Raw genomic sequence first — 57671 nt, 5'->3', positions numbered from 1 at the left:
GTTGATTTCCGGCAACAGCGTGCTGCGCAGGCACTGAATGCCGATCCACAACAGATACGCCGCACCCGCCAGACGCACCACATCAAAGGTCCACGGCGCAGCCTTGAACAGCGCCGCCAGGCCTAACGCGGCCAACGCCACATGACACGCCCGCGCCACCGCCAAGCCTGTCGCGGTGGCCAATGCCGCACCGCGACCCTCGCGGGCGCCGGTTTGCAACAGCAGGATCATGTCCGGCCCGGGCAACAGATAAACCACCGCCAATGCCAGGAAAAACAGCCAGAGATTTGCCATGTGGCGCGCCTTTCGTTGTCGATTCGGTCGTTTCAGTCTATGGCCGAAGGGCGGGGCAGGTGCGTGCGTAGTCAGCTTCAAAAAGCCTTCAGGTTGGCATAATCTGCTGCTTTTCTCCGTTGTCACCATCAGGATCTGCCAAGCATGAAACTCGACGCCTTCGACCGCAAGATTCTCGCCGCACTGCAACGTGACGGCCGCCTGAGCAACGTGCAACTGGCGGACGAGATCGGCTTGTCTGCCTCGCCGTGCCTGCGCCGGGTACGCATGCTGGAGGAGGCGGGAGTGATTCGCGGCTATCAGGCTAATCTGGATCGCGATGAAGTCGGGCTGGGGCTGACGGTGTTTGTCGGGGTGAAAGTCGAACGGCACAACGATGAACAGGCCGAGGCGTTTTACCGCGCGGTGACGGCGCTGCCGGAAGTGATCTCGGCGTTTCTGGTGTCTGGCGAATCGGATTTTCTGCTGCAAGTGGTGGTGCCGGATCTGCGCGCGTATGACCGCTTTCTCAGCGGTTGTCTGTTGAAGCTGCCGGGCGTGAGTGACATCCGCAGCAACTTCGCGATTCACACGGTGAAAGCGCCGGGTGCGTTGCCGCTGGAGCATCTGCCGACCTGAAGCTGTTCTGCCCCCGCCCCGAATATTCGCGCAACGCTTCAGGCAAGCGACAGGTTTCGCGTCCCTGAATAGCGCAAATGAATACAAATATTTCACGACTTTCGTTATATCGTAACGCTATGTGCGATGTACCAAGGGTTGTCGGGGGAATATGCAAGTCGATCTGGAGCTGGAAGGCACGCAAGTGACCGGTCTGCCGCGCTTTCAACAAGCAGCGGCGCAGGGCCGCTGGTTGCGGCGATGGGTTCTCGGGCTGGGTGGATTGGCCGGGGCCGGGTGGGTGCTGGCGTTTTTTGCCGGGCTGTTTGCGCCGCAGTCGCTGTGGCCTGCGCTGCTGGTCAACCAGAGTGCAGCGTTGCTGGTACTGGTTGCCGGAATGCAGTCTGCTCGATGGGTAACCGAGTGGCGCGCGCGGGTGCTCAATCCGGTGGCGGCGGTGCTGGTTGCGCAAGAGCCATCTGCGCCGCAGGGTTGGTACGAACGGCTGCTCGATCGCATGAGTCAGCGCAGTCTGCATCTGCTCGGGCAGATTGGCGCGGCGACGTTGTGGCTGGGTGCCTGGGCACTGTTGATCCTCTTCAGTATCGAGCAGGTATGGAATCTTGCGCTGCCAGCTGCTGCCGTGGGTTTGTCGGCGACGGTGGGTGCTGCGATTGCGCTGTTGCTGGCGTTCGGTTTGCTGGTGCTGGAGCGGCAACTGGCGCAGGAAAATCCGACGCAGTGGCCCGAAGCCGGAACGCTGGCGCAACTCACGCGCGTGGCAATCATCAGTCTGGTGCTCGGCGCGGTGTGTCTGCTGTTCGCCAGTGACAGCGCTGTTTGGCCAGTGCGCCTGGCGGTGTTGATCGGCATTTTGCCGGGTTTGGTCGCGCTGGAGTTTCTGCTGCGCGCTGTGCTGTCGCTGTTCAGCCCGCGCCGTGAACAACTCGAACCGTCGTTGCTGGCGCGCAGTTTTGTTGCGGATGTGCTGCGTTGGCCGCCGCGACCGCTGCTCGCTTTACAGCACGAATTGCACAACCGCTTCGGCATCGATCTACGGCAGATCTGGGCCTTCAGCTATATGCGCCGGGCGTTTTTGCCGGTGCTGGCGTTGGTGGCGGCGGTCGGGTGGCTGCTCACCGGCATTCACGAAATTCCGCTGCAAAGCCGGGGCATTTACGAGCGTTTCGGCAAACCGGTGCAGGTGTTCGGCCCGGGTTTGCACGCCGGTCTGCCGTGGCCGTTGGGACGCGTACTTAACGTGGAAAACGGCGTGGTGCATGAACTCGCGACCAGCGTTGGCGAGAATCCTGCGCCGGTGCAACTTGATCCCACTGAAGGTCCCGCGCCGCTGAGCGCCAACCGCTTGTGGGACGCCAGCCATGTCAACGATAAGTCCCAAGTGATCGCCAGCAGCCGGGGCGATCAGCAGAGTTTTCAGATCGTGAATATGGACGTGCGCTTCGTCTATCGCATCGGCCTGACCGATCAAGCCGCACTGGCGGCGACTTACAACACTGCCGATGTGCCGACGTTGATCCGCAGTACTGCGAGCCGAATCCTGGTGCACGACTTTGCCTCGCGCACCCTCGACGGTTTGCTCGGTCAGGACCGGGTAGGGCTGGGCGAGGAGATTGGCCAAGCGGTACAAAGTGATCTGCAAAAACTCGACAGCGGCGTGGAAATTCTTGCCACCGTGGTCGAAGCGATTCATCCACCGGCCGGTGCGGCCAATGCCTATCACAGCGTGCAAGCGGCGCAGATTGGCGCACAAGCGCTGATCTCGCGTGAGCGCGGCGCGGCTGCGCAAGCCAGTAATCAGGCACAACTGCAAGCCAGCCTCGCGCAGGATCAGGCCAGCGCCAACGCTCGTGAAACCAAGGCCACGGCGCGCGCGGCGGATCTGAAATTCAGCGCCGAGCAAAAGGCCTATGCGAGCGCCGGTCAGGCTTTTGTGCTGGAGCAATATCTCAGTCAGCTCAGCCAAGGCTTGAGCAACGCCAAGTTGCTGATACTCGACCATCGCCTCGGCGGCAGCAGCAATGCGCCGACCATCGACCTGCGTACGTTCACGCTGCCGGCTGACCCGACGCCGGCGCGCACCACCGCTCAACCAGGAGTCGCCCATTGAGCCAGTCGCACACTCACGATCACCATGACCACAGCGGCCACGGCCACGGTCATGCTCATGGCGGCGCACATCACGGCCATCACCACCACCATCATGGCGCGCCGGAAGAAGCCGGGCCGTTTCCTTGGCGGCGCATGGGTTGGGCCGCATTGCTGGTAGCGTTTGCCATTGCCGCGGCGAGTCTTGTGCAAGTGCGCTCCGGTGAAGCGACGGTCATCACACGTTTCGGTAATCCGTCGCGCGTGTTGCTGGAGCCGGGTTTGAGCTGGCGCTGGCCGGCACCGTTCGAAGCGGCGATCCCGGTCGATCTGCGCCTGCGCACCACCTCCAGCGGTTTGCAGGATGTCGGCACGCGCGATGGTTTGCGCATCATTGTTCAAGCCTACGTAGCGTGGCAGGTGCAGGGCGATCCGCAGAATGTGCAGCGCTTCATGCGTGCGGTGCAGAACCAACCGGACGAAGCAGCGCGGCAAATTCGCACCTTTGTTGGCTCGGCTCTGGAGACCACCGCCAGCAGTTTTGATCTGGCGAATCTGGTGAACACCGATGCCAGCAAAGTACAGATCGCCGATTTCGAAGCGCAGCTGCGTCAGCAAATCGATCAGCAATTGCTCGCCACTTACGGCGTGCGCGTGGTGCAAGTTGGTATCGAACGATTGACCTTGCCGTCGGTAACGCTCACTGCAACCGTCGACCGGATGCGCGCCGAGCGTGAAACCATCGCCACCGAACGCACGGCCATCGGCAAACGTGAAGCGGCGCAAATCCGTTCTGCTGCCGAGCGCGATGCGCGAATTGTGCAGGCGGATGCCACAGTGAAAGCGGCGGAAATCGAAGCGCAATCGCGAGTAGATGCCGCGCAGATTTATGGTCGCGCCTACGCCGGTTCGCCGCAGCTGTATAACCTGCTGCGATCGCTGGATACCCTCGGCACCATCGTTACTCCGGATACCAAATTGATCTTGCGCACCGACGCCGCACCATTTCGCGTGCTGGTGGATGGCCCGCCAACTCTCGACAGCAAAACCGGATCGCAGCCATGAGTGAAGTTCCACGTGGAACAAACTCGCTAAATAGCCCGTGGATTCAGGCCGGACGTTTGGCATTTTGGGCGCTGTACGCGGTGACCATTCTGGCGGCACTGGCTTGGGCATTCTCCAACGTTCGGCAAATCGACCCGCAGAACCGCGCGGTGGTTTTGCACTTCGGCGCACTGGATCGCATTCAAAACGCCGGTCTGTTACTGGCCTGGCCACAGCCGTTCGAACAAGTGGTTCTGCTACCAGCGGCAGACCGCGTCATCGAACGCCGAGTGGAAAACCTTCTGCGCAGCGACGTCGCTTTGCAGGCTGATCGCGTAGCAACCTTCGCCACTCCGCTGAGCGATGCGCTGGCCGGTTCTGGTTATTTATTGACCGGTGACGCCGGAGTGGTAGAGCTGGATGTGCGGGTGTTTTACAAGGTCACTGATCCATACGATTTCGTGCTGCAAAGCGATCACGTGCTGCCGGCGCTGGATCGACTGGTCACGCGCAGTGCGCTTGCCCTGACCGCGGCGCGCGATCTGGACACCATTCTGGTCGCGCGACCAGAACTGATCGGCTCCGATAGTCAGGCAGCCGAACGACGCGAACGACTGCGCGGTGATCTGGTGCAAGGCATCAACAAACGTCTGGCCGAATTGAAGGCCAGCGGGCAGGGCATCGGCATTGAAGTGGCGCGAGTCGATGTGCAATCGAGCCTGCCCGAAGCGGCGATCAGCGCTTTCAATGCGGTGCTCACCGCCAGTCAACAAGCCGACAAAGCGGTGGCCAATGCCCGTACGGAAGCCGAAAAAGCCACTCAATCTGCCAACGAACGAGCTGACCGCACGCTGCAAGTCGCCCACGCGCAGGCCGGTGAACGCCTGGCTCAAGCCTCGGCTGACACGGCCACAGTGCTGGGTTTGGCCAAGGCGCAACAGCAAGGCACCGATCCGCAAATGCTCCTGCGTTTGTACCGCGAGCGCATGCCGAAGATTCTCGGCCAGGCCGGTTCGGTAACTACGGTCAATCCGAAAGACGATTCCCGCCTGATCATTCAGGGAGCCAGTAAATGAGCGCGACCACCGCTGCACCGAGCCTGCTGTCCTCGGCCGAACAACGCCGCGCCGCGCGCCAACTGACTTTGGCCATGCTCGCTCTCGGCTTGCTTGGTTTAGGGTTGATCTGGCGTTGGCTGGTGCCCGAGCAAACCGGCGTCAGTCAGTTACTGCTGGGTTTTGCTTCTTTATTAGTCGCGGTACCGGTGATGCGCTCGGCGTGGTACAGCCTGCGTTATCCGAGTTTGCATGGCATCACCGATCAGTTGATCGCGCTGGCCATGCTCGGGGCATGGGCGACCGGTGATCTGCTGACGGCGGCGCTGCTGCCGATCATCATGATCTTCGGCCACGTGCTGGAAGAGCGCAGTGTGATTGGCTCGCAAGAGGCGATTCACGCACTGGGCCAATTGACCCGCAGCCACGCGCGTAAAGTTCAGGCCGACGGCTCGATCATCGAAGTCGATAACGGCACGCTCAAGGCTGGCGACAAGGTTGAAGTGCGCGCGGGTGATCGCGTACCGGCCGACGGTCGCGTGCTCTCGGGTCAGGCGAGTCTCGACACGGCTTCGATTACCGGCGAGTCGGTGCCGGTCGAGGCGGGCGTCGGCATGGCGGTGTTCGGCGGGGCGATCAATCTCGATGGGCTGTTGCGCATTGAAGTGACACGCACCGGGGACGAATCGACGCTGGGCAAAGTCATCGCGCTGATGCAGAACGCTGAGCGCTCGAAGCCACCGATCACTCGGTTGCTGGAGCGTTATGCCGGCAGCTACATGGTGCTGGTGTTGCTGCTGGCTGCGGTCACCTGGTTCATTACCAATGACGCGCAAGCGATGCTCGCGGTGTTGGTGGCGGCATGTCCATGCGCGTTGGTGTTGTCGGCGCCGGCCACGGCGATTGCCGGCGTGGCGGTCGCGGCGCGGCATGGGATCCTGATTCGCAGCTCGGCATTTCTGGAAGAGTTGGCTGACCTGACTTCACTGGTGGTCGACAAGACCGGGACGCTGACTTACGGGACTTTGCGTTTGCAGTCGATCGACGCCGCGGGTGCGGATGAACATTCGGTGAGGGCGCTGGCCGCGAGTCTCGGTGCCGCCAGCAGCCATCCGGTCAGTCGGGCGTTGGCGGGGTTAGTCAGTGCCGAACAGGTTCTGCCGCTGACTGATGTTCACGAACGCCAAGGCCTCGGTGTAGTGGCGATGACTGCACAGGGTGAAGCGGCTTTGGGCCGTCCTGAATTGTTCGCGCAACTGGGCATTGTCACCACAGCAGTTCCCGAACACGACGGACCGATTGCCGGTCTGGCGCTGAACGGGGAATTCCTTGCCTGGCTATTGCTGGCTGATACGGTGAAACCGGAAGCCAGATTTGCCTTGAACGAGTTGCGCGAACTGGGTCTTGGGCGGCAACTGCTGTTGACCGGCGACCGCCAAAGCGTCGCGCAGACACTGGCCCGGGATGTCGGCCTGCATGAAGTCGAAGCTCAGGCGCTGCCCGAAGACAAACTCAACCGCGTACTCAAGGAAATCGATAACGGCTTCCGGCCGATGGTGGTCGGTGACGGCATCAACGATTCGCTGGCGCTCAAGGCCGGCGTAGTCGGCGTGGCCATGGGTGCGGGCGGTGCGGACATCGCGTTGGCGTCGGCCGACATCGTGTTGATTGGCAGTGACCTGCGCCGGCTCGGTACGTGTGTGCGCCTCAGTCGCCAGTGCCGACGTACTTTGCAGGTCAACGTGATCATCGGTCTGGGCTGGACGCTGGCCATCGTTGTGTTCGCCGCGTTCGGCTGGCTCGGCGCTGCGGGGGCGATGATCGCGGCGTTGTTGCACAACCTGAGCACGCTGCTGGTGCTGGGCAATGCCGGGCGTTTGTTGCGTTTTCAGGAACCGCTGCTAAAGCTTAAACAGCAGAACTGATCGTTTCGTGGACCCTGATGCAAGGATACGGAGGCTGTTGCAGCCTGCGCGGCTGATAGATCGCGGCGATCAAATCGATAGCCAGCTATTTTTCAAGGATGGTCTACCCTCAGATCAGACGTCTGAAACAAGGGGGGATATTCCATGCTCGCGCAACTTCCACCGGCCTTGCAGAATCTGCAGCTACCGCTTCGCCTGCGACTCTGGGACGGCCACGAATTCAATCTGGGGCCGGCGCCCAGCGTCACCATCGTGGTCAAGGATCCACAGATGGTCAGCCAACTCACCCATCCAAGTCTGGACGCGCTGGGGGCAGCGTTCGTCGAGGGTAAGCTCGAACTTGAGGGTTCGATCAGCGAAGTCATTCGGGTCTGCGACGAGTTGAGCCAAGTGCTGCTCGGCACCGATGATGGCAGCCAGCCTGTGCGCGCGGCGCACGACAAGGAAACCGACGCCAAAGCCATTTCCTATCACTACGACCTGTCCAACGCGTTTTATCAACTGTGGCTGGACAGCGACATGGCGTATTCCTGCGCGTATTTCGAAACCGGCAGCGAATCCCTTGAGCAGGCGCAGCAGGCCAAATTTCGCCACCTGTGCCGCAAGCTGCGCTTGCAACCAGGCGAGTATCTGCTGGATGTCGGTTGTGGCTGGGGCGGACTGGCGCGCTATGCCGCGCGCGAATTCGGCGCCAAAGTGTTCGGCATCACCCTGAGCAAAGAACAACTGGAACTGGCGCGTGAGCGGGTCAAGGAAGAAGGTCTGGAAGATCTGGTCGAGCTGCAACTGCTCGATTATCGCGATCTGCCCCAGGACGGACGCTTCGACAAAGTGGTCAGCGTCGGTATGTTCGAACACGTCGGCCACGCCAATCTTGCCGAGTACTGCAAAACCCTGTTCGGCGCGGTGAAGGAGGGTGGCCTGGTGATGAACCACGGCATCACCGCCAAGCACATTGATGGCCGCCCGGTCGGACGCGGCGCCGGGGAGTTCATCGAGAAATACGTGTTCCCCAATGGCGAGCTGCCGCACCTGTCGATGATCTCGGCCGAGATCAGTGATGCAGGGCTGGAGATTGTCGACGTCGAAAGCCTGCGCCTGCATTACGCGCGTACGCTGGATCACTGGAGCGAGCGGCTGGAGGACAATCTCGAAGCCGCTGGCAAGTTGGTTCCCGATCAGGCGCTGCGCATCTGGCGTTTGTACCTCGCCGGTTGCGCCTACGCGTTCGCCCGTGGCTGGATCAATCTGCACCAGATTCTCGCGGTCAAAGCCCACGCCGACGGCAGCCATGAACTGCCATGGACCCGCGACGACATCTATAACCCCTAGCGCTAGAGAATCGGTGAAATCAGCCGGGCGATGCGCATGCCGAGTTGTTGCAGGCGGTGCAGTTCCCGGCTTTCGTCTTTGGCGATTTCGCAGGCCTGGTCAAAGTCGGCGTTGAGCATGTGTTCCACGCTGGCGGCGAACTCGCTGTCGACCGTCAACAGCATCACTTCGAAATTCAGCCGGAATGAGCGGTTGTCCAGATTGGCGCTGCCGATGGCGCTGATTTCGCTGTCGATCAACACCACCTTCTGATGCAGGAAACCTGGCTCGTAGCGAAACACCCGCACGCCGGCGCGCACGGCTTCGAACGCATACAGGCTGGACGCCGCGTAGACGATGCGGTGATCGGGGCGCGACGGCAGCAGCAAGCGCACATCAACCCCGCGCAGGACTGCCAGACGCATCGCGGCGAATACCGCTTCGTCTGGAATGAAGTAGGGGCTGGTGATCCACACCCGCTCGTTGGCTGCGTGGATTGCTTCGACGAAGAACAGTGAACAGGTTTCGTAGGCATCCGCCGGGCCGCTGGCGAGCAATTGGCAGAGCACGCCATCCTCCGGGTAAGCGTCCGGCAGGATCAGCGGCGGCAGCGTGCGTGCAGCCCAGAACCAGTCCTCGGCGAATGACTCCTGCATGCACGCCACCACCGGGCCGCGCACTTGTACATGAGTGTCGCGCCACGGTGCCAGCGGCGGTTTTTCACCGAGGTACTCGTCGCCGACGTTATGCCCGCCGACGAAGCCGATCAGACCGTCGACCACGACGATCTTGCGGTGATTGCGGAAATTCACTTGAAAGCGATTGAGCCAGCCGCTGCGGGTGGCGAAGGCTTTGACCTCGACACCGCCGTCGCGCAGGCTTTGCACATAGCTTTTGGGCAGAGCGTGGCTGCCGATGCCGTCGTAGAGCAGATGGATCGCCACGCCTTCGGCGGCTTTCTTCAGCAACAGATCGCGCAGGCGCTGGCCGAGACGGTCGTCATGAATGATGAAGAACTGGATCAGCACGGCTTCGCGCGCGGCAGTGATGGCTGCGAAAATCGCCTCGAATGTGGCGGTGCCATTGATCAGCAACTGCACTTCATTGTTGGCCAGACATGGCATGCGCCCGAGTTTCGGCATCGCACGCAAGGATGCGTAGGCGCTGGATGCGCGGGCGGCGAGGGCTTCTTCCACCCATGGCCGCCAGTTGAGTTCAGAGATCGCCTGACGCATGTGCTCGTTGGCCTGGCGTCGTGCCTTGATGTAGCCATCAAAGGTGCTGCGGCCGAACACCAGATAAGGAATGAGCGTGAAGTAAGGAATGAAAACCAGCGACAGCGCCCAGGCAATCGAGCCTTGCGCGGTGCGTACGGTCAGCACCGCATGAATCGCGGCGATTGAACCCAGGGTGTGTATAAGGGCGATCAGATAACCGAAAATGTGCGGTCCAAAATAATCCATGGGGCAACCTTGCTCCGGAAGATGCAATGCTTAACAGACCATGTTCCTTGGCGATTGTCGCTATTTAGTTTCTGCTGGCAAAGCCCGGCATGAACCGAAACAATTGGCCGACGTCTAACGGCCACTACTGATCAGGAGTTACTCGATGAACGTTCGTCTGCTGGGTTTGGCGCTGGGCCTGGGTTTGGCTTTGCCGGTGATTGCTCAGGCGCAGATGTTGCAGCCGGGGTTGTGGGAAATGACATCGAGCAACGTCAAAGTCGATGATCAGCCGATGGATGTGCAATCGATCCTCGGCCAGTTGCAAGGGCAGATGACCCCGCAGCAGCGCGCAGCGCTGGAGAAGCAGGGCATCAATATCGGCGGTAAAGGCATTCGTGCCTGCCTGACGCAGCAGCAGGTCGCGACCGACGATATTCCGTTGGCGGACCCGCAATCGGGCTGCAAGCAGCAGATCACCGACCGCACCGGCAACCAGTGGAAATTCCGCTTCAGTTGCCCGAAAGCTCAGGGCACTGGCGTGGCTACTTTCCTCAGTGATCGTGAGTTCACCACGGTGGCCAACGGCACGTTCAATGCGATTGGTATTCAGCAAAAGGGCAGTCTTGAGACCCGCGCAGTGTGGTTGGGTCAGGATTGCGGCACGGTTAAACCCCGAGCCTGACAAAGCATCGCCAGCAGGCTGGTTCCCACAGGAGAAATGCATCTTCCTGTGGGAGATTCTATGTTTGAGGGGAAGCCGCCAAACCTGTTTTTGACTGAGTCCATATCCGTTGCTGCGGTAACGGCTTCCTAGGGTTCCGCCCTGACGGCGGGTCACCTTTTTCAAACGCCAAAAAGGTAACCCAAAAGGCTTTACCCTGACGTTCGGCCCTCGCTGTGGCTCGGGTTCCTTCGCTCCGGGATTGATCCGGGGGCATCGCCTCCGGTTTGCTTCGCTGCACCTCCTCTCGATGTGTTTGGCTGCGCCAAACGGTCGCTGCGCTCCCACCCCCGGATCAATCCCTCTACTCAGCCTGCCGACGGGCGCTCGAGATCAAGAGCGGTACTCGAGCTAACGCTCATTGTGGTGAGTGGTGAAAAGCGACGTGCGGTTTTCGGGTGGACCTAAACCTTGTGGGAGCTGGCTTGCCAGCGATGGCGGCCTTATAGCCGACCAATCTCTTGCTGATGTACCCAGTTCCCACTATGGGAGCCAGCCTGCTGGCGATGGCCCATTTATGCTCAGCGCATAAACCGCAAGGGTAAGCCCTGACACCCATCGTTGACCCGATTGCCATCCCAGGCAATTTGCCCCGATACCAGCGTCGTCGTCACTCGATGTCGAAAGCTGCGTCCAGCAAACGGCGTCCACCCGCACTGCGACAGAATCGGCTGTCGATCCACCTCCAGCATCTGCGGCTGCATCAACACCAGATCCGCCCAATAACCTTCGCGCAAATACCCTCGATCCGGAATCGCAAACAGGTCCGCCACGCGGTGACTGGTCTTTGCCACTAACGTAGTGATCGGCAATACACCGTCTGCCACCAATTCCAAGAGCGCCGGCAGCGCATGTTGCACCAGTGGCAAACCGGACGGTGCCTGATCATATGGCCGCTGCTTTTCCGCCCAGGTATGCGGCGCGTGATCGCTGCCGATTACGTCAAGCCGATTGCCGAGCAGCGCCTGACGCAACGCATCGCGATCAGCCTGGGACTTGATCGCCGGATTGCATTTGATCTGATTGCCGAGGGCTGGGTAATCACGGTCATCAAACAGCAGGTGATGCAGGCAGACTTCGGCGGTGATGCGTTTCTGCGCCAGCGGTTGGTCCTCGAACAACTGCAGTTCGCGCGCCGTGGTCAGGTGCAAAACATGCAGGCGCGTGCCATGACGCTTGGCCAGATCCACCGCCAGCGATGAAGAGCGGTAGCAGGTTTCGGCATTGCGGATCAGCGCGTGAGCGGCGGCGGGCAGATGGGCGCCGAACAACTCGCGCAGGTTCGCGGCATTGGCATCGATGCTCGGCGTGTGTTCACAATGGGCCAGCAGAATCGTCGGCACCTCGGCGAACAGTCGCTCCAAGGTCTTGGGATCGTCCACCAGCATGTTGCCGGTGGAGGCGCCCATGAATACTTTGACCCCGGCCACTTCACACGGATTGAGCGCGGCGACGGTATCAAGATTGTCGTGGCTGACGCCGAAGTGAAAGCCGTAGTTGGCCACCGAACTCATCGCCGCCCGACGCTTTTTATCGGCCAGCGCATCAAGTGTGAGCGTCGCGGGATTGGTGTTGGGCATGTCCATGAAACTGGTGATGCCACCGGCCACCGCCGCGCGGGATTCGGTGTAGATACTGCCCTTGGCCGGAGCGCCGGGTTCACGAAAATGCACCTGGTCATCGATCATTCCCGGCAGCAGCCACTGGCCGTCGGCATCGATTTCCAGCGTGGCATTTTCATCCTCGATGCTGCGCGCGATCTTGACGATGCGACCGTTGCTGACCAGTAGATCGCCATCGAATTCGCGTCCCTCATTCACCAGTCGCGCATTGCGAATCAACACACTGCTCATAATTCAGAACTCGTTCTGCAAGGCTTTGTAGCCGCGCACCAGATCGACGTTGGTGCGCGCCACGTCCTCGGAAAACTCCGAAGCGCTGACGCTCACTGGCGGGAATTGCGAAAGGTCGGTGCCCGGGCCGATGCGGGTGGTGGAGGGTACGTAGAACGCGTCCGGCAAATCGCGGCCATCGACCACCGAGTTGTGCCGCACCACGCAACCGTTGCCGACCACGCAATTGAACAACACGCTGTTGAAGCCGATGAACACCCGGTCGCCGACCACGCACGGGCCATGCACGATCGAGCGATGGGCGATGGAGCTGAACTCGCCGATGGTCACTGCCGCACCGGATTTGGAGTGGATCACCACGCCGTCCTGAATGTTCGAATTGGCACCGATGGTGATCGGCTGCATCTCGCCCGATGCGTCTACTTCATCCGCGCGGATCACTGCGTAAGGGCCAACGAATACGTTCTCACCGATCACGACTTTGCCGCAGATGATCGCGGTTTTGTCGACGTAGGCTGACTCGGCAATCTGCGGCAAATCGCCGGAAGGATTTTTGCGGATCATGGCTGGCTCAGTGCTTGGTAAAGTGTGTTGAGGTTGTATTCGAACAGGCCGGTAAACGTGCTGGCCGGGCCGCTGGCGGCGAGCGCATCCGAATACAGCGTGCCGCCAATGTGCGTGCCACTTTCCTCGGCAATCTGTTTGAGCAGGCGCGCGTCCTTGATGTTTTCCATGAACACCGCTTTGACTTTGGCCTGACGAATCTGCGTGATCAGCGCGGCAACTTCGCTGGCGGATGGCTCGCGTTCGGTGGACAGCCCTTGCGGCGCCATGAAGTCGATTCCATACGCCTGCCCGAGATAACCGAAGGCATCGTGGCTGGTGACGATCTTGCGATTGCCCGGCGGCAGTGAACCGAGTTTGGTTTTGGCCTCGGCGAGCAGGGCGTAGATCTGTTTCAGATAGGCTTGGCTGTTGCGCTCGTAATCAGCCTTGTTGGCCGGGTCAGCGGCGATCAACGCTTTGGTGATGTTGGCGACATACAGTTCGGCATTCGCCAGGTTGTGCCAGGCGTGCGGGTCGGGAACGGTTTCGCCGTCCTCATCCAGCGCGCGTGGAATCACGCCTCGGCTGGCGCTGATCACCGTGGCTTTGGTCTCGGTACTGGTCACCAGTCGATCCAGCCACGGCTCGAATCCGAGTCCGTTTTTAATGATCAGCCTGGCTTTGAGCAAAGCCTTGGCATCGTCCGGTGTTGGCTCGTAGGTGTGGGCGTCGGCATCTGCACCGACCATGTTGGTGATCTGAATATGCTCGCCGCCGACCTGCTGCACCATGTCAGCGAGGATGCTGAAGCTGGTGACCACCGGTAATTTTTCCGCCGCCGATAACGACATCGACAGCATCAGGCTGAATAGCACGAGTAGAGCGCGCATCGGGAGACACCTCATTGGGATGTGAGCAAAGGCGGGCGGCGCAGCAAACCGTGCACCGGGCCGAACACTACGGACAGCAGATAAGCGCAACCCGCCACCAGCACGATGGCCGGGCCGCTGGGCAGTGAGTAGTAGAACGACAGCAGCAGTCCGAGCCATACCGAGAGGCTGCCGATCAATGCGGCGATGGCGATCAGCGTCGGCAAATGGCGACTCCAGAAGCGTGACGCGGCGGCGGGCAACATCATCAATCCGACCACCATCAACGCGCCGATGGCTTGAAAACCAATCACCAGATTGAGCACCACCAAGGTCAGAAACACGCCGTGGGCAAGCGGCCCGAGGCGGCTGACAGTGCGCAGGAAAAGTGGGTCGAGGGTGTCGAGCAGCAGTGGTTTGTAGATCAGCGCCATGGCGATCAGGCTGAGTGCCGAGACCCATAACATGCCGGTGAGCGTCGGGCCGTCGACGGCCAATGCCGAGCCGAACAGCAGATGCAGAAGATCCAGGCGCTTGCCGGCTATACCGAGAATCAGCACGCCGCTGGCGAGGGAGATCGGGTAAATCGCGGCGAGGCTGGCGTCTTCGCGCAGGCCAGTGCGGCGGGTGATCCATGCAGCAATTCCGGCCATGCTTAGCCCGGCGCCGAGGCCTCCGATGGTCAGGGCGGGCAGACTTAGTCCGGCGAACCAGAAGCCGAGCGCAGCGCCAGGCAGGATGCCGTGGGCTACGGCATCGCCGATCAGACTCATGCGCCGCAGTATCAAAAACACCCCGAGCGGGGCTGTGCTGCAAGCCAGAACCAGACCGCCGATCAGGGCGCGGCGCATAAATACAAAGTCCTGGAACGGTTGCCAGAAATGCGCGATGGCCTGCATCAGGCCACCTGCGTGTGAGGAGTTTGCTGGATCAGTTCGGCGCTGTTGCCGAACACGCAGCCGCTGTTTTTGATCAGCAGGGTTTGCGGTATGTGTTGGCGCACGGCGGCGAGGTCATGACAGACCACAACCAAAGTCCGACCTAGTTCGTGCCATGTGTGGAGGTGCTGCCAGAGCAAAGCCTGACCGAGTTCATCGAGTGCCGCATGCGGTTCGTCGAGCAACAGCACAGGCGTATCGGCCAGACTCAGACGGGCGAGTAGGGCGCGTTGCAGTTCACCGCCGGAGAGCGCCATCAACGGACGTCGTTCGAGGCCGCTCAGGTGCCAGGCATCGAGTGCCTGCGCCAGACGTTGTGCCCGAAGTTGCGTCGAAAGTCTGCGCCCCCAGAATCCGGCGGCTACCAGTTCTTCAAGACTGATCGGGAATTGTCGATCCAGATGCTGTTGTTGCGGCAGGAATGACACACCGCTTTGTCTCGGCACGCTCAAGGCGACTTTCCCGGACAATGGTTTCTGCAAACCGGCGATGACTTTGAGCAAGCTGCTTTTACCGCTGCCATTAACGCCAACGATGGCGGTGAGGCTACCACTCTCCAATTGCAGATTCAGGAGTGGGGTTAGCGGTTGGCCGGGCGCACCCCAGCTCAGACCTTGGCAGCGGATCATGCTTGCTCCCGCCGCCAATGCGTTTCGGCAACTGCGTCATGGGCGTGCAGGCTTTCGGCGTGGATCACGCGTACGTGGAACTCGCTGATTCCGGGTGAGCGTCGCAAGGCAAGATTTAGCCGGCGCGCGGCGTCTTCGCAGAACATCAGGTTCTGGCCGTTGGCGAGGGCGAAGGCTTGTTCGTCGGCGCGTTTTACCGCGGTTTGCACAGCGGTGCCTAGCGCGGCTTCGGCGTCGTTGATGATTGCAGTCAGCGGCAGTTCATCGACGAAATCTTCCAGATGCACATGAATTTGCGCAGTGCTGCGTTGGCTGTGAGGGGTGGCGACAATGCCCTGAGTCGAGCCGAGCCAAGCCAAAACGTCCGCGTGCTCCAGCGACTTGTTGGCGAAATCGTCGACGAATTGCTGTTGGATAAGTTGTCTGGCTAGCGCCGCTGAGCAAGGGCAAGTCGAGGAATATTGCACGCCAAGTGTGAGTTCCACGTGGAACATCTGGTTTTTCAGACTGGCTGCGATGCAGACCGGATAGGCTTTCCATCCGCTCAGAGGACTGATCAGAGCAGGACGTTTCAGCAGCAAACTTGTGTGAATGTTGAGGTAGGCGTTATTCGACAGATCCGCATGCGTATCGAGGAAACATTGCAAAACTCCGCGCAACAGTCCCGGGGTGAGATTGCGCTGTTCCAGTTTCTCCAGCGCCAGATACAAGCGCGACATGTGAATTCCGCGCGCTTCGCCGTTATCGAGACTGACGCCTGCATCCACCTTGGCAGCTAAACGCTGGCCTTCGATTAAAACAGGCAAGGCGATGCCATGCATTCCCACCCATTCAAGGGGCAACGCTTGGCGAGCGGCTTGCGCGGCGATATCCGGCAGCGTCAGCGCATTCATGATTTGGTCCGTTGTGATGATTGAAATTGATGTTACATTATAACAATACAATCAACGACCAATTTTTCATGAACAAGCTTTCATCGACGCAAGCGCTGGTTGAGCGGGCGTTGATTTGGCGACTGCCTGATAAGGATTACCCCCGTGTCTATCCCACTTCCAGTGACCGTTTTATCCGGCTTTCTCGGCGCCGGAAAAAGTACATTTCTGAATTACGTACTACGTAATCGTGACAATCTGCGCGTAGCTGTAATCGTCAACGATATGAGCGAGATCAACATCGATGGCAGCGAAGTTCAGCGTGATGTCAGCCTGAATCGTGCAGAAGAGAAACTGGTCGAGATGAGTAACGGCTGTATCTGCTGTACGTTACGCGAGGATTTGCTGGAGGAGGTCAGCAAGCTCGCCGGCGAAGGACGTTTCGACTATCTGCTGATTGAGTCGACCGGCATCGCCGAACCCATGCCAGTCGCCGAGACCTTCACTTTTCGTGATGAGCACGGCCAGAGTCTGGCCGACATCGCCCGTCTCGACACCATGGTCACTGTGGTTGATGGCATGAACTTCCTGCTTGATTACCAGGCAGCGGAAAGTCTCGCGTCTCGCGGGGAAACACTCGGTGAAGAAGACGAGCGCTCCATTACCGATCTGCTGATCGAGCAAATCGAATTCGCCGACGTCCTGCTGATCAGCAAGATCGACTTGATCAGCCGGCGTGATAGGGAAGAGCTCACCGCTATCCTCAAACGTCTAAATGCCCATGCCGAAATCATCCCTATGGTCATGGGCGAAGTGCCGCTGGAGAAAATCCTCAATACCGGCCGCTTCGACTTCGAAAAGGCAGCCCAGGCACCGGGCTGGTTGCAGGAGCTACGCGGTGAGCATGTCGCGGAAACTGACGAATACGGCATCGCGTCATTTGCTTACCGCGCACGCCGTCCATTTCACCCGCAGCGTTTTTTCAGTTTCATCGACCGCCCGTGGCTGAATGGCAAACTGCTGCGTTCGAAAGGCTTCTTCTGGCTCGCGAGTAAACCGCAGGATGCCGGCAGCTGGTCGCAGGCTGGCGGCTTGATGCGTCATGGTTTTGCCGGACGCTGGTGGCGCTTCGTGCCAAAAGATCAATGGCCGCAAGACGAGGAAAACACCGCGGCGATCATGGAAAACTGGACGAGCGATGTCGGAGATTGCCGCCAGGAGCTGGTGTTCATCGGCCAGAACATCGATTTCCTGCAGCTCGCGTCGGAACTCGACAGCTGCCTGCTGACCGATGAGGAAATGGCGCTAGGCACCCAGGGCTGGCAAGCGCTGCCGGACCCATTCGGCCCTTGGCACGAAGAGGCTGCCTGATGCTCGCCCTGAAACCGCTGCAATCCACAACGCGCCATCAGCATCACGGCCGAGGCCCCCAAGCCTTGGCGCGAATCCTTGAAGATGAAGTGAATCTCACGGTCTGGCAGCGTCAATTGCCGTTGCACATTAGCGATTTCGCCAACCTGTTACTGTCGCTCAACCAACCCTACGCCGAGTCGCTGCACCTGGAGTTGGCTGATGAAGACGCTGAGCCGGATCTGACGAGTCTGGTCACCGGATTGCGCGAGCTTGAAGGCTACGAAGGTTTTATCGCGGATCTGAAATGGCTGGTCAGCGCCTTCGCCTGCCTGCTCGGTGCGCGACGCATCGGCTTGCGCCTGCGGGTCTTGGATGCGGCGATGTGTCCGCGCTTCCACGTCGACCATGTACCGGTGCGGCTGATCACCACCTATGCCGGCATCGGCAGCGAGTGGCTGAAAGAAGGCGCGATGGATCGCCGGCAACTGGGAAAACCGTTGAGCGAACCGCAGGAAAAATCGCTGATTCAACAACTGGCCAGCGGTGAAGTGGCGTTGCTCAAAGGCGAAAAATGGAGCGGCAACGAAGGTTTCGGTCTGATCCACCGCTCGCCACAACCAGCGCCGGGCGAAAGGCGGCTGATACTCACCCTCGATTGGCTCGGCTAACGCCTCAAGGCTTGAGCCATTTGCCCTGGCTTTGCGCCTCGCAATACGGCTGCAAATACGCCGCGTCGGTGGCCACGCCGTAATAGTGGATATCCTGGCGATAAGGCATATTGGCGACTTGCGCGTTGCTGCACACGCCGAAAGCCCCGGTCGGGCATTGGTCGACGTACTGCACGTCGACTTTCTGCCCGGCCAATGCGGGTTTGCAGAAGCCGTCGCTGAAGAGTTTTTCCGGGATGTTGCGGTTCTGCTGGCAGACCTTCACGTCGAGTCGCTCGGCCTGGCTGTGCACCACGCAGGCTTGCGCCAAGGCCTCGCCCGACATCAGTGCCAACAGCAACGACCATCCCATCCACCGCATCTTCAACCTCCAGAAAGCCTCAATCATGTTGCAGAACATTCCCACCCACGTCATCGCCGGGCCATTGGGCGCTGGCAAGACCAGCCTGATCCGCCAGCTCATGGCGCAGCGCCCGGCTGGCGAGCGCTGGGCGGTGCTGATCAACGAGTTCGGCCAGATCGGCCTCGACGCCGCCCTGCTGACAAGCGACGCCGATGGTATCGCACTGGGCGAAGTGGCCGGGGGGTGTTTGTGTTGCGTGAATGGTGCGCCGTTTCAGATCGGGCTTGGACGCTTGTTGCGCAAGGCCAGGCCGGATCGGCTGTTCATTGAGCCGTCCGGGCTGGGGCATCCGGCGCAATTGCTCAGGCAATTGAATGAGGCGCCATGGCTAGGCGTATTGGCAGTGCAGCCGTGTGTGCTGGTGCTGGACGCCCAAGCGTTGGCGGCGGGCAAGCCGTTGCCGGCAGCGCAGCAGCAGGCGCTGGCCAGTGCTGGTTTGCTGCTCTTGAACAAGGCAGAAAATCTCGACCAGAACGTCCGCGAACGAATCACCCGGCAGTTGCCAGCGAGTAGGTTGATCTGGACGCAGCAGGCCCAATTGGCATTGAGCGAGTTGCCGGGATTAGCGGTGCAGGGTGTCGAAGGTGTGGACAACTTGGTCCTGCCCAAAGGGCAGGCGCAGAGGCTGGCCGTGTGGAGCGAGCCAACGCTGCCGATTTGCCTCAGTCAGTCGCAGGAGGGTGGTTGGAGTGTTGGTTGGCGCTGGCATCCAAGTCAGGTGTTCGACGAAACGCGTGTCGCCGATTGGCTGAAAAGCCTGAGCTGGCGCCGCGCGAAACTGGTTATCCACACCCCGCAGGGTTGGGTTTCAGCGAATGTTTTAGACAATGATGACTTGGATTGGCAGCCCAGTGAATGGAGACGAGACTCGCGAATCGAACTGATTTTCAGCGGCCCGCAGGATGCCACCCAGTTACAGGCTCAACTGGCTGGCTGCCGTATTCAGACCACCTAGCTCAAGGCTTCCACTTGGTGTGTTCCTGCCGCCACTGACTCAGCTCGATCACCTGCGCCCGCGGCTTGGCCACTTCCACCACCGGCGGTGTGTCATCAAACGGCGCCGGGTAGGGCGCCAGTTCGATTTGTGCGCTGTGCGCGCCGAACTGGGTGATGGTGCCGTTATGCCGGGTTTCGCCGGTCACCGTGAATTCGAAGTTGTACACACGGGCCAGTCGCCGGCGCCCGCGCGCATCCTTGATAAAGCCGATCTTCCTCAGCGCCACGTTACCGTCGAGCAGCTCGACGCCGGCGTTCACGCAATGCTGTTTGACCCGCTCCAGCGCCCGCTCGCGCAAGCCGTGGTTGTGCCACAGCCATGCGCCAGCCATGGCGAACAGCATGAACACGAAAATATTTTCCAGGGTCAGCATCAACAAGGAACTCCAATAGATGACGTCAGCTTAACTGCGTCGCCGGTCTGTCGTACAGGCTGCGTTTCGTCGCATACTGCGCGGCTTGAATTTCAATCGTTTTACGGAAAAACCCGAATGAAACGTACGCCTCATCTGCTCGCCATCCAGTCCCACGTGGTATTCGGCCACGCCGGTAACAGCGCGGCGGTTTTTCCCATGCAGCGGGTTGGGGTCAACGTCTGGCCGCTGAACACTGTGCAGTTTTCCAACCACACCCAATATGGTCAGTGGGCAGGCGAAGTGTTGCCGCCGCAGCAGATTGGCGAACTGGTCGAAGGCATTGCCGCGATTGGTGAGCTGGGTAATTGCGATGCGGTGCTGTCCGGTTATCTCGGCAGCGCGGCGCAGGGGCGGGCGATTCTCGGCGGTGTGGCGCGCATCAAGGCGATCAATCCCAAGGCTTTGTATCTTTGCGACCCGGTGATGGGCCATCCGGAGAAGGGTTGCAGCGTGCCGGCTGAGGTCAGTGATTTTCTGCTGGACGAAGCGGCGGCGGTGGCGGATTTCATGTGCCCGAACCAGTTGGAGTTGGACAGCTTCTCCGGGCGCAAACCGCAGTCGCTGTTCGATTGCCTGGCCATGGCGCGCGCATTGCTGGCGCGCGGGCCGAAAGCGGTGCTGGTCAAGCATTTGGACTACCCGGGCAAACCGGCGGATGGTTTTGAAATGCTGCTGGTGACCGCCGAGGGCAGTTGGCATCTGCGGCGTCCGCTGCTGGCGTTCCCGCGTCAGCCGGTGGGCGTGGGCGATCTGACGTCCGGGCTGTTTCTGGCGCGGGTGCTGCTCGGTGACAGCCTGTTGGCGGCGTTCGAATTCACCGCTGCGGCAGTGCATGAAGTACTGCTGGAGACTCAGGCGTGCGCCAGTTACGAGTTGCAGCTGATTCGGGCGCAGGATCGGATTGCGCATCCGCGGGTGAAGTTCGAAGCGACCGCGATCAGTCTGTAAGTCCGCGTCGCCTCAATCGCGGGCAAGCCCGGCTCCCACAGGGTTCTCTGTTGAAACACAATTGTGTATTCAGCACAAAAACCTGTGGGAGCCGGGCTTGCCCGCGATAGCTATCTAAAGGCGTGAACGCATCAAGCGTCGCCCTTGATCTCCTGGTAACGCTTTTCCAGTTCCTGGCGAATCTGCCGACGCTGCTGCGCCTGCATATAACGACGCTTGTCTTCACTGTTCTGCGGCTGTAGCGGTGGCACCACGGCAGGTTTGCGCTGGTCATCCACCGCCACCATGGTGAAGAAGCAGCTGTTGGTGTGGCGCACCGAGCGCTCGCGGATGTTTTCGGTCACCACTTTGATACCGACTTCCATCGAGGTGTTGCCGGTGTAGTTCACCGACGCGAGAAAGGTCACCAGTTCGCCGACATGGATCGGCTCGCGGAAAATCACCTGATCCACCGACAGGGTCACCACATAGCGACCGGCATAACGGCTGGCGCAGGCGTAGGCCACTTCGTCGAGGTATTTGAGCAGGGTGCCGCCGTGGACATTGCCAGAAAAATTGGCCATGTCGGGGGTCATCAGTACCGTCATCGACAGCTGGGCGTTTCCGGGTTCCATAACGTTCTCACGGGTCAAGGCAGGATTACGGGAAGAACACCTCTGCGGGTGCCTGGTCGCTTTTTCAAAACCACCGTTATCGGGACGCCAAGCGACTGGCTGCCGTCACGCCGGGATCGATCTGTTTCCATATATTGCACCGCCTTTCAGCTGGAAGTCGCGGTGTTACCCTGCGAAAGCCCCGCCCAAGGGCAATTCCCACAGCAAAAGCGGATTTTTACTCGGCTCGCCCGGACTCTTCTGACGTCTGATGGGCGCCTCGTCACTCAAGGAGCCCACGCCATGCATGCGATCAGCTTTATCCAGGATCTGGCAGTGATCATGTTGATCGCAGGTGTGGTGACCGTGTTGTTCCACCGTTTCAAGCAGCCGGTGGTGCTCGGCTACATCGTTGCCGGCTTCATTATCGGCCCGCACACCCCGCCGTTCGGCCTGATCCACGACGAAGAAACCATCAAGACCCTTGCCGAACTCGGGGTGATCTTCCTGATGTTCTGCCTAGGTCTGGAGTTCAGCCTGCGCAAGCTGTTCAAGGTTGGCGCCACGGCGTTTATCGCGGCATTCCTCGAAATCGTGCTGATGATCTGGATCGGCTACGAAATCGGCCGCTGGTTCGACTGGAACACCATGGATTCGCTGTTCCTCGGCGCGATCCTGGCGATTTCCTCGACCACCATCATCGTCAAAGCGCTTAACGATCTGAAGATGAAAAACGAGCGGTTCGCGCAGTTGATCTTCGGCGTGCTGATTGTCGAAGACATCCTCGGCATCGGCATCATCGCCTTGCTGTCGAGCATTGCCGTCAGTGGCACGGTGAGTTCCGGCGAAGTGTTCTCCACGGTCGGCAAACTCTCGCTGTTCATGATTGTGGCGCTGGTAATCGGCATCCTGCTGGTGCCGCGATTGCTGGCCTATGTGGCGAAATTCGAGAGCAACGAGATGCTGCTGATCACCGTGCTCGGCCTGTGTTTCGGCTTCTGCCTGCTGGTGGTCAAACTCGAATACAGCATGGTGCTCGGCGCGTTTCTGATTGGCGCGATCATGGCCGAGTCGCGGCAACTGCTGAAGATCGAGCGCTTGATCGAGCCGGTGCGTGATTTGTTCAGCGCAATCTTCTTCGTCGCCATCGGCCTGATGCTCGATCCGCTGATCCTGTTGCAATATGCATGGCCGATCGCCGTGATCACCGTAGCCGTAGTGCTCGGCAAGATGGTGTCCTGCGGCCTCGGGGCGTTTATCGCCGGCAATGACGGACGCACCTCACTGCGCGTCGGCATGGGTCTTTCGCAGATTGGCGAATTTTCTTTCATCATCGCTGCACTGGGCATGACCCTGCAGGTCACCAGCAACTTTCTTTATCCGGTGGCCGTGGCTGTTTCGGTGATTACCACGCTGCTCACGCCATACCTGATCCGCGCGGCTGATCCGCTATCAATCAAGCTGTCGGCGGCGATGCCGCAGCGTTTGGGACGGGTGCTGAGTATGTATGGCGAATGGCTGCGCAGCATTCAGCCACAGGGCGAGGGCGCGATGCTCGCATCGATCATCCGGCGGATTCTGTTGCAGGTCGGGGTCAATCTGGCGCTGGTGATCGCGATTTTCTTCTCGGGCGCGTTCTTCGCCGAGCGTATTTCGACTTACCTGCAAGACTGGATTGGTGATCCGAGCTGGCAGAAAGCGTTGATCTGGGGTGGGGCGCTGCTGCTGTCGTTGCCGTTCTTGATCGCGGCCTACCGCAAGCTTAAAGCGCTGTCGATGCTGCTGGCGGAGATGGGCGTGAAACCGGAGATGGCCGGGCGTCACACGCAGCGAGTGCGTCGGGTGATCGCCGAAGTGATCCCGATTCTCTCGCTGCTGGTGATTTTCCTGCTGTTGGCAGCCTTGTCGGCCAGTATCTTGCCGACCAACAAGTTGCTGATGCTGATCGCCGTGGTCGCGGCCGCCGTGGCGGCACTGCTCTGGCGCTGGTTCATCCGCGTGCACACGCGGATGCAGGTGGCCTTGCTGGAGACGCTCGACAACCACAAAGAGCCGTCGGGGCACTGACCATTCGAGGGCGTTTGGCCGATCAGCTTTCCAGCCAGACGTCCCGCGCCCAATGCCAGACCGACTCCCAGGTTTCTTCGGCAATCAGCTCTTCTTCGGCTTGCCACAACACCACGGTGCCGTCTTCTTCGACACAGTAGTAATCGTCGCCGTCCTGGCAGATCGGGATCAGACTGCGATCAACCCCGGCGTCCCACGCATTGGCGGCCACGTCCGGCAGATAGGTATGCGATTGCGGATCGGTGACGGTCACCGGCTCCAGGCTGCCGTAAACCACGTCGCTGACGGTCAGCAAAAACTCTCTGAAGACAAACGGGATGTCGATGAACAGCTGTTCTTCGATTTCTACCAGCAGATCTTCGTCTGGCAGCTCCAAGGGGACCGGTACCGGTTCGTTGGCTTCACGCAGTTGTTCGATGATTTCTTCCACGTCCGGGATCCTCTTGCTTGTATGGCGCGGTTTATATGGGGCGGTTTATACAGTAGCTCGCTATAGATGCAACCGCGAAATAGAAAACCCCAGCCGAGGCTGGGGTTTTCGTTACAACATACTTAACGCAGAGGGTATCAGCCGTTCTGGCGGATACCGGCCACCAGCCAAGGCTGGTTTTCGCCCTGCGGACGTTCCATGTTCCAGCTTTCGCTGAACACTTCGCCTTGGTCGAAACGCGAGGTTTTCGACACGCCGCTGAAGGTCAGGGTGGCGATGGTCTTGTCCGCACGGTCATCCACGCCGTCCAGTTGAACCTGGAGGTTGTCGATGTAGGTCGACTGGAAGCCGTCGCCCAGATCTGCACGCTCGCGCTTGAGGAACTCAAGCAGTTGCGGCGTCACGAACTCGGCAATCTTGTCCATTTCGTTGGCGTCCCAGTGCTGCTGCAGCGACTGGAAGTGGTTACGGGCGGCTTCGATAAAGCGCTGCTCGTTGAACCACGCCGGAGCGTTGATTACCGGACGGGCGGCAGCCGGTGCAGCCGAACCACCAAAGATCGAACCCATGCCTGCTGGCTTCTGCTCGAAGGTTTCACGCTGCATCGGCGCGCCGGCCGGAGCCAGATGCTCCTGCTGCTTGCGGCGACGGGCGGCAATAAAGCGGAAGATCACAAACGCGATCAAGGCCATGATCAGGATGTCGAAGATCTGCATGCCCTGGAAACCGTCGCCCATGAACATGGACGCAAGCAGGCCACCGGCGGCGATGCCGGCCAGAGGGCCGAGCCAGCGCGAAGCACCGCCAGCCTTGGCTGCAGCGCCCGCGGCACCGGCAGCACCAGCGGTGGCAGCAGCGCCGCCCGCAGCAGAAGAAGGAGCCATTTGGCTGGTCTGGTGCGTCGGCGCAGCGCCGGCGCTTTTGCCACCACCAAAGCGCTTTGCATTGGCATCGAGGCTCATCGTCAGGCCGATACACAACGCCATGGCGATGCTAAGAAAACGTTTCATACGGAATTCCCGTTTAGTGAGACATGCGCGTCATGTTGCACAGCTGAAGTGTTACTGGCTAGCGACAGAGTGTTTCGGGCTTTTGCCTGACAGGTGAGGTTCAGCTTCGGACAGCGCAATAGGACCTGTTAGCTTTGGTCTGTAGGAAGGAGGAATAAGTTCTGTGGGAATAGTTGTGTGGGAGCAAGCCTGCTCACTCCCACACAACTCAGGTTTAAATGGCTTCGAGTTTCGCGTAGCCGAGCATCAGCCACTTGCTGCCTTCGCCGAAGTTGACCTGCACTCGAGCCTGAGCGCCGGCGCCTTCGAAGTTGAGAATCACGCCTTCGCCAAAGATCGAATGGCGCACGGCCTGACCAAGGCTGAATCCCGTCTCCGGAATTTCGCTGCCGGCGAACAGATTGCTGCCGCTCATCGACTGATTACCGCCGAACGGTCGACTGACGCTGTTCGACAAGCGCACTTCCTGAATCAGACCTTTCGGCACCTCGCGTACGAAACGCGAGACCTTGTTGTAGGTTTCGCTGCCGTACAGACGTCGGGTTTCGGCGTAGGTCATCACCAGATTCTGCATCGCCCGGGTGATGCCGACATACGCCAGGCGCCGTTCTTCCTCGAGACGCCCCGGTTCTTCCAGGCTCATCTTGTGCGGGAACAGGCCTTCTTCCATGCCCACCAGGAACACGTAAGGGAATTCCAGACCCTTGGCGCTGTGCAGCGTCATCAGTTGAATGCTGTCTTCGTGCTCGTCGGCCTGAGTATCGCCGGCCTCCAAGGAGGCGTGGCCGAGGAATGCCGCGAGTGGCGTCAGCTCTTCGTCTTCTTCGGTGTTCTCGAAGTTACGTGCAGCGCTGACCAGTTCCTCAAGGTTTTCCACCCGGGCCTGGCCTTTTTCGCCTTTTTCCGCTTCGTGATAGGCGATCAGGCCCGATTGCTCGATGACCGTCTGGGTCATCAAGTGCAACGGCATCTCGGCGCACTTGGCGGAGAGGTTCTCGATCAGCTCGATAAACCCACCCAACGCGCCGGCCGCACGCCCGGTCAGGCCTTTATTGGCGACCAGTTGGCGCATGGCTTCCCACATCGAAACATCGGCGTGGCGCGCGTGTTCGCGGATGGCTTCGACGGTTTTCTCGCCAATGCCACGCGCCGGAACGTTAATCACCCGTTCCAGCGCCGCATCGTTGCCGCGACCCTCAAGCAAACGCAGGTAGGCCATGGCGTTCTTGATTTCCGCACGTTCGAAGAAGCGCTGGCCGCCGTAGATGCGGTAAGGAATGCGCTCGCGCAGCAAGGCTTCTTCCAGAACGCGCGATTGGGCGTTGGATCGGTACAAAATCGCGATATCGCTGCGCGCGAGGCCGGTTTTCAGCGCGCTTTCGATGGTTTCGACAACGTAGCGTGCTTCATCGTGTTCGTTGAACGCGGCGTAAAGATTGATCGCTTCGCCGTCGCCGCCGTCCGTCCACAACTCTTTACCGAGGCGCCCGGTGTTGTTGGCGATCAGGGCGTTGGCGGCTTTGAGGATGCCGGCGGTGGAGCGATAGTTCTGCTCCAGTCGAATGGTCTCGGCATCCGGGAAGTCGGCGGAATACTGGTGAATGTTCTCGATTTTCGCGCCGCGCCAGCCGTAGATCGACTGGTCGTCGTCGCCGACCACCATCAGGCTGTCGCCTCCCTGCGCCAGCAGACGCAACCAGGCGTACTGCACGGCGTTGGTGTCCTGGAACTCGTCCACCAGAACGTGGCGGAAGCGTTTCTGATAGTGCGCCAGCAGTCCCGGGTGGTCGCGCCACAGGTCGAGGGCGCGCAGCAGCAGTTCGGAGAAGTCGATCACACCGGCGCGCAGGCACGCGGCCTCGTAGGCCTCATAAATGCTGCGCATGGTTGCCAGAAACAGATCGCCGCTGGCCTGAATGTGTTGCGGACGCAGACCTTCGTCTTTCTGCCCGTTGATGAACCATTGCGCCTGACGCGCCGGCCAGCGTTGCTCGTCGAGACCCAGCTCGCGGATCACCCGCTTGACCAGCCGTTGCTGGTCGTCGCTGTCGAGAATCTGGAAAGTCTGGCTCAGCCCGGCTTCCTGCCAGTGCGCCCGCAGCAAGCGGTGCGCCAGGCCGTGGAAGGTACCGACCCACATGCCGGCCGGGTTGATACCCATCAACTGCTCGATGCGGTGGCGCATCTCGGCAGCGGCCTTGTTGGTAAAGGTCACCGACAGGACGGAGTGGGGTGAGGCGTTCTCGACCTGGATCAACCAGGCGATACGGTGCACCAGCACTCGGGTTTTACCGGAACCAGCACCGGCCAGGACCAACTGACGACCCACGGAGGCAGCTACGGCCTGGCGTTGGGCATCGTTGAGGGAGTTCAGCAGAAGGGAGAGATCATCGCGCATCGGGGCATTCTAGGGTGCGCCGCCAGCCCGGGCAAACCGAGCTTTGCATTAGCCGATGAAAGTGCTGCCGATGACGACCGGTCAGTCACCGGCTACAGGCGTTGCCCCGCCTCGCCTCGGGACTTTTGAGGAGGGTAAAAGGCCGAAAAGTCTGGCTGAAATTCTGCTCGCGAGCAGTGTGGCAAGTGAATCGGCTTGTGTATGCTCCGTCCACGTTTCCGGGCGCATGCCCACATCTATAAGAACAAGAACGTTGCCTATGACCCTCAGCTCAGACCTGTCGGGCCCCTCCGTGGAACCCCGGGTTATCCGCAAACACTACGCCACCGAGATGGCGGTAGAGCGCACGCGCCTGCTTTATCAGGGTTCGCTGCTGCCGACGCTGTTCATGTTGATCAATGGTCTGGTCTGCGCCGGTTTGCTCTGGAGCCCGCAGCGTTACTTCGTGGTCAGCGTCTGGCTGGTGTGGCTGCTGTCATTGGTGGCGTTGCGGGTGATTCAGGTCGCGGCGTTCGATTCGGCGATCCCTGACCGTCAGGCCCAGCCGATCTGGCGGCGGATGTTTCTGCTCGGTTCGACCATGACCGGCCTGACTCTGGCCGGCGCCGGCATCGCTCTGGTGCCCGCCGACAACTTCATCGAGCAAGCCTGGGTGTTCGGCCTGATTGGCGCGGCGACGCTCTCGGCCAGCGTGGCTTACGCGGTGAGTCTTCCGGCGTTTCTGTCCTTTACCTTGCCGTGTCTGCTGCCGGCCATCGGCTTTCTGTTCTGGGGCGGCGACGATCAGGCGCGCGGCTGGGGTTGGCTCGGGTTGATTCTGTTGGGTTCGCTGAGCGTGGTGGCGTGGCAGGTTCATCGTCTTATCGATCGCGGTCTGCTGCGGCGCTTTCAGACTCAGCACCTGATCGAGCATTTGCAGCAGGCGCAAACCCGCAGCGGACAGCTCAATCAGGAACTGGCCAGAGAAATCGACCACCGGCGTTGCGTCGAGGGTAAATTGCGCGAGGCGCAAGTCGAACTGGAAGCGCGCGTCGCTCAGCGCAGCCTGGAACTGGACGCCGCCAATCAGGCCCTGAGCAAAAGCGAAGCGCGGCTGGCGCTGGCGTTGAAAGCCAGTGAGTTGGGCTTGTGGGACTGGAACCTGCAAACCGATGAAGTGCATCACACGCAGATTCACGAGCTATTTGGCCTGGCTCCGGAGTACGTCACGGCACTGCTCAGGGATCTCAAGCCGCGGCTGCACCCGGATGACTTGCCGTTGCTCAAGTTTGCACTGGTCGAGCATCTGAAAGGTCGCACCGAGGACTACCAGATCGAATACCGCGTGCGCCACGGTGATGGCCATTGGGTGTGGATTGAAGACCGTGGCCGCGCGGTTGAGCGCAGCGACAGCGGACGGGTGATCCGTATGGTCGGCACCCGCCGCGACATCAGCGTGAGCAAAAGCCTGGAGGTGCAGCAGCAACTGGCGGCAACCGTGTTTGAAGCGGCCAGCGAAGGCATCGTGATTCTTGATCCGAACTACTCGCTGATTGCGATCAATCAGGCGTTCAGCCGGGTCACCGGTTACGACATCGACGACATGCTCGGGCGCAACGTGGTCGAGTTGCCGTGCAGTCGCGACGCGCGTCGACATTACGCGGCCATTCGCCAGGCGTTGGAGCAGCACGGCAGTTGGCAAGGTGAGCTGGTGGAAACCCGCAAGAACGGCGAGTTGTACCCGCAGTGGCTGCAACTGAATGTCGTACGTGATCGCCGGGGAAAGGTCAGCCATATCGTTGGCTTCTTCGCCGATCTGTCCGCGCGTCGCGAATCTGAAGAGCGTATGCGCTACCTGACACACTACGACGAACTCACGGGACTGGCCAACCGCTCGCTGTTCCGCGACCGTCTGCACGAAGCGCATCAACGCGTGCGGCAGGGCGGACGCCGCAGTCTGGCTTTGCTGCACATCAACCTGGATCGCTTCAAGCTGCTCAACGATAGCCTCGGCCATGAAATCGCCGATCAGTTGCTGCAAAAAATGTCGCGGCGCCTGGTCATCGCTTTGCCGGAAGCCGACACCATCGCCCGCCTGTCCGGCGACGAGTTTGCGGTGTTGTTCGATGCTTATGGCAGCCTGTCGAGTCTGGCGCGGGTCGCTACACGGCTTTCGACCAAACTGCGCTTGCCGCTGATCATCGACGGACATGAGTTGGTGGTCAGCGCCTCGATGGGCATCAGCATGCTGCCGGACAACGCCCGGGAAATCTCCGCGCTGGTCAGTCAGTCGAACATGGCCATGCAGCACGCCAAACATTTGGGCGGCAACAACTTCCAGTTCTACACCGAAAGCCTGCAAGCCAGCACACTTGAGCGTCTGCAACTGGAAAACCAGCTGCGCAAAGCCATCGAGGAACAGCAGCTGCACGTCTTCTATCAACCCAAGCTGTGCCTGGAAACGGGACGGCTGAACGCCGCCGAAGCACTGGTGCGCTGGGATCATCCGACCATTGGCCGAGTGCCGCCGGGGGATTTCATCGGCTTGGCTGAGGAAACCGGGTTGATCGGGCCGATTGGCGAGTTCGTGCTGCGCCAGGCCTGTTTGCAGGCGTGCGAATGGCAGCGGCAAGGGCTGGCGCCGATTCGGGTCTCGGTAAATCTGTCGGGGCACCAGTTGCGCCAAGGCAAACTGGTCAGTCTGGTGCGCCAAGTGCTCGAAGAAACCGGCCTCGCGCCGTACTACCTTGAACTCGAACTTACCGAAAGTCAGCTACTCGACAGCGTTGAACACATCATCGCCACGTTCCAGCAACTGCGTGATCTTGGGGTGAAGTTGGCCATCGACGACTTCGGCACCGGCTATTCGTCGCTGAGTTATCTGAAGCGGATTCCGGTGGACTACGTGAAGATCGATCAGGCGTTCATTCGCGGACTGGGGGAGGGCAGCGAGGACGCGGCTATTACTCGCGCGATCATTGCGATGGCGCATGGGTTGTCGCTGAAAGTCGTGGCTGAAGGCGTCGAACGGCCGGAGCAGCTGGAGTTTTTGCGGGCTGAGGGCTGTGATGAGGTGCAGGGCTATCTGATCAGCCGTCCGGTCGAGGCGACGACTCTGGCCGAGTTACTACGCGGGCAGGAAAAACCGGCATAAAGGGCTACATACAGAGGACGACGCCTGATCCGGGGGCATTCAGATACGCATTGAGCGGGCAAAAAGCCAATTCATGTAGTATAACTACAAGCTTGCTACATCCCCGGCATCTGCCCCATAACAAGAGTCCAGTCCTTTGAATCTGCTGCAACATATTGCCCAGTCACGTCACCTGTTACGCAAGTCGGAGCTCAAGGTCGCCGACCACGTGCTGCTTGACCCTGCGGCGGTGATGCACAGTTCCATGGCCGACCTGGCGCACAGCGTCGGTATCAGCGAACCGACCATCGTGCGCTTCTGTCGTGCCATCGGTTGTTCGGGTTTTCAGGATCTGAAACTCAAGCTCGCGCAGAGCCTCGCGGCCGGCGCCAGTTTCGGCCAGTTCGCCATTCATGAAGACGATTCCGTCGCCGACTACAGCCTGAAGATTTTCGACACCACCTTGCACACGCTGATGGAGGTTCGCGAGAAGCTCGATCCGCTGGAATTGCAGCGCGCGGTGACGTTGATGTCGCAGGCGCAGCGCGTCGAGTTCTACGGCTTTGGTGCGTCGGGCGCGGTGGCCGCGGATGCCCAGCACAAGTTCTTCCGTTTGCTGCTGACGGCGGCGGCGTATTCCGATCCGCACATGCAGGCGATGTCCGCAGTGACGTTGAAACCGACTGATGTGGCGATCTGCATTTCCCAGTCCGGTCGCTCCAAAGATCTGCTGATCACTGCCAATCTGGTGCGTGAGAGCGGTGCTTCGTTGATTACGTTGTGCCCGAGCCAGACGCCGCTGGCTGAATTGTCGACGGTCAATCTGGCGATCGATGTGCATGAAGACACGGAAATCTATACGCCGCTGACATCACGAATTGCTCACCTTGTAGTGATCGACGTGTTGGCAATGGGCGTGGCGATGGCGCGTGGGCCGAGCCTGGTCAACCACCTCAAGAGCGTCAAACGCAGCCTGCGCAGCTTGCGCCTGTCGCCCAAATCGGTGAAAGCGCTGGACGACTGACCCTGGAATGCGGGGCTGTTGTGGCGAGGGAGCTTGCTCCCGCTTGAGTGCGCAGCGCTCACAAAAATATCGGGGCCGCTGCGCGACCCAGCGGGAGCAAGCTCCCTCGCCACAAATTGCCTCTGCCCTGAAGAATTTCATCTGCCTGTAACCTGCAAGCAGCCAAACCGTCATCCCCCGCGCCTATCGTGAAACTCCCGTAAACGCCTTGGGAGACTCGAAATGGCTCAGCCTTACGAAGAACGCAACAGCGCCGCGAAAACCCGTCGTCAGCAGGAAGATCAGCGCCGCATGGAGTTTCGCCGCGCCATTGAAGATCGCGCCGAACAGCGCCTGCTTCTCGCCGAGATCGACGATTTTGCCGAGATCAATCACTGGCAGGCAGCACCGGCAGTTTCCCGGCGAAACGCTCAACCAGCGCGCTGATCTGCACGCGCTCAGCGCGGATAAACGCCAGGAAGGCGTGTGCTACCGGTGACAGGCGTTTGGCTTTGGCCTGCACCAGGCACCAGCTACGGAACAATGGAAGTTCTTCGACCGGCAGCTCGACCAGTGCGCCGGTCGCCAGCTCAAGGTTCAGGGCGTGGCGCGTCAACAGCGCCAGGCCCAGACCCGCCAGCACGCATTCACGCTGAGCTTCGGCCGAGGCCACTTCCTGGGTCTGCGTGAAGTGCACGCGCTTCTCTTTGAAGTATTCCTCGCAAGCCATGCGTGTGCCTGAACCGGCTTCACGAATCAACAGCGTGTAGGGCTCCAGATCCTGCAAGCGCAGCGGCCCCATGTGCGACAGCGGATGATCCGGCGGCGCGACGGCCACAATCGGGTTGTTGAGGAAGGGCAGGAATTCCAGGCCCATGTCCTGCGGCACCATCGACATGATCACCAGATCGTCGCGGTTGTCCGAGAGACGGCGAATCACCTGGCCACGGTTAACCACAGTCAGTTGCAGATTCACTTCGGGGTGCTGGCGTTTGAATGCAGCAAACAGATGCGGCACGAAGTATTTGGCGCTGGATTCCACCGCGAGTTTCAGCTGACCCTGGAGCGAACCCTGCATGTCCGACAGCTGCATATCGAGGTTTTCCAGCCGTCCGAAAATGTCGCGACTGGCACGCTGAAGCGCTTCCGCTGCCTCGGTCATGTACAGTTTCTTGCCGACATAGTCGAATAATGGCTGGCCGATCAGCTCTTCAAGCTGCCGAATCTGTAGGCTGACGGCGGGTTGAGTGAGCGACATTTCCTCAGCTGCACGGCTGTAGGACCGTAAATCACACACTTCATTGAAGATCTGCAGTTGACGCAATGTCATACGCATCAATGACTTACGCATTTTCTAAGTACTCTGGGCGCAGGCTGATGCGCTGACTATAAGTCTTTACTTATGGCTGACCCAATTTTTATTCATTTTTGTTAATCCCTTATGAGCGCTAGTGTGGGGGCGCGACCAGATTGAAACATTTGGTCACGCGTCGACCTGGGACTAGCAGGTCGTGATGCCACCGGCTCAAGGGAACCTCCAAGTGATAAAAAAGATCCTGATCGCCAACCGTGGTGAGATTGCCGTACGAATCGTACGAGCCTGCGCCGAAATGGGCATCCGCTCGGTCGCGATCTACTCCGACGCCGACCGTCACGCGCTGCATGTGAAGCGTGCGGACGAGGCCCACAGCATTGGCGCCGAGCCATTGGCCGGTTACCTCAACCCGCGCAAGCTGGTGAACCTCGCGGTGGAAACCGGCTGCGATGCGTTGCACCCCGGCTACGGTTTCCTTTCGGAAAACCCGGAACTGGCGGATATCTGCGCCGAACGCGGAATCAAATTCATCGGCCCGTCGGCAGAAGTCATCCGCCGCATGGGCGACAAGACTGAAGCGCGCCGCAGCATGATCAAGGCCGGTGTGCCAGTGACGCCGGGCACCGAGGGCAACGTGGCGGACATCGCCGAAGCCCTGACCGAAGGCGACCGCATCGGCTACCCGGTGATGCTCAAGGCCACGTCCGGTGGTGGCGGTCGCGGTATCCGTCGCTGCAACAGCCGCGAAGAACTCGAACAGAATTTCCCCCGCGTCATTTCCGAAGCGACCAAGGCTTTCGGTTCGGCGGAAGTGTTCCTGGAAAAGTGCATCGTCAATCCGAAACACATCGAAGCGCAGATCCTCGGCGACAGCTTCGGCAACGTCGTGCACCTGTTCGAGCGTGACTGCTCGATCCAGCGCCGTAACCAGAAGCTGATCGAAATCGCCCCGAGCCCGCAATTGACCCCCGAGCAGCGCGCCTACATCGGCGACCTGTCGGTGCGTGCGGCCAAGGCTGTAGGTTACGAGAATGCCGGCACCGTGGAGTTCCTGCTCGCCGAGGGCGAGGTGTACTTCATGGAGATGAACACCCGGGTGCAGGTCGAACACACCATCACCGAAGAAATCACCGGCATCGATATCGTCCGCGAACAGATTCGCATCGCTTCCGGCCTACCACTGTCGGTGAAGCAGGAAGACATTCAGCATCGCGGATTTGCCCTGCAATTTCGCATCAACGCCGAAGACCCGAAAAACAACTTCCTGCCGAGCTTCGGCAAGATCACCCGTTATTACGCACCCGGCGGCCCCGGCGTGCGCACCGACACGGCGATCTACACCGGCTACACCATCCCGCCGTTCTACGACTCGATGTGCCTGAAACTGGTGGTCTGGGCGTTGACCTGGGAAGAAGCCATGGACCGTGGCTTGCGCGCCCTCGACGACATGCGTCTGCAAGGCGTGAAGACCACCGCCGCGTACTATCAGGAAATCCTGCGCAACCCGGAATTCCGTAGCGGCCAGTTCAATACCAGCTTCGTTGAAAGCCATCCTGAACTGACCAACTACTCGATCAAGCGCAAACCCGAAGAGCTGGCCCTGGCCATCGCCGCCGCCATCGCCGCCCACGCAGGCCTGTGAGGAATACTCCAATGTCCAAAAAAATATACGTTACCGACACCATCCTGCGCGACGCCCATCAATCGCTGCTCGCCACCCGCATGCGCACCGAAGACATGCTGCCGATCTGCGACAAGCTCGACAAAGTCGGCTACTGGTCGCTGGAATGCTGGGGCGGTGCGACGTTCGACGCCTGCGTACGTTTTCTCAAAGAAGACCCGTGGGAGCGTCTGCGCCAACTGCGTGCGGCGCTGCCTAACACGCGTCTGCAAATGCTCCTGCGCGGCCAGAACCTGCTGGGCTACCGCCACTACAGCGACGACGTGGTCAAAGCCTTTGTTGCCAAGGCAGCGGTCAACGGCATCGACGTGTTCCGCATTTTCGACGCGATGAACGACGTGCGTAACCTGCGGGTGGCCATCGAAGCGGTGAAAGCGGCGGGCAAACACGCTCAGGGCACCATCGCGTACACCACCAGTCCGGTGCACACCATCGACGCGTTCGTGGCGCAAGCCAAGCAGATGGAAGCCATGGGTTGCGACTCGGTCGCGATCAAGGACATGGCCGGTCTGCTGACCCCGTACGCCACTGGTGAACTGGTTCGAGCATTGAAGAGCGAGCAGTCGCTGCCAGTATTCATTCACTCGCACGACACCGCGGGTCTCGCGACCATGTGTCAACTCAAGGCCATTGAAAACGGCGCCGATCACATCGACACCGCGATCTCCAGCTTCGCTTCCGGCACCAGCCACCCAGGCACCGAGTCGATGGTTGCTGCACTCAAGGGCAGCGAGTTCGACACCGGCCTGAACCTGGAGCTGCTGCAAGAGATCGGCCTGTACTTCTACGCCGTGCGCAAGAAGTACCACCAGTTCGAAAGCGAATTCACCGCCGTCGACACCCGCGTGCAAGTCAACCAGGTGCCGGGCGGGATGATCTCCAACCTGGCCAACCAGTTGAAAGAGCAGGGCGCTCTGAATCGCATGGCTGAAGTGCTGGCAGAGATCCCGCGCGTGCGTGAAGACCTCGGCTTCCCGCCGCTGGTGACCCCGACGTCGCAGATCGTGGGCACCCAGGCGTTCTTCAACGTGTTGGCCGGCGAGCGCTACAAGACCATCACCAACGAAGTGAAGCTCTATCTGCAAGGCGGCTACGGCAAGGCTCCGGGCGTGGTCAACGAGAAGCTGCGTCGCCAGGCGATCGGCAGCGAAGAAGTGATCGACGTGCGTCCGGCTGATCTGCTCAAACCGGAAATGACCAAGCTGCGTGCCGATATCGGTGCACTGGCCAAGTCCGAAGAAGACGTGCTGACCTACGCGATGTTCCCGGACATCGGCCGCAAATTCCTCGAAGAACGCGCTACCGGCACCCTGACGCCGGAAGTGCTGCTGCCGATTCCTGAAGCGGGCGGCGTGGCCAAGGCCGGTGGCGAAGGTGTGCCGACCGAGTTCGTAATCGACGTCCACGGTGAAACCTACCGCGTCGACATCACTGGTGTCGGCGTCAAGGCTGAAGGCAAGCGTCACTTCTACCTGTCCATCGACGGCATGCCGGAAGAAGTGGTGTTCGAACCGCTCAACGAATTCGTCGGTGGCGGCAGCAGCAAGCGCAAACAGGCTTCTGCACCGGGCCATGTCAGCACCACCATGCCGGGCAACATCGTCGATGTGCTGGTCAAGGAAGGCGACACCGTCAAGGCTGGCCAGTCGGTGCTGATCACCGAAGCGATGAAGATGGAAACTGAAGTCCAGGCGGCCATCGCCGGCAAGGTCACCGCGATTCATGTGGCCAAGGGTGACCGAGTGAATCCGGGCGAAATTCTGATCGAGATCGAAGGCTGAGATACACGCCTCGATACAACGTTTAAACCTCGGGGGGGCATGTGCTCCCCTTTTTTTTGCGCGCAATTCAGCGGGCGAGGCGCAAGCGCCCCGCCCTGGTATGTCGATCAGAACGCCATGCGCCACTGGCCGGTTACGCCGTGATTGCGGCTGTCGGTGCCGATCTCGCCAGACAGGCCGACGCCCAATGTGTGGCTGTTGGAGACGGCTAGGTCAAGCCCGGTGTCGAGCATCAGACTGTCGCGATCCAGCTCTGCGCCGTAAACGGTGTAGTCGCGGCCGCCCTTGTCCAGACGTTGCCGAGTGCTGGTGTAGGTATCGCCATAAACGTGTTTCCACCCTGCGCTGAATCGCGGGGTCAGGCGCATGCCATTATTCAGCGTACTGACGCTTGCCATGCGCAGGCCGAGGGTGCTGTTGATGTTGCCCTGGGACTGACCATGAACCTTGAGCGCCGCATCTCCACCTTTCTCGGTGTAGCCGTCGCGCTGATAGCGTTGATAACCGAGACTGGCGAACGGTTCGATGATGGTGTCTCGCTGGCCGAGGTTGTAGCCCATTTCGGCGAAGGCCTGCTGGGTGCTTGCGTCATAGCTGCCCTTGAGGCGATTGCTGAAACGGTCGAACTCGACTTTGCGTTTGGTCCGGCCTTCATGGCTGCTCCAGTTCGCGCCGAGCCGCAGTGAGACCGGACCGCTTTGACGCAAGGCGTATGCGCCCAAGTGCCAACTGTTCAGGTCGCCGTCCAGTTCACGGCTGTCCATGCGCGTGTTTGAGTTTCCGCCGAGCAATCCCAGACGCCACTCCTCATCGACACGCCAGTCCGCACCGAGCAGAAGGCCCTTTGTGGAATGCTGCATCGGCTCGAAGTCGCGATCGAGTTTGCCGCCGTGGCCGAGGGCTTGCAGCCAGACCCTGCCGGAGTCAGCTTTTCCGGCCGCGTGGCGCGGAGATTCTTTCTGGGTCCCGTGGATTCCATCGAGTTGGTGCATGGCCGATAACATGCTGGCGCTGACCGGCGCGACACCGCTCAAAGTCGCCTTGGACAAGTTGGCGTTGCCACTGCCGGCCAGTTGTTCGAGGGCGATTGCCGCCGTGGATTTACTGGTCGTGAGCAAAGCCGCAACCGCCGTGTTTGTCGGGGCGACTGGAGCGGAACTGGCGGCTGAGACGGATTGGATGGCTGAGATTGGCGCCGCGCTGGAGGGTGGTCGCTGAACCTGCGCGGGTTTCCCGGGCTGACTTTGCTCTGGGGTTTGCGCAGTTACGGGAGGCACTGGATCCTTCGCTGTGGGCGGACTTTCCTGAGTGTCGGCTAACGTCTGTTGCGGCGGTGCTGGCGGCGCCTCAATGCTCTCGGCAACAGCGCTGGCGTTTTCCGTGGTAGCGGCTTCTTCAAGGCGCACATCGTTGCGGGTGTAAGACAGACCGACACGCTTGGGATCGTCGTAATCGAGGGTCGGAGTCATGTAGGCCAGATTATTCTCGACCGTACCGAACCGTCCCTCGACATTGCCAGCCACAAGAATCGTATGTTGGCTGCTTTGCGGGTAGTCGCCGGCACTGACCAGTCTCAGGGTCGCATCGCCCAGTACGGCAGTGCCGTCGACGATGATGGTCGGGCTGTCGCCGGCGGCATCGACGGAATACGCGAGGACGGCAGAGCTTGCCAGCGTCAAATCACCCTTGACCCTCGGTGCTCCGTACACCTCATCCACGGAAAAGCGTCCGCGGACATTCAGACCACCGACCTCGCCATTACCGGCGAAATGACCGTTCTCATGCACATCCACGGTGCCTGCAATGTTTCCCGAGTGGGTGAGATCGCCACCGGACTGCACGAACACGCCGCGTTCGATCATGCCTTTGTTGATCAATATGCCTTCAGTGACCGCGTCGCCGAGGATGGTTCCTTCATTTGTCAGCTGGGCTTTGGAGTGGACCAGTACACCGCCGGTGAAATCTGCAGGGCCTTTGCGCGTCCAGTCACCTTGCTTGACCTCCAGTCCCAGGAAGTTATGCGACTCGCCAAGCTTTCCGCCCTTGGGGCCGTCGAGCTGAATAAGGTTGTCGCCACCGCCACCGTCAATCACTCCGGAATAGCTGGCTCGAGATTTCACGCTAATCAGATCGTTCGCTTCACCCGCTTTCAGCAGGAAACCGTCGACGACCTTTGTCGCGTTCTTGATCTCATGAGAGACCTTATCAGGGTCATTGCTAACGGTATCGAACGCCGATCTCAGTTGCACAGGCACCTGGCCGGCCGGCATTTCAGGCTCGAGAGCGGTCTCTTGCGCCAGAGAGATTCCGGCGTAGCCAAGCGTCAGTGTGATCGCAACAGCCAGTTGGTGAAGTCGGTATGTATGTCGAGCAAGCATCGGTTCAACCTCCGTGTTGGGGAGGTCGAACTTTAAGACGGGACCTGTAGACGCCGATGTCAGGCCGTTCTGCCAATCCTGCGGGGTTCGGCGACTGGATCGGGAGGAAAGCAGCTCGTTAGTTTCAAAAAGCCGCTTTTACTTCGATGAAGCGCTGCCTTTGCCTACAGCCCGCGCTGAAATATTGATTGGCGAATCATTGGGAGCTCTACTACTCACTGCGCTTCAGCCTGCGTAGGTTTCGAAAACTGACAAACTCGACCATGTGGGTATATCTGCATTATTTTGCGTCTACTATGGGGTTGAGTCAGATAAATCTGCATTTTGTTGCACATATGCGCGTAGTTTTTGGCTGTGTGTGCACTATATTGCGTACGCAGCCTTTGAAACGCTTCGACCGCACTAGATGCAAGTAGGAAAATATGTACGACCTGACATTACAAATCTTCGCGGCCGGCCCAAACCCAGCCTCTGGATGCAGCGCTTTGATCGCAGCGTAACGAACGGGGAAGTCACGCGTTTTGCCGTCGAGTCAATTTACTCGCTGGCTGAGGTGACTACGCCGGGAAGTGCGATGAACCATATGGATGTCATTCGTATGCTCGCCGGACTCTGGCGTGACGCAGGCCAAGGGAGTCAGATTCCGGCTCTGGTGGCGGACTATCTACGTCGGGATCTGATCAACAAAGTTCTCGGCAACTCGGACAACCATGGTCGCAACACCGCAATCATTCGCGATGTGGATTCGTTTCGCTTGGCACCCATATATGACTTGGCGCCTATGGTCATGGATGACGAAGGGGTGACCCGCACCACAAAATGGCCAAGAGATCTGGAGAGGGCCGGAGATGTCGATTGGCGAGGCGTTTGCCGCGCATTGGCGGACATAACCGATCCGGATGACCCATTGGCTGCATTATCTGATTCGCCGGATTCTTTCGAGCGTTTACGCGAGGATGCCGAACGCTTGGCGGCGCTCCCGGACATTTTGACCGCCAGCGGCTTGCCTGACCGGACAATGAATCACCCAGGCGTTCACCTGAAAAATCTGGAGCAACGTTTGAAAGAGTGGGATTTGAAATGAGCATGACTGTCGCCGAGCGCACTCTGCTCATTGAAAGCATTCAAGAGGGATTGGCTCAAGGGGCGCTAGAGATTGGTGAAGCCGTTCGGCGTTTGCGCGTGGAAGTGACTGGGTTGCATCAGACTCAATTCGCCAAGATGTGCAAAATCTCGGTGCGCACGCTGGTGCATATCGAGCACGGAGAAGGCAATCAGACGCTGAAATCATTAAATGCCGTATTCCGCCCATTCGGGTTGAAGATGGGCGTGGTGCGGATTCGCCGTGATAACAGTTGAACCCGCAACGCACTTAATTTCGATCCAGTTTCAGGCGCGGCACTCAACCAACCCTTTCACCTGCCCCGACGCCGTCTGATTCTCATCGCTCAGCCACCGCTCAAACCCTGCCGCAATCGCCGGCCATTCCGAGTCCAGAATCGAGTACCACGCGGTATCGCGGTTCTGGCCCTTGACCACCATGTGCTGGCGGAACACGCCCTCGAAGCTGAAACCCAGACGTTCGGCGGCATATTTGGAGCGGGCGTTGGCGTTGTTGCATTTCCACTCAAGGCGACGGTAGCCCGTGGCGAAGGATTCCTTGGCCAGCAGATAAACCGCTTCGGTGCTTTTCGGCGAGCGCTGCATCGGCGCGCCGAAGGTCACGTGGCCGATTTCGATGCGGCCGTGCGCCGGGATGATCGACATCAGGCTGAGGAGGCCCTGCACCTGGCCGCTGGCGCGGTCGATCACGCTGAAGAAATACGGGTCGCTGTTGGCCGCGTGGTTGTTCAGCCAGTCGTTGAAGACGCTGCGTTCCGGGAACGGGCCGTAGGGCAAGTAATCCCAGAGTTTCGGGTCGGCGCCGGGGCCTTGCAAAGCGTTGAACAAGTCGTCGCCGTGGCGCGTCGGGTCGAGTTTTTCCAGGCGGATGAAGCGGCCTTCGAGCAGGGTGGCCGAGGGCGGCGGGGCGCCTTTCCAGTCGGCGGGAGAAATTGTCATGTGCAGCACTCCTTAAATGGCTTTGCGAAACTGGATGAAACCCGGGCGCTCGGCGATGCGCTCGTAGAGCTGGATCGCGGTGGTGTTGGTTTCGTGGGTCAGCCAGTGCACCTTGCAGCAACCGTCGGCCTTGGCCGTGGCGTAAACGTGTTCGATCAGCAGGCGCCCGACGCCGGTGCCGCGAGTTTGCACTTCGACCAGCAGGTCTTGCAGGTAGCAGGAGTTTTCGATGCTCCAGTTCGAGCGATGGTAGATGTAATGCACCATGCCTAGCGCTTTGCCGTCGGCCCAGGCGAGCGCGGCGTGGGTCGGTTCGCTTGGGTCGAGAAAGCGTTGCCAGGTGCTCTGTGTAACCGGTTCGGGCAGCTCGGTGTTGTAGAAACGCAGGTAAGCCTGCCACAGCGGTAGCCAGGCGGCGTAATCGTCGGTCGTGACCTGGCGGATATCGATCTGACTCATGCTGGTTTCCTTAACGCATCAAACGGGAGAGGGTTTGGTCGGTGAGATCGGGGCTGGCGGCCAGCCCTTCGCGCACGCCGGCGATGTCTTCGGCACTGCGGTTCTGGCTGAGCTTGCGCTTGCCTTCGAGGCGCTCGATGGGGATCGCAAAGCCGACAATGGCCTTGAGCATGCCGTCGATGTAATCGGCGGGCGCGTCGGCCACTGACCATGGTTGGGCGCGACCGGCCTCATGGCGGTCGGTGAGGGTGCTGACGATGTCGAGCAGTCGCCCGCCATCGCTGAAGGTTTCAGCGTGGCCGTAGGCGTGCACGGCGATGTAGTTCCAGGTCGGCACGACTTTGCCGTGCTCGGCCTTGCTCGGGTAAAAGCCCGGGCTGACGTAGGCGTCGGGGCCGGTAAAAATCAGCATGGCTTCGGCGCCGTCGCGCAGGTCCTTCCACTGTGGATTGGCCTTGGCCAGATGCCCGTAGAGCGTGCCGTTCTCGCCTTGTTCACAGTGCAGCAGCACCGGCACATGGCTGGCTTGCAGGCCTTGCTCACCGTGGGTGACGAGAATGGCGAGGCGGCTGGCGAGAATCAGTTCGTGCAGTTGGGACAACTCATCGATAGCAAAAGCGCGCGGCGTATACATGCAGAAATTTCCCTTGGCGAATGGCCCCATCCTAGGCAGGCTATTGGTCTGTTGTAAGAGCCATTGATGACCAATTTCATAGGTCCATTGTCATGCCCGATTCGTCCACGCTGTCGATGCCATTCAATCCGGCGGGTATCGAACTCGACCGCCGCAAAGGCCTTAGTCTGCAGCTCTATCAAGCGTTGCGCCTGCGTGTGCTGGACGGTCGCCTCGTTAGCGGCACGCGACTGCCTGCCAGTCGTGATCTGGCGGCAGCGCTGAGTATTTCGCGCAACAGCGTCGTCCGTGCCTACGACCAACTGTATGCCGAGGGCTTCATCGAAGGACGGGTTGGTGACGGGACTTATGTCGCTCAGTTGCCGCAATCAGGACTCGCGGCAAAAAAACTATCCACAAAACTGTCCACAGGCTTTTCAACAGGCTTACCCACAGCCTTATCCACAATTTCGGCTAATTCCACTGGGATTCCATCCAGTAAAGTTATCCACAGTGGTGCGTTGCAGCGTCTCGAAAACAACCATTTATCGACGCCGCCGACGGGGCCACCGCGCGCATTTCGCGTCGGCATTCCGGCCTTCGATCTGTTCCCGTTCGACGTCTGGGCCAAGCTCAACGCGGGGTTCTGGCGCAAACCGGATTTGCAGCAGCTGTGTTACGGCGATCCGGCCGGTGATGCACGTCTGCGCGGACTGATCGCGGCCTATTTACGCAGCTCACGCGGGATGCAGTGTTCGGCTGAGCAAATTGTGATCACCAGTGGCGCACAGCAGGGAATAAGCCTTTGTGCACAGCTGCTTGTCGAGCCCGGCGCAGGTGTGGCAATCGAGAATCCCGGCTATCGCGCGGCCGGTCATGCATTCGCGGTCGCGGGTGGGCGATTGCGCGCAATTGCGGTGGACGAGGAGGGCATTGATTGCGCCGCGCTGGCCGCCGCCGAGGATTGCCGGGTGGCCTATGTCACGCCGTCTCACCAGTACCCGACTGGCGTGGTGATGAGTCTGGCGCGGCGTCTGGAATTACTCGCGTGGGCCGAGCGCACTCGTGGCTGGATCGTCGAGGACGACTACGACGGCGAATATCGCTACACCGGCGCACCTTTGGCGCCGCTGGCCGCGCTGGATCGCCAAGGCCGCGTGCTGTACGTCGGGACGTTTGGCAAAGTCGCGTTCCCGGCGCTGCGTCTGGGCTATCTGGTGCTGCCGCCGGGGTTGGTGCAAGCGTTTTCCCAGCGGCGTGCGGTGGATGTCCGGCATTCGGAAGTGAGCACTCAGGCAGTGATGGCCGAATTCATGGCCGCCGGGCACTTCCAGCGACACATTCGGCGCATGCGCCGGGCGGCACTGAGCCGCCGTAATGCCTTGCTCAGCGGTTGGCCGCAAGATCTGGCCGGCGTCGGCAGCTTGCCGGCGGTGTCTGCCGGGTTGCACCTGACGGTGCAAGTCGACAGCGTGGCCCGCGAGCAACAGTTGATCGCGCAAGCCGCCAGCGTCGATGTGGAGATCAATGGTTTGAGCAGTTACTGGTTGCCAGATTCGACAACCCCAGTTGATCAGCGCGCCGGTCTGGTATTGGGTTTTGCGGCGGTGCCGGAGCCGGCAATCGAGTCGGCTCTGGCACGCTTGCGTGAGGTCTGGCGCGGATAGTCAGGGTTTCGCCGCGTGCGGTTTTAGAAACAGGTCGCGCACCTGCGGGTCGACGATCCGCCGTAGCGCATTGTCCACGGCGTCGAAGCTGTTCAGTGTCTGGCGTGTCTTCGCATCAAGTGTCAGCAGATACGCATCGGCGAATTTCAGATGAGCAGCCGTGTACGCATCGTCCGCGTCGGTCATGTGTTCGTAGTGGAAGTGCGCCACCCACAACGGCTTGCCGCCGTTGGCCTGGTCGAGAATCCGGTACTCCTGAAAGTAATCCCCGCGATGGCGGGTGCGAATACGCCCGCGTTCGTCCTTGACCACCTCGACCTGTGCATTGCTCTGCAACCAATGGAAATACGCTTCCCGAGGTTTACGTTGCTTGAGCATTGCCGCGTAGGTGGTGATGCCATCGGCATGGGTGCGAGTCGCGCCTTCGCGCAAATCGTCGCTGAGGGACGCAATGGGCAGTGGATCCGCTTTGCTCACGCTTCGTCTGGCGATTGCCATGTCGACGTCACTCGCGGTCTGCTTCAGCCGTGCGACTTGCTGTTCGAACAGGTCGCGAATATCGGCCGGGATGCGCCCTGGTCGCCGGGCATCTTCGCGGGTCTTGCGGTTGAAGTCGTCGATGTGCAGATTGAGCTCCATCGCTGCTGAAATCAGCTCTATGTCATCGCTAGGCGCGGTTGGTCTGGGCCGTTGCGAGGGGAGTTTGACGAACGCAGTTTTTTCGTCCGAATCGCTGCTCTGAGAGCCTGAAGAGTTTTCGCCGGTGTCCGGGCGCGGGCGGCTTTTGCTGACTTTCACCCGAGGCTGTGAAGTGGAGGGCTGCGGTTCAGGCTTGACGGGTGCGGGCAGTTGCTCCTGCTCGGGCAGTTCGGCGATCAGGCGTTCGCGCGCCAGGGCGTGGAATTCGTCGATCAGCGTGCGGACCCGGTCGAGCCGCGCTTGAATAAACATCTTGGGGTACGCGGCGGGCAGTTGGACGATGCGCTCGTCGAGGCTGGCGAACAGATCGTTCCACTGTGACAACTGCTCGATGCGCCCGGCTTGCCCGGCGGAGCCCACAGCGGTTTTGCTCAGCAGGATCAGCTCATGGGCGGCGTCTGCAGCATTGGCGGTGATGATGCCGATCGCCTCACGCGCGGCGAGCATCGCGGGGCCAGGTTGCTCGTTGACCGAGCGTTCATAGGACATGCCGATTTCATTGGCTTTGAGATCGAGCGGACCGAAGTCCGGCAGTAGACCGATCAGTTTTGCCGCGACCGTTTTGGCTTTGCCCGAGTGGCTGCTCAGCACTTGCGCGGAGCGATAGAGCGTCTCTAGAGTGCCAATCATCGCGTCACTCAGCGGTATCGCCGCATTGGCAATCTCGATGTGCTCGCTGCGAGGAATAGCAATCTGCCGGGTCGTGCTGTCGATGAGTTTTTGTGTCGCATTGGCGTACATGCGCATTTTCACCCGCAGCCACGACCCCAGGCAGCGATGCTGCTCCGCCGTCAGGCGCATCAGTTGTGACTGGTGCAGCAACGCAGCGCCTCCCGCGTTGTGCCAGATATCCAGTTGCTCGAGCGCTGCGGTGTAGTCGCTGCCGAGCTTCATGGCCTGATCCAGATAGCGCGTGGCGGGTGGCGTAAATCCGGCTTCAGTGGTGACGCTCGGCAGGGACACGAGGGCGTGCAGGAGTTGGCGTTTTTCTTCTGGCTCGCGTTGGGCAAATTGCTCCAGTGCGGTCCATGCGCTATTCATCCGTTGTTCCTTGGCGCGCCGCAGAGCCTCGATCCGGCCCTTGGGCATGCCGCCGCGCAAGCGCAACTTCGGGTCCCAGTGCCAGCGCCCGGCAGTGCTGTCGTATTTGATCGACATGCCGCTGCGTAACGGATTGCCCGGATCGACGATGTACACCAGCGTTTCCTCAATTGCCGCCACCTGGAACCAGCGGCTGCCGACCGGGGTGCAGGTTTTGCCGTCGAGCGTGTAGAGATGGGTGACTGGAGATGCACTTTTTCCACTGAGATCCGGCAAAGGTATCTTGAAGCTTTCGAGCATGGCCAAAAAGCGCGCGCTGGAATCGGGCCGCAGCAAGGTTCCGGGTTCGAGCTGTGTGAGATGGCCGACGGGCAGATCGCCGACGATGGCTACCGGGTCGAGCGTGACGGCAGGTGTGACCGTTGGTGAAGGCAGAGCCGGATGGTCGGCCAGATCTTCGGTTTCAGGCGATAGCTCGACAATCTCCTGGACGGCTTTCAGGTGCGGCAGCAACGAGCGGTTGCGCCGTGCGACAGCGTGTTGCGTGAGAATCATGCCCAACGTCAGCAGCACATCGGCAGTGGATTGCCAGACCACGATGTTATCGTCGCGCTCGTGGGCATCGATGGCCTGCTGGATCTGCGTGATGGTCTGCCAGACCCAGACAGCGGTGCCCGCCGCGCCGCTCATGAAGTTTGCGGCCACGTTGAACAGCGCCCAGCCGCTGTCTGCCGCCAGCGCCCAGCGCCGCTCGCTATTGGACTGCGACTGACGGTCGGCGAGTTCGACCAGGGCCTGACTGTTGGCGCTGTGCAGCGCTGCGAGGATGTCACCGGTGAGGGGCGCGTTGGCGAGGTCGATCGGGCCGGTCAGATCCAGGTGCATGAACGGCTCGACGGCCAACTGCGTGACGATCCAGGGCGAGGGCAGGCCCGTCGAGAAAACGTACTGCGAGTACTCGAAGCTCAGTGCTGCACTGCCCAGCCAGGCAATTACCGAATTACGTAATTCGCCGGGCTGGTAGAGCGCGTACATCAGATTTTGCAGGGAGGCAAATTGCATCAACGGCATGTCGAGCATCGGCCGGTACAGCAAGCAGGGACCTTGACGGTGGTCTCGCGGACAGATGACGAACATGTTGGTGACGGTGTCTACGCGCCCGCTCATTCGCCGACGCGGAGCGAAGGCCAGCGGCCGGATGGTCACCGGATGTTCGGCATCCGGCTGTTTGCTGGTGATCGAATCCATCAATTGGCAGACGTAGCCGTAACCCCGCTCATCGATGCCGCCCTGCCGTTTGAGTTTGTATTCAAGTGCCAGTAACGGCAGCAGCGTCGGCAGTTGGCGCAGGTAGCGGGTCTTTTGCCTGGCTGCGCGGACCGCATCGTCAATGAGGGTACGTTTGATCAGTTGCGGGTATTGGCCTCCGATGTCGACCTCCTGCGCCTTGGCGGTCAGAAAATCGACTGTCAGCCAGCCCGGTACCGCACGTGCATCGGTGAAGGCAACGGTGGCTTGATACGGCGCAGCATTCTGCAGGGCGAATTCACCGAGGGTTTCGCGCACCCGGTCAAACGGATTGGGCAGAGTGAAGCCGGCCGTTTCCAAGCTGTTGGTTACCGTGATCCGCAAGTGTTCCAGCGGCAGGTCGGCGGCACCTTCGGCGGTTTTATCGGCGATGATCGCCTCGCGCATTTTCTCTTCGGCGTACGGCTTGATCAGGGGGATGTCGTCATCAGTGTTGTCCGCGTCTTCGCGCAATGTCCCCAGGTCGGCGATGCAGGCGCTGTAGGCTTGCAGGTCATGGATGGAGCCAGCGTGCAGCCAGCCGGGAATGGCCTGCTCCAGCTGCTCGACGCGCGCTCGTTCAACCGGGTTGAAGCGGGCGCGGTTCTGCTGGCCGGAACCGGCACGGGCAGCAATGGACTGACTGCCGGGATCCAGTGCTTCAATGGCCCCCAACTGATTGGCCACCAGCGCCTGGGAGACGGCGTCGAAAACATTCCCTGCGGGTTCGATCAGGCGCCATTTGAAGGATCGGCCGGACAGATCGGGGTCCAGTCTCCCGGGCAGGGACTCGCCCAGCGCTGTCAGTGAGTCAAACGACTCATAGCCATCGGCGACGGTGTACATCAGGAACCGCTCGCGCTTCTTCACCGTCGCCGTCAGCACCAGCGCTCCGGCGATGAGCAGGTGCACGGTGTCGCTGCCATCCATCAGGTCGATGTCCAGCAGGCAGGCGCGTGGCCCGGCGAAATCGCTGCTTTTCGGGCGTTCGGCCTTGTCAGGGTGTTGCGCAACAAATCGCGCCAGTGCGCAGTCGTCGGCATCCCAGCCGCTGGCCGATTGCACGTCCGCGGCCGCGCACAACAAGTCGGACAGCTCCTGCCAGCGCGGTTGTTTGCTCGCCGACTGATTCCAGTAATCGAGTTGGCGCTGCTGATATTCAAGGAACAGGAACGGTGCGTGATCGTTCATCAGTGCGGTGACGTCATCCATGCTGACCGCCAGATGAATCGGCGGATTCGCTTTGGGCGTGAGCGTCAGAAAGTGCTCGCCTTCAATGTAATCGGCGGTGGTCTTGAGCACGCTGTGCTGGATGAAGGCATGGGTCAGTGACTGCAAGTCGAAAGCCTGGGTGTTCATCTGTGCTGCACGCATGTCGCGCAAAGGTGTCGCGAGCATCGTACGTTCCGGGTCGATGAGCAGTTCGGGGTAGCGTTTGAGCAACGCTTCCTGGAGCAGCGCTGTCGCGACCTGATGCAAAGAGAAGCCGCGACCGGTGAGTTCGACCAGGCGACTTTGTTTGAGCAGCGGCGCAGTGACGGACGGGGTCATGATTTTGTCCCGTGGGAGGAGGTGGACGGCGTGGCCGTTTCAGGTGTGAAAAACAGCGAAGCGGCCAGTGCGCGGCTGATCTCGCTGCGATAAATGGCGATCAGCTCCTGGGTGGCGCTGTCGCGATCGACCTGGCCGCCGAGCAGTCTTTGCGCCGCAGTTTTCAAATGCGCGGCGGTGAAGGACCCGGCGGGGTCGGTGGCATTGGCGTAGTGGAAGTGCGCGTACCACAACACCTTGCGGGTCTTGTGATCGAGCACTTCGTACTCATCCAGATAATCTCTGCCCGGCCCCTTGAGTCGACGTCTGGCGGTGGATCTGGCGATGTCGACTTCACCTTTGCTCTTGAGCCATTCAACTCGCGCCGCAGTCGGCGGTTGCTCCTTGACCATGCGGATTCGGGTACTGCGGCCGGTGTCGTAAAGTTCGCTGGCGGCGCTGGTGAGGGTGTCGCGCAATGTGGTGGCCGCGTCGTTGCGCTCTTCTGTGCGGTTGCTCGCCAGCAGCGCCTTGTCGATGGCCTTGACCACGTCGCCGAGACGCGCGGCGTGCTGGTTATAGATCTCCTGGATATCCACCGGAATTCGTTGTGCACGGCTGACGTGCGCTTGCGTGCGGCGTTTGAAATCCGCGAGACCATCAAGCAGCGCCTGCCCGTTCGTGAGGCTGTCGGCCAGTGTGGCCGGAGTTTTTTTCGGCCCAGCGGACGCTGTAACTCTGCGCAGCCAGACTCCCGGGGTTTTCTGGTGAAAAGTGGCGATCACCTTGCCGGTCAGTGGCGCTTTCACGTCCACCAGATCAGTGTCCTGGCCGTCAGCACCTTGGCGCGACTCACCGACAACCGTGCCTTTGTAGCGGGTCTTGATGATTCTTTTTACGGGCGCCGCTGCAGGTTTCGATGGGCCGGGTGTCGGCTCGATCAGACGCCGCTCCTGCAACAAACGGGTCAGTTCAGACACCGCGTCCTGACTGAATTCGGCTACGCGTACGCGGATATGCTCGAGCCGATCGCCGATGATCTGTTGCGGGTATTCAATCGCCAGATCGCTGAAGCGTTGATCGATGGTGGAAAACTGCTGCGCCAGATTGTCCATCGCCTCAGTGCGTTCGCTCAGGTTATGCCAACTCTCATCACCGCTCAGATCCAGCGCACTGCGGATGTTGACGCTGGCGTCGTTGATCAGCTGGTCGAGTGCGTTGCGTGCCTGTGCTACGTATTGCGTCGTTTCCTCCTTCAGGCACGTTTGCTCGGCCAGGGTGATCTGTAGCAATTTCAAATCATTGAGGCTGAACTGCGGAAGTTTCGCCTTGCGCTCACGGCTGATCTCGCATGCCTCCTTGCCGAGCAGACCGAGCTCTTCAAGACGCGATTGCGCGAGTTGCAGTTTTTCGATGATCCCCTGAGTCAGGTCAGCCATTTTTTCGAAGTGCGCCGAGCGCCCGGGTTGCGGCGCTGACGCTTCTTCGTCCAAAAGCTTGAGGGTTGCGTGCAAGCTGTCGCGAAAGTCCTTCGAGCGCTGATCAAGCCAGGATTGCGCCAGAAACAGCTGGTGCGACAGCCGCTCGACCATGGCCGCGCGATAGCTGGGGACACTCTCCAGAGCGTTCAGCGCCTTCAGTTGCTCGGTGTGGTCGGCGTACTCCCTGAGCTGGGAATCGAGGGTTTGCAGGAAGTAATCGCGCGCGCCGTCAACGGCTGCCGGCTGTGCTGACAGCATCGCCTGCCGGGCATTGAGCAACTGGGCCTGCCTGGCGTCCAAAGTTGCGTCGAAGGCTGATATTTCGGCCTTTTTCTGGCTCAGACGTTGTTTGTTGTCTTGCTGCATCTGCTTGCGCCTGCTGCCCAGTCCACCGCCGCGCAAGCGCAGTCGCAGATCGATGAACCACAGGCCTTTGGCGTCATGCGTCAGCAGCGGCCCGTTGCGCACCGGTTGCTGCCGCGAATCGATAATCTGCACCTGCTCATCGTCGTTGAGCCTCACCTCGAACCAGCGTTCGCCGACGGGCGCGTACCACTTTCGCAGATGGGCATAGAGGTGGCGGTGCACACCGTCAATGGCGGGGCTGGCGAGCCCTTCGGGTTTTTCGACTTTCAGTGTGTCGAGCAGCGTCGCCAGCAGCGGACGCGAGCGACTCAGCGCGCCGATGGTGAGCAGCGAGGTTTCATGCGCCGTGGGAAATTCCGCGCCACTGACGTCTGCCAGTTGCGTCACCGTGAGCGTCCGGGCAATGGCCTTTGGCGGTGGCGTGATGGCTGTCGGGCGCCGTGCCTGGCGGCTCGATGCCGCGCGGTGCGCGAGCACCGTGCCGAGGGTCAGGAGTAAATCGGTCAGGGCCGACCAGTCGACAGCGCCGGGCTGTTCATTGCGTGCGTCGATCAATGCTTGCAGGTCATCCATGATCTGCCAGATCCACGCGGCCGTACCGATACTGCGCCCCAAAAACGGCAAGGCCGCGTTGAACAGCATCCAGCTCCCGCGTTTGAGTGTGGCCCAGCGCGCTTCGGCGTTGGACACCGATTGCCGGTCGGCTTGAGTGATCAGGGCTTGCACGTTGGCGTCGAACAGCGTTGTCAGCACATCGGTTTCGATGACGTTGTTGTCGGCCAGAGTGACTGCGCCGGTCATGTCCAGCGCGATGGTCGGATCGACCAGCAATTGCGGCACGATCCACACGGAAGGCAGGGTCGCGGGGAACACGTATTGTGAGTAATTGAAGCGCACGCTGTCGGGTAGCCAGGCCAGCACCGCTTGTTTGAGTGTGCGCGAATGTTTGATCGCATACAGCAGATTGGTCCGGCTCGGATACTGCAGCAATGGCGGGTCGAGCAGCGGTCTGTAAAGCAGGCACGGGCCCTTGTCTGCCTGACGTGGCCCGATGACGAACATGTTGGCCACGGTGTCGACCGTGTCGTTGCTGCGATGGGCCATGAACGCCAGCGGGCGGATCACGATGGGCTGGCCATCCACCTCGCGGGCACTCGCGTCAGTGGCAAACGCGGCGACGACATAACGGTAACCTCGCTCGTCCAGCCGTGCTTCACCGCGGATTTTGTACTGCAGCGCGAGCAATGCCAGTTCAATCGGCAACTGATGGGCATACAGCTGACGCAGGGCAGGCGCTTCGCTCGGGTCGTCGATCAGCCGGCGTTTGAGCATCGCCGGATAAGTGCGTCCGATGTCGACAGCCGTCACCAGGGTTTCAAGATAATCGGCCGTCAGCCAGCCGGGAATCGGCGTGCCGTCGACATGGCGCACGGTTTTGATTCCCGTCGGCAGCCCGGCAAGGTTTTGCAGTGCCAGTTCGCTGAGTGACAGGGTCAGGGTGTCCATCTGCCCGGGCAAAACGAATGTGCCCCACACCACCAGGCTGGTGATGGTGATCTCGATGTTTTCGACCTGAATAGCTGCCGTCGCCGGATGATCCTGGCGAATCCTTGTGGTCAGCGCCTCCACCGTAAAGGCGTGGAGACTGCTGACCTCGCGCTGAAAGGTTTTGCCCTTGTTGCGGTTTTGCACAACCGCCAGATCAAGCAAGTGGCGGCTGTAGCAGGCCTGATCAGCGGCGGATGCGCGGTCCAGCCAGCGCGGGAGCAATGGTCGCAGTTGTTCGAAATACTCCTCTGGCTGCACGGCCGTTGGCAGATCGGTTACCTCGTCGGCCACAGCGCTGGTGCCGACGGATGGAGAGACACCGAACGAGCCGATGACATCCGTATCCAGCGCTATCAGCGTACGGGCTTGATAATCGAAGAAATTGCCTTGCGGCTCGAACAGTCGCCATTGCAGATGATTGGCCTGAGTGTTGTTTTCCAGCAGTTTGACCAGAGCCTTGCCGAGCGCATCGAGCGAATCAAAGTGGCGAAATCCCTGGGTGATCGAGTGCGTGGCGATCAGCGTGCGTTGACCCGAGGTCCCCACCAGCACCGCGATGGGCAGCACGTCCAGGTGCGTGCGTTCGGTGGTGTCATCGCGGTCGATGTCGATCAGGCAGGCGCGAATCTTCAACTTGTCGTCGGGCAGCCGCTGTTGCTTGTCGGGAAAGCGGTACACCGCCGCGGCCATGGCCAGTTGCTCGGCGTCCCAGCCCTTGGCATCGGTAATGTTCCACACATTGCGCAAGGCATCCGAGAGTTGATACCAGCGCGGTTGTCCGGGGCTGGTGGCGGTGTTCCAGTAGTCGACCTGTTGTTCCTGATAGGCCACGAACAGCAGCGTGGCGAGCTCGTTGATCAGGCGCCCGACCGCATCGATTTGCACCGGCAGATGCAGGGCCGACCCACCGCCCGTTTGCTGGGTGAGGAAATGCTCACCATCGAACCAGGTCACGCTGCTGCCGTAGATGCCAAGTCGCACCAACACGTCGGTGAGTGATTCAAACCAGTCGGGGCCGGCTGCGACGTGATCTCCCTCAATGTTCCATGTGGGCGTCGCAACCATTGCCAGCTGCGGATCAATGTCGAGATTCGGATACAAAGTTTTTAACGCGTGACGCAAGGTATTCGCGGCGGTGTCCCTGAGCGTAGGCCCGGACACCAGTTGGGTCTGCAGATCGATGACGTCAGGCTTGGAGATTGCGGGCATGGCCGTTCCTTCTCTGTCGGTGGCGGCGCTCACCAACAACGCCGGAGTCGGAGCAGACTAGAATCCCGGCCACGGCCCGGTGCGGTACATAGATATCGCAGGCAAAAAAAGACCCGCTAATGCGGGTCCTGGTCTGATGGGGAGAGCGGCTTCAGCTGACGGACTGGCCTTCAAAACCTTGCAGCACGTTCACCGCATTGATGCCGATTTCTTCTACCGCGTAACCGCCCTCCATGACGAACAGCGCAGGTTTACCGAGCGCGGCGATGCGTTGGCCCATGGCGAGATAATCCGGGCTGTCGAGCTTGAACTGCGAGATCGGATCATCCTTGAACGTATCGACACCCAGCGACACGACGATGACGTCGGCGTCGTAACTTTCGATCTCTTTGCAGGCCTGCTCCAGCGCGGCGCTCCAGGTTTCCCAGCCAGAACCGGCCGGCAGCGGATAGTTGAAGTTGAAGCCCTCGCCCGGACCTTCGCCCGGCTCGTCTTCATAACCGAGGAAGAATGGAAATTCTGCTTCCGGGTGGCCATGAATCGACGTGAACAGCACGTCGTTGCGCGCGTAGAAAATCGACTGGGTGCCGTTGCCGTGGTGATAGTCGACGTCGAGGATCGCGACTTTCCTGTGGCCCTGATCGAGGAACGCCTGCGCGGCAATCGCGGCGTTGTTCAGGTAGCAATAACCGCCCATCAAATCTGCGGCGGCGTGGTGTCCCGGTGGACGACAGAGGGCGAAAGCCGCGCGCGCGCCACGCTGGATCTCGGCCTGTGCGGTCAACGCCACTTGCGCCGCGCTGTACGCCGCTTGCCAGGTGCCGGCGGTGATCGGTGCGCCGCCGTCGAAGCTGTAATAGCCGAGCTGGCCGTGCAGGCTGACCGGTTTTATCGCGCGCAAGGTGCGTGTCGGCCATGTGTAGGGCAACAAGTCGCCGTCAGTGTTGAATTCGGTCCAGCGTGCCCAGGCACCTTTGAAGAAGTCGAGATAGTCACGGCTGTGAATACGTTCGATCGGCCCGAGACCGAAATCCTGCGGCGCCGCGACCGGGCCGAGGTTTTGCTCCTTCACCCGTTGCAGCACATGGTCGGCACGCGAGGGCATCTCGAAGCACGGCTTGAGCTGGCCATCGATCAGTTCGCAGCGGCCGTGGTGCAGGTGGTGATCGTCCGAGTAGATCGTCAGCATTTGTTGTTCTCCGCAGGGCTGATTCGGTGGCCTGTAGTGTCGCGGCGGATGCTGATTCGGAGAACGGCAGGAGCGGCCAAAAGGGGATTGATCTGGCCAAAACCGCTGACCGGAATTCGCCCCGCTTCGCGCAGAGCCGGCGCCCCTGCGCAGGGCGCCGCAGGAGGCTTCAGCGGCCGGTTACGGCCTTGTGTGCCTCGGGTGCATGGCGCTCGAGAGCTTCCAGCAGGTCCGGTCGTTGACGTTGACCGATGACTTTGCGCAGTTCACTGTAGGCGTCTGCCGAGCACTCTCGGCCCAAAGTCGGGTCGGCACCCTTGTTCAGCATCAAGGTAAACAGTTCAAGCGTCTGCTGCTGATTGAGCGCAAGTCCCAGCTCTTCGCGAGGCGCCTGACTGGCCAGCAGGAACAAGGCTGACTGGGTTCGGTCGCCTTCAGTGCAGCGTCCTCTTGGATAGACCAGATTGAGCTTTGCACCCGCTTCGACCAGACGTTTTGCCGCCGGGTAATTGTTGCGATAAATCGCTTCGTACAGCGCGGTTTTCTGCTCTCTGTCCTCGCGCCGATCAAGGTCTTGTGGATAGTTGAGCAGCCAGTTGAACGCTGCAGAGTCTTTGACTGAAGCTCGCTGCATCAGCAGGGTTTGGCCGCTTGCGTCAGGCTCGTCGATGGCTGCACCAGCGGCCAGTAGAAATTGCGTGCGCTGCGCCCTCTCGGGGTTGGCGTCAGCCTTGATGTCTTTGTTGAATGCCTGCATCACCAGCGGTTCGCTGCCATTGATTCCGCTGGTCGCAGCGCCACGTTCAAGCAACAGACGCGCAATCGGGAAATTCGGCGCGTCCAGTGCACGCAGCAGGGCACTGCGGCCATCCTCGCCCAGGGTCTTGGCTTGAAGGCCGCTGTCGAGCAGTTGCCGCACGCGCGGTTCGTCCTGATTGTCGACAGCCTCAATCAACGGCCACTGGGCCTGGCAGGCCTGCGGGTCGGCCTGGGTGAGGCCGAGATTTTTCAGTACACGCTCAGGAACACTCAGATTGCGTTGCAGACGCAGCCCACAGTAGATCCGGTAATACTCCTGCGCCAATGCGTATTGCGTGGTGTAGGCCGGTGACTTTTCATAGGCCTTCCACGCTTGGTCCGCGAGGTTCAGATACACCGGAATGCGTTGCGGTGCGCGCCGTACAACCTCCAATAACCATTGCCGTGAACCCTCGTCCGGCGCCAGTTGGCTCTTCCAGTAGGCAATGTCATTGAGCTGGCCGATGAATTCCGGCTGATCGGCACCGATGCGGCGAAAGTCCTGATTCAAGAACAGCTCATCGACTTTCTTCAGTCCCGGCCCTTTGTCGCTGGCCGTGCTCAGTTGCCGATGCAGCTCCCAAAGTTGCAGGGCGCCGTCGCCGGCAAGGTATGGTCGCGGATCGACTTCGATGCTCAGCGGTGCGTCGGGCACGCGGTAGCGCATGGCGTTGCGGGCGCCTTCGATGCCCTTGAGCCAAGAGTCGAGCACTGGGGCAGGGGTGTCCTGCAACGGCTGGAATGACAACAGGTGATCGTTGCGCACCCGACCCAGGGCGAGCAGCGGCGTGCCGGGTGCGCGCCAGTCGATCAGCAGATAGCGCTTGCTTTCCCAGCCGTTGGTTTTGGCGCACTCGAAACTCAGGGTATCGACCACGATGCCGGGCGCGATATCGGTGCGCGCAGCCGACGTGCCCAGATTCAGATACTGAAACTCAGTGATGCAACTGCGAAACTCGTCGCCGCTGAGCAGCGGGATCGGCCCCAGTTTATGCAGGCGCTCGCGGTAGTCCTGATCGCGATAGACGTTCAGGTAGAACAGACCACGAAAGCCGCTGAGCAAACCCGCGAGCGGCGTTGCAACACCGGGCGTTTCGGCGGCGGCTGGAATCGGGATGATGGTGCGGGCGTACTCGGGTGCATCGACCACAGCTTTGGGGGGCAGCCCCCACCAGTTCAGTTCAATGGCATTGGCGGCCATCGGCAGGTTGAGCAGAACAGCGAGCAGGACAAGGTGCGGAGATAAACGAAGAACGGCCATCAAGCTAAAACGCCAGCGACATTAATTGGCCGCGTAATGTAGTGCAGTCGGCCGCGCGCTGCGTGATTTATCTCAAGGCCTGAACTGACTCGGCGCCACGCCGCTCCAGCGCACGAATGCATGGCGGAAACTTGCGGTCTCGCTGAAGCCCAGGGTTTCGGCGATGCGGTAGATCGGCAGATGCTCTTCGCAGAGCATTTGCTTGGCGCGTTCGAAGCGTAATTCGTCGAGCAGTTCCTGATAGCTGCACCCCAGATCCTTGAGGTGCCGGCGTAGCGTGCGCGGTGAGCACTTCATCTGTTGCGCCAGACCTTCCAGCCCCGGTGCGGCGTTGAGTTGTGCGCCAAGCAACTGGCGAATCCGCCCCAGCCACGCCTGGCGGCCGGTGAACTCGGTGTTCTGCTTGCGACAGCGTTCGGCCATGGCCTGATGGGTAATGACGTCGGCCAGCGGCAACGGCTGATCGAGCCAGCGCCGGTCGAAGGCGAAGGCGTTGTCCTTGGCCGCGAAGTGCAGCGGGCAGGCGAAGTGTTCGGCGTAGCTGTCGCGGTAGTCCGGCGCGGCGTGTTCGAAGCGGGTGGCGAGCAGTGGCAGCGCGTGCCCAAGCAGGTCGTCGCAAATGACCTTCAGCGAGACCAGACAGAATTCGGCATTGAACACCGCCATCGCCGGGCTCTCGCGATAATCGGCCGCGACGAACCAGACGCGCTCGCCGTCGTCCTCAAGACTCAGCTCGAAAAGTGTTCCCAACAGCGCCGGATAACGGATCGCCAAGCGCAAAGCGTCACCGAAGGTGGCACTGGTGAGCAGTGCATAACCGAGCATGCCGTAGGACGAAACATGCATGCGCCGCCCCAGTTCGAGGCCGATGTCACGCTTGAGCGCGACTGCGTTGGCGCAGACCTGCATCTCCTGATTGGTGGTGATGCGTGTATCGGCACGGCTCAGATCCGCCGCACTGATGCCGCTGCCGGCCAGCAACGCCTCGCTGGACAGGCCTTGGGCCTTGAAGGTGTTGAGCACCAGCGAGACGGCGTTGAGGGTCGTGAGGTGGGAGTGGAGCATGGGCGACTTCCAGCCTTGGGATGACTGGAACGCAGCAAGTTATATGCCGGAAGATATCCTGGTGGGGGCTAGCCTGCTGGCTCCCACCTGGGGATCGTGTTGTGTCAGATGAGTTCGCCGCACAGGTCGAGTTCGACCAGTCGGCGTACTTCAGCGGTTGCAAGCCCCGCGCCGAGCAATCCATGCAATTTGCCAAACGCCGCCTCACGGGTCATGCCGCCACCGGACAACACGCCAACCCCGCGCAAACGGCTGCCAGCCTCGTACACATCCAGTTCAACCCCGCCTTCATGGCACTGCGTCACCGCAACCACCACCACGCCGCTGTCCCGCGCACGGCCGAGGCTGGCGAGGAATTCGGGATTGTCGCTCGGCCCGGTGCCGCTGCCGTAGCACTCCAGCACCAGCCCCTGAATGCCGCTGTCGAGCAAGCCATCCAGAACTCCGGCGCTGATACCGGGGAACAACGGCAGAACCGCGACGTTCGCCAATTGCTTGGGCTGGTTGTAGTTCAGCGCGGCTGGCACGGACGCAGCTTTCACGCCGCCACCCTGACGCTCCAGACGTTTGAACGGGTGCCGACCAAAACTGCGCACTTTCGCGCAGCGAGTCGGTGCCAGCAGTTCACCGTGGAAGT

44 protein-coding genes and 1 pseudogene (2 of these 45 running past the window's edge) are annotated in these 57671 nt (G+C 60.5%); 20 read left to right on the top strand and 25 right to left on the bottom strand.

Translation table 11 applies throughout. The features are described 5' to 3' along the window. Window positions 1-294, bottom strand: partial view of a LysE family translocator gene (locus ACP7BN_RS09345; protein WP_426203464.1) — the 5' portion only. It extends 336 nt beyond the left edge of the window; only the first 294 of its 630 coding nucleotides appear in the window; the start codon lies at window positions 292-294; its stop codon lies beyond the left edge, outside the window. Window positions 295-438: 144 nt separating this feature from the next. On the opposite strand from ACP7BN_RS09345, the gene ACP7BN_RS09340 reads away from it, so the two are divergent. The 6 genes from ACP7BN_RS09340 to cfaB all read left to right on the top strand — a co-directional run bounded on the left by ACP7BN_RS09340 (window position 439) and on the right by cfaB (window position 8356). After that, window positions 439-912 (top strand): Lrp/AsnC family transcriptional regulator, encoded by a 474-nt coding sequence (locus ACP7BN_RS09340; protein WP_420649363.1) that lies wholly within the window; start codon window positions 439-441, stop codon window positions 910-912. A gap of 151 nt (window positions 913-1063) precedes the next feature. Then, window positions 1064-3022 (top strand): protease modulator HflK, encoded by a 1959-nt coding sequence (hflK, locus tag ACP7BN_RS09335; RefSeq protein ID WP_426203460.1) that lies wholly within the window; start codon window positions 1064-1066, stop codon window positions 3020-3022. Next, window positions 3019-4065 (top strand): protease modulator HflC, encoded by a 1047-nt coding sequence (gene hflC / locus ACP7BN_RS09330; RefSeq protein ID WP_426203458.1) that lies wholly within the window; start codon window positions 3019-3021, stop codon window positions 4063-4065. Before hflK (ACP7BN_RS09335) ends, hflC begins: the two co-directional genes overlap by 4 nt. Then, entirely contained in the window at window positions 4062-5120 is a 1059-nt protein-coding gene (gene hflK, locus ACP7BN_RS09325; RefSeq protein ID WP_426203456.1) for a protease modulator HflK, read from the top strand. Before hflC ends, hflK (ACP7BN_RS09325) begins: the two co-directional genes overlap by 4 nt. After that, window positions 5117-7024: a heavy metal translocating P-type ATPase gene (locus ACP7BN_RS09320; RefSeq protein WP_426203453.1), complete on the top strand. Its 1908-nt coding sequence runs from the start codon at window positions 5117-5119 to the stop codon at window positions 7022-7024. The genes hflK (ACP7BN_RS09325) and ACP7BN_RS09320 overlap by 4 nt, the downstream gene beginning before the upstream one ends. Window positions 7025-7168: 144 nt before the next feature. Next, window positions 7169-8356, top strand: coding sequence for a C17 cyclopropane fatty acid synthase CfaB (cfaB, locus tag ACP7BN_RS09315; protein WP_426203451.1), 1188 nt, complete (start codon window positions 7169-7171; stop codon window positions 8354-8356). Window positions 8357-8358: 2 nt separating this feature from the next. On the opposite strand, the gene cls is transcribed toward cfaB, so the two are convergent. Then, window positions 8359-9798, bottom strand: a complete 1440-nt coding sequence (gene cls / locus ACP7BN_RS09310; RefSeq protein WP_426203449.1) for a cardiolipin synthase — start codon at window positions 9796-9798, stop codon at window positions 8359-8361. 145 nt (window positions 9799-9943) lie between these two features. Here cls and ACP7BN_RS09305 point away from each other — a divergent pair, with 145 nt between their 5' ends. Next, window positions 9944-10462, top strand: coding sequence for a DUF3617 domain-containing protein (locus ACP7BN_RS09305; protein WP_420649356.1), 519 nt, complete (start codon window positions 9944-9946; stop codon window positions 10460-10462). Between the two features lie 560 nt (window positions 10463-11022). Here the strand turns inward: ACP7BN_RS09305 and ACP7BN_RS09300 are convergent. From ACP7BN_RS09300 to folE2, 6 genes are read right to left on the bottom strand one after another with little or no spacing between them, the layout of a single operon-like run. Continuing rightward, the gene (locus ACP7BN_RS09300) at window positions 11023-12354 is read right to left on the bottom strand and encodes a dihydroorotase (RefSeq protein ID WP_426203446.1); all 1332 of its coding nucleotides are present in this window, start codon (window positions 12352-12354) and stop codon (window positions 11023-11025) included. 3 nt (window positions 12355-12357) lie between these two features. Next, complete coding sequence (locus ACP7BN_RS09295; protein ID WP_426203443.1) at window positions 12358-12918, bottom strand: carbonate dehydratase; 561 nt, start codon at window positions 12916-12918, stop codon at window positions 12358-12360. After that, window positions 12915-13790: a metal ABC transporter substrate-binding protein gene (locus ACP7BN_RS09290; protein ID WP_426203442.1), complete on the bottom strand. Its 876-nt coding sequence runs from the start codon at window positions 13788-13790 to the stop codon at window positions 12915-12917. Before ACP7BN_RS09290 ends, ACP7BN_RS09295 begins: the two co-directional genes overlap by 4 nt. An 11-nt stretch (window positions 13791-13801) precedes the next feature. Next, window positions 13802-14668, bottom strand: a complete 867-nt coding sequence (locus ACP7BN_RS09285) for a metal ABC transporter permease (RefSeq protein WP_426203439.1) — start codon at window positions 14666-14668, stop codon at window positions 13802-13804. Continuing rightward, window positions 14668-15336, bottom strand: coding sequence for a metal ABC transporter ATP-binding protein (locus ACP7BN_RS09280; protein WP_426203436.1), 669 nt, complete (start codon window positions 15334-15336; stop codon window positions 14668-14670). Before ACP7BN_RS09280 ends, ACP7BN_RS09285 begins: the two co-directional genes overlap by 1 nt. Continuing rightward, entirely contained in the window at window positions 15333-16229 is an 897-nt protein-coding gene (folE2, locus tag ACP7BN_RS09275) for a GTP cyclohydrolase FolE2 (RefSeq protein WP_426203434.1), read from the bottom strand. The genes ACP7BN_RS09280 and folE2 overlap by 4 nt, the downstream gene beginning before the upstream one ends. A 144-nt stretch (window positions 16230-16373) precedes the next feature. Here folE2 and zigA point away from each other — a divergent pair, with 144 nt between their 5' ends. Both zigA and ACP7BN_RS09265 read left to right on the top strand, forming a co-directional pair. Beyond that, window positions 16374-17579, top strand: coding sequence for a zinc metallochaperone GTPase ZigA (gene zigA / locus ACP7BN_RS09270; protein ID WP_426203431.1), 1206 nt, complete (start codon window positions 16374-16376; stop codon window positions 17577-17579). Beyond that, window positions 17579-18229 carry a DUF1826 domain-containing protein gene (locus tag ACP7BN_RS09265; RefSeq protein WP_426203430.1) on the top strand — a complete coding sequence of 217 codons (651 nt, stop codon included), beginning with the start codon at window positions 17579-17581 and terminating at the stop codon, window positions 18227-18229. The genes zigA and ACP7BN_RS09265 overlap by 1 nt, the downstream gene beginning before the upstream one ends. A gap of 4 nt (window positions 18230-18233) precedes the next feature. Here the strand turns inward: ACP7BN_RS09265 and ACP7BN_RS09260 are convergent, their stop codons facing one another. Beyond that, the gene (locus tag ACP7BN_RS09260) at window positions 18234-18590 is read right to left on the bottom strand and encodes an NADH:ubiquinone oxidoreductase (protein WP_426203427.1); all 357 of its coding nucleotides are present in this window, start codon (window positions 18588-18590) and stop codon (window positions 18234-18236) included. Window positions 18591-18615: 25 nt separating this feature from the next. On the opposite strand from ACP7BN_RS09260, the gene ACP7BN_RS09255 reads away from it, so the two are divergent. After that, the gene (locus ACP7BN_RS09255) at window positions 18616-19587 is read left to right on the top strand and encodes a CobW family GTP-binding protein (protein ID WP_426203424.1); all 972 of its coding nucleotides are present in this window, start codon (window positions 18616-18618) and stop codon (window positions 19585-19587) included. 1 nt (window position 19588) lies between these two features. Here the strand turns inward: ACP7BN_RS09255 and ACP7BN_RS09250 are convergent, their stop codons facing one another. Next, on the bottom strand, window positions 19589-20002 hold the full coding sequence (locus ACP7BN_RS09250; RefSeq protein ID WP_426203423.1) for a DUF3301 domain-containing protein: 414 nt from the start codon (window positions 20000-20002) through the stop codon (window positions 19589-19591). A 117-nt stretch (window positions 20003-20119) separates the two neighbouring features. Here ACP7BN_RS09250 and pdxY point away from each other — a divergent pair, with 117 nt between their 5' ends. Continuing rightward, window positions 20120-20992, top strand: a complete 873-nt coding sequence (gene pdxY / locus ACP7BN_RS09245) for a pyridoxal kinase PdxY (protein ID WP_426203421.1) — start codon at window positions 20120-20122, stop codon at window positions 20990-20992. Between the two features lie 131 nt (window positions 20993-21123). Here pdxY and ACP7BN_RS09240 read toward each other — a convergent pair whose 3' ends face one another. Then, entirely contained in the window at window positions 21124-21606 is a 483-nt protein-coding gene (locus ACP7BN_RS09240) for an acyl-CoA thioesterase (protein WP_420649343.1), read from the bottom strand. Between the two features lie 282 nt (window positions 21607-21888). Here ACP7BN_RS09240 and ACP7BN_RS09235 point away from each other — a divergent pair, with 282 nt between their 5' ends. Beyond that, window positions 21889-23652, top strand: a complete 1764-nt coding sequence (locus ACP7BN_RS09235; protein ID WP_420649342.1) for a cation:proton antiporter — start codon at window positions 21889-21891, stop codon at window positions 23650-23652. Between the two features lie 22 nt (window positions 23653-23674). Here the strand turns inward: ACP7BN_RS09235 and ACP7BN_RS09230 are convergent, their stop codons facing one another. The 3 genes from ACP7BN_RS09230 to uvrD all read right to left on the bottom strand — a co-directional run bounded on the left by ACP7BN_RS09230 (window position 23675) and on the right by uvrD (window position 27490). Next, window positions 23675-24082 (bottom strand): SMI1/KNR4 family protein, encoded by a 408-nt coding sequence (locus tag ACP7BN_RS09230; RefSeq protein ID WP_003187120.1) that lies wholly within the window; start codon window positions 24080-24082, stop codon window positions 23675-23677. A 137-nt stretch (window positions 24083-24219) separates the two neighbouring features. After that, window positions 24220-25092, bottom strand: a complete 873-nt coding sequence (locus ACP7BN_RS09225; RefSeq protein WP_426203419.1) for a Tim44 domain-containing protein — start codon at window positions 25090-25092, stop codon at window positions 24220-24222. Window positions 25093-25306: 214 nt separating this feature from the next. Next, window positions 25307-27490, bottom strand: coding sequence for a DNA helicase II (gene uvrD / locus ACP7BN_RS09220; RefSeq protein ID WP_426203418.1), 2184 nt, complete (start codon window positions 27488-27490; stop codon window positions 25307-25309). Between the two features lie 259 nt (window positions 27491-27749). Between uvrD and ACP7BN_RS09215 the strand changes: the two genes are divergently transcribed. The 3 genes from ACP7BN_RS09215 to ACP7BN_RS09205 all read left to right on the top strand — a co-directional run bounded on the left by ACP7BN_RS09215 (window position 27750) and on the right by ACP7BN_RS09205 (window position 32052). Then, window positions 27750-30623, top strand: a complete 2874-nt coding sequence (locus tag ACP7BN_RS09215) for a putative bifunctional diguanylate cyclase/phosphodiesterase (protein ID WP_426203416.1) — start codon at window positions 27750-27752, stop codon at window positions 30621-30623. Window positions 30624-30759: 136 nt separating this feature from the next. Further along, window positions 30760-31626 (top strand): transcriptional regulator HexR, encoded by an 867-nt coding sequence (gene hexR / locus ACP7BN_RS09210; protein ID WP_007954250.1) that lies wholly within the window; start codon window positions 30760-30762, stop codon window positions 31624-31626. A gap of 222 nt (window positions 31627-31848) precedes the next feature. Next, complete coding sequence (locus ACP7BN_RS09205; protein ID WP_420649338.1) at window positions 31849-32052, top strand: PA3496 family putative envelope integrity protein; 204 nt, start codon at window positions 31849-31851, stop codon at window positions 32050-32052. Here the strand turns inward: ACP7BN_RS09205 and ACP7BN_RS09200 are convergent. Then, entirely contained in the window at window positions 31994-32956 is a 963-nt protein-coding gene (locus ACP7BN_RS09200; protein WP_426203413.1) for a LysR family transcriptional regulator, read from the bottom strand. The genes ACP7BN_RS09205 and ACP7BN_RS09200 overlap by 59 nt on opposite strands. A gap of 190 nt (window positions 32957-33146) precedes the next feature. On the opposite strand from ACP7BN_RS09200, the gene ACP7BN_RS09195 reads away from it, so the two are divergent. Beyond that, window positions 33147-34562 (top strand): acetyl-CoA carboxylase biotin carboxylase subunit, encoded by a 1416-nt coding sequence (locus ACP7BN_RS09195; RefSeq protein ID WP_420649336.1) that lies wholly within the window; start codon window positions 33147-33149, stop codon window positions 34560-34562. Window positions 34563-34573: 11 nt separating this feature from the next. After that, the gene (gene oadA, locus ACP7BN_RS09190; protein ID WP_426203411.1) at window positions 34574-36382 is read left to right on the top strand and encodes a sodium-extruding oxaloacetate decarboxylase subunit alpha; all 1809 of its coding nucleotides are present in this window, start codon (window positions 34574-34576) and stop codon (window positions 36380-36382) included. A gap of 107 nt (window positions 36383-36489) precedes the next feature. Here the strand turns inward: oadA and ACP7BN_RS09185 are convergent, their stop codons facing one another. Next, window positions 36490-38760 (bottom strand): autotransporter outer membrane beta-barrel domain-containing protein, encoded by a 2271-nt coding sequence (locus tag ACP7BN_RS09185; RefSeq protein WP_426203399.1) that lies wholly within the window; start codon window positions 38758-38760, stop codon window positions 36490-36492. A gap of 460 nt (window positions 38761-39220) precedes the next feature. Here ACP7BN_RS09185 and ACP7BN_RS09180 point away from each other — a divergent pair. After that, window positions 39221-39844, top strand: a pseudogene (locus ACP7BN_RS09180) (HipA domain-containing protein); the annotation flags it as partial. Beyond that, window positions 39841-40119 carry a helix-turn-helix domain-containing protein gene (locus ACP7BN_RS09175; RefSeq protein WP_426203396.1) on the top strand — a complete coding sequence of 93 codons (279 nt, stop codon included), beginning with the start codon at window positions 39841-39843 and terminating at the stop codon, window positions 40117-40119. The pseudogene ACP7BN_RS09180 and the gene ACP7BN_RS09175, both read left to right, overlap by 4 nt. A gap of 30 nt (window positions 40120-40149) precedes the next feature. On the opposite strand, the gene ACP7BN_RS09170 is transcribed toward ACP7BN_RS09175, so the two are convergent. From ACP7BN_RS09170 to ACP7BN_RS09160, 3 genes are read right to left on the bottom strand one after another with little or no spacing between them, the layout of a single operon-like run. Further along, on the bottom strand, window positions 40150-40821 hold the full coding sequence (locus tag ACP7BN_RS09170) for a GNAT family N-acetyltransferase (RefSeq protein WP_426203394.1): 672 nt from the start codon (window positions 40819-40821) through the stop codon (window positions 40150-40152). 12 nt (window positions 40822-40833) lie between these two features. Next, window positions 40834-41280, bottom strand: a complete 447-nt coding sequence (locus tag ACP7BN_RS09165) for a GNAT family N-acetyltransferase (protein ID WP_426203392.1) — start codon at window positions 41278-41280, stop codon at window positions 40834-40836. 10 nt (window positions 41281-41290) lie between these two features. Beyond that, window positions 41291-41914 (bottom strand): FMN-binding negative transcriptional regulator, encoded by a 624-nt coding sequence (locus ACP7BN_RS09160; protein ID WP_426203389.1) that lies wholly within the window; start codon window positions 41912-41914, stop codon window positions 41291-41293. Between the two features lie 92 nt (window positions 41915-42006). Here ACP7BN_RS09160 and ACP7BN_RS09155 point away from each other — a divergent pair, with 92 nt between their 5' ends. Continuing rightward, window positions 42007-43560, top strand: a complete 1554-nt coding sequence (locus ACP7BN_RS09155; RefSeq protein WP_426203387.1) for a PLP-dependent aminotransferase family protein — start codon at window positions 42007-42009, stop codon at window positions 43558-43560. Here the strand turns inward: ACP7BN_RS09155 and ACP7BN_RS09150 are convergent, their stop codons facing one another. From ACP7BN_RS09150 to ACP7BN_RS09125, 6 genes are all read right to left on the bottom strand, one after another. Continuing rightward, window positions 43561-48138 (bottom strand): dermonecrotic toxin domain-containing protein, encoded by a 4578-nt coding sequence (locus tag ACP7BN_RS09150; RefSeq protein WP_426203385.1) that lies wholly within the window; start codon window positions 48136-48138, stop codon window positions 43561-43563. It lies immediately after the preceding gene. After that, window positions 48135-52721 (bottom strand): dermonecrotic toxin domain-containing protein, encoded by a 4587-nt coding sequence (locus ACP7BN_RS09145; RefSeq protein ID WP_426203382.1) that lies wholly within the window; start codon window positions 52719-52721, stop codon window positions 48135-48137. Before ACP7BN_RS09145 ends, ACP7BN_RS09150 begins: the two co-directional genes overlap by 4 nt. Before the next feature lie 151 nt (window positions 52722-52872). Next, a complete protein-coding gene (locus ACP7BN_RS09140; RefSeq protein WP_426203380.1) occupies window positions 52873-53910 on the bottom strand; it encodes a histone deacetylase family protein in 1038 nt (345 codons plus the stop codon). A 169-nt stretch (window positions 53911-54079) separates the two neighbouring features. Further along, window positions 54080-55969, bottom strand: coding sequence for an ankyrin repeat domain-containing protein (locus tag ACP7BN_RS09135; RefSeq protein ID WP_426203379.1), 1890 nt, complete (start codon window positions 55967-55969; stop codon window positions 54080-54082). A gap of 72 nt (window positions 55970-56041) precedes the next feature. Next, window positions 56042-57034, bottom strand: coding sequence for an AraC family transcriptional regulator (locus ACP7BN_RS09130; RefSeq protein ID WP_426203377.1), 993 nt, complete (start codon window positions 57032-57034; stop codon window positions 56042-56044). 104 nt (window positions 57035-57138) lie between these two features. Continuing rightward, window positions 57139-57671, bottom strand: the 3' portion of a protein-coding gene (locus ACP7BN_RS09125) for an asparaginase (RefSeq protein ID WP_426203375.1). The gene runs 472 nt beyond the window's last position; the window shows 533 of its 1005 coding nt (coding positions 473-1005); its start codon lies off the right edge, out of view — the gene reads right to left on this strand; the stop codon is at window positions 57139-57141.

The organism is Pseudomonas sp. TWP3-1, assembly GCF_049896625.1.
Taxonomy (GTDB): domain Bacteria; phylum Pseudomonadota; class Gammaproteobacteria; order Pseudomonadales; family Pseudomonadaceae; genus Aquipseudomonas.
The sequence above is the reverse complement of the archived record's forward strand: the minus strand, read 5'-3'. Positions and strand labels throughout refer to the sequence as shown.

Bases quoted from the DNA above. Each gene is read 5' to 3' on its own strand.
- cls (WP_426203449.1), bottom strand. From the start codon at position 9,798: ATGGATTATTTTGGACCGCACATTTTCGGTTATCTGATCGCCCTTATA.
- folE2 (WP_426203434.1), bottom strand. From the start codon at position 16,229: ATGAATGCGCTGACGCTGCCGGATATCGCCGCGCAAGCCGCTCGCCAA.
- ACP7BN_RS09260 (WP_426203427.1), bottom strand. From the start codon at position 18,590: ATGCGGTGGATGGGATGGTCGTTGCTGTTGGCACTGATGTCGGGCGAG.
- ACP7BN_RS09295 (WP_426203443.1), bottom strand. From the start codon at position 12,918: ATGATCCGCAAAAATCCTTCCGGCGATTTGCCGCAGATTGCCGAGTCA.
- ACP7BN_RS09240 (WP_420649343.1), bottom strand. From the start codon at position 21,606: ATGGAACCCGGAAACGCCCAGCTGTCGATGACGGTACTGATGACCCCC.
- ACP7BN_RS09155 (WP_426203387.1), top strand. From the start codon at position 42,007: ATGCCCGATTCGTCCACGCTGTCGATGCCATTCAATCCGGCGGGTATC.
- hflK (WP_426203460.1), top strand. From the start codon at position 1,064: ATGCAAGTCGATCTGGAGCTGGAAGGCACGCAAGTGACCGGTCTGCCG.
- ACP7BN_RS09280 (WP_426203436.1), bottom strand. From the start codon at position 15,336: ATGATCCGCTGCCAAGGTCTGAGCTGGGGTGCGCCCGGCCAACCGCTA.
- oadA (WP_426203411.1), top strand. From the start codon at position 34,574: ATGTCCAAAAAAATATACGTTACCGACACCATCCTGCGCGACGCCCAT.
- ACP7BN_RS09285 (WP_426203439.1), bottom strand. From the start codon at position 14,668: ATGCAGGCCATCGCGCATTTCTGGCAACCGTTCCAGGACTTTGTATTT.
- ACP7BN_RS09215 (WP_426203416.1), top strand. From the start codon at position 27,750: ATGACCCTCAGCTCAGACCTGTCGGGCCCCTCCGTGGAACCCCGGGTT.
- ACP7BN_RS09130 (WP_426203377.1), bottom strand. From the start codon at position 57,034: ATGCTCCACTCCCACCTCACGACCCTCAACGCCGTCTCGCTGGTGCTC.
- ACP7BN_RS09340 (WP_420649363.1), top strand. From the start codon at position 439: ATGAAACTCGACGCCTTCGACCGCAAGATTCTCGCCGCACTGCAACGT.
- ACP7BN_RS09175 (WP_426203396.1), top strand. From the start codon at position 39,841: ATGAGCATGACTGTCGCCGAGCGCACTCTGCTCATTGAAAGCATTCAA.
- ACP7BN_RS09165 (WP_426203392.1), bottom strand. From the start codon at position 41,280: ATGAGTCAGATCGATATCCGCCAGGTCACGACCGACGATTACGCCGCC.
- ACP7BN_RS09185 (WP_426203399.1), bottom strand. From the start codon at position 38,760: ATGCTTGCTCGACATACATACCGACTTCACCAACTGGCTGTTGCGATC.
- ACP7BN_RS09205 (WP_420649338.1), top strand. From the start codon at position 31,849: ATGGCTCAGCCTTACGAAGAACGCAACAGCGCCGCGAAAACCCGTCGT.
- pdxY (WP_426203421.1), top strand. From the start codon at position 20,120: ATGAAACGTACGCCTCATCTGCTCGCCATCCAGTCCCACGTGGTATTC.
- ACP7BN_RS09160 (WP_426203389.1), bottom strand. From the start codon at position 41,914: ATGTATACGCCGCGCGCTTTTGCTATCGATGAGTTGTCCCAACTGCAC.
- ACP7BN_RS09145 (WP_426203382.1), bottom strand. From the start codon at position 52,721: ATGCCCGCAATCTCCAAGCCTGACGTCATCGATCTGCAGACCCAACTG.
- ACP7BN_RS09265 (WP_426203430.1), top strand. From the start codon at position 17,579: ATGCTCGCCCTGAAACCGCTGCAATCCACAACGCGCCATCAGCATCAC.
- ACP7BN_RS09305 (WP_420649356.1), top strand. From the start codon at position 9,944: ATGAACGTTCGTCTGCTGGGTTTGGCGCTGGGCCTGGGTTTGGCTTTG.
- ACP7BN_RS09140 (WP_426203380.1), bottom strand. From the start codon at position 53,910: ATGCTGACGATCTACTCGGACGATCACCACCTGCACCACGGCCGCTGC.
- ACP7BN_RS09170 (WP_426203394.1), bottom strand. From the start codon at position 40,821: ATGACAATTTCTCCCGCCGACTGGAAAGGCGCCCCGCCGCCCTCGGCC.
- ACP7BN_RS09225 (WP_426203419.1), bottom strand. From the start codon at position 25,092: ATGAAACGTTTTCTTAGCATCGCCATGGCGTTGTGTATCGGCCTGACG.
- ACP7BN_RS09320 (WP_426203453.1), top strand. From the start codon at position 5,117: ATGAGCGCGACCACCGCTGCACCGAGCCTGCTGTCCTCGGCCGAACAA.
- ACP7BN_RS09200 (WP_426203413.1), bottom strand. From the start codon at position 32,956: ATGCGTAAGTCATTGATGCGTATGACATTGCGTCAACTGCAGATCTTC.
- ACP7BN_RS09150 (WP_426203385.1), bottom strand. From the start codon at position 48,138: ATGACCCCGTCCGTCACTGCGCCGCTGCTCAAACAAAGTCGCCTGGTC.
- ACP7BN_RS09135 (WP_426203379.1), bottom strand. From the start codon at position 55,969: ATGGCCGTTCTTCGTTTATCTCCGCACCTTGTCCTGCTCGCTGTTCTG.
- uvrD (WP_426203418.1), bottom strand. From the start codon at position 27,490: ATGCGCGATGATCTCTCCCTTCTGCTGAACTCCCTCAACGATGCCCAA.
- ACP7BN_RS09300 (WP_426203446.1), bottom strand. From the start codon at position 12,354: ATGAGCAGTGTGTTGATTCGCAATGCGCGACTGGTGAATGAGGGACGC.
- ACP7BN_RS09255 (WP_426203424.1), top strand. From the start codon at position 18,616: ATGTTGCAGAACATTCCCACCCACGTCATCGCCGGGCCATTGGGCGCT.
- ACP7BN_RS09250 (WP_426203423.1), bottom strand. From the start codon at position 20,002: ATGCTGACCCTGGAAAATATTTTCGTGTTCATGCTGTTCGCCATGGCT.
- hflK (WP_426203456.1), top strand. From the start codon at position 4,062: ATGAGTGAAGTTCCACGTGGAACAAACTCGCTAAATAGCCCGTGGATT.
- ACP7BN_RS09235 (WP_420649342.1), top strand. From the start codon at position 21,889: ATGCATGCGATCAGCTTTATCCAGGATCTGGCAGTGATCATGTTGATC.
- cfaB (WP_426203451.1), top strand. From the start codon at position 7,169: ATGCTCGCGCAACTTCCACCGGCCTTGCAGAATCTGCAGCTACCGCTT.
- ACP7BN_RS09290 (WP_426203442.1), bottom strand. From the start codon at position 13,790: ATGCGCGCTCTACTCGTGCTATTCAGCCTGATGCTGTCGATGTCGTTA.